This window comes from Streptomyces sp. NPDC027185, from assembly GCF_055567035.1.
In genome coordinates, this window is record NZ_JBVHRF010000009.1 from 281,866 (window position 1) to 339,536 (window position 57,671).

Consider the following 57,671-nt stretch of genomic DNA (forward strand, 5'->3'; position numbering starts at 1 on the left):
AGGAGGACTACCAAACCTCAGACACCGGCGCCCCTTTCGACCTCTTAGATGGCGGTTGGGAACTGGACTCCCGTTCCACTGGGCGGGGAGGGCGGCCGGGACACCCGCGGGTGTCCCGGCCGCCGTCGCGCTGTCCGGGGCCCGAAGGCCGGGGCGGTCGCGCTGAGTTGCCGCGCGGGTAACCCTGAAAGATCCCTGGGATGTCGCCCCTTCAGGGACGTACGGTGGTCCCCCGCGGGAGAATTGTCAGTGGCTGCCGGTAGCGTTCCGGTCGAATCGAGAAATGACCGGGCATCTGCGGTAATGCTCCGACCTGTCGCGGCCTGCCCGCGCGCGGAGACCGCCGTACCGGCCACTGCCGGACGGTCGCGGTCATGCACAGACGAGGAAGGACGGCGAACTGCCGTGTATCGCTGGGAGATCACCCGGGCCGCGCTGGCGCAGCGGGTCTTCGCCATCGTTCGCAGCGCCACGTACGACGAGGCGAGCGCCACCGCCGACACCCTCCTGTCGGCGGGCGTCACCACCCTGGAGATATCCCTGACCACACCGTTCGCGCTGGAGGCCGTCACCACGCTCACCCGTGAGCTGGGGGAGGACGCGGTCATCGGCGCCGGTACGGTCCTCGACGCGGTCTCGGCCCGGATGGCGGTCGACGCCGGTGCCCGCTTCCTGTCCTCGCCGAGCTTGGACGCCGAGGTGATCCGGACGGGCCACCGCTACGGCGTCCCCGTCTTCCCCGGCGTCGCCACCCCGACAGAGATGGTCCGCGCCCTGGAGCTGGGCGCCGACGCGCTCAAGGTGTTCCCCGCGGCGGAGCGCCGGTCGTCCTGGCTCGGGGAGATCCGCGCCGTCCTGCCGCAGGCGCCGCTGCTCCCGGCGGGCGGGGTGAGCGTCGAGAGCGCCCCCGAGTGGATCGCGGCGGGCGCGGTCGCCGTCGGCCTCGGCCCCGCCCTCTCCGAGGGCGACCGCGACACCGTCACCAAGCGCGCCGCCGCCCTGCTGCCCCGGCTCGCGGAAGCCGCCTCGGGCGCCCCGGTCCCGGAGAGCGCGGTGGAGTTCTACGAGTACTGATACGGCTGCCGAGGGGCGCGGCGCCCGCCGGGGCCGGTGCCGGTCCGGAGGGCCCCGGGGCCGGTCCCGGCCCGGTGGCCCCCCGGGGCGCTATGGCCGGTGACCGTGCGCGTGCGCCGGCCCGCCCCGCCGGGCGACGGTCGCTCAAGCGGCCACCAGGCCCGGGAGTCCGCCCTCCTTCGCGATCCGCTCCAGCGTGTCGAGGGCGGCCAGGGCCTGCCGGGCGGCGGCCGGGTCGCGGGCGGTGAGACCGCTCGCGGCGAACTCGTCCTCGTCCAGGCGCAGCACCCGGGAGCCGTCCGCGGACACCCACAGGTCGAGATCGAGATCCTCCACGGTCAGCTCCGCCCGGCCCGTGGCTCCCGCGCGGACCACGGCGGGGCGGGTGATGTCGCAGTACCAGCCCTTGAGCGTGCCGTGGCCGTCGCGTACCTCCTTGACGGCGTACCAGCGATCGCGCCAGTAGTGCTCGGTGAAGGCGTCGCCGGGCTCGAAGCGGACGAAGCCGAAGTCGCGGACGCCGGGGGCGGCCCAGGCGGCCAGGACGGAGAGGCGGGTGCCGTCGTCGGCCAGCAGCCGGGCCGGATACCGGATCTTGACCCGTCCGGCCTTCGTCAGCACCACGTCCACCGGCTCCGGCGCCGTACCGCCGCGCTCTTCCTCTTCGCGCACCGCTTCCCCTTCCCGTTGATTCCCTCTGTGTGACCGTCCGGCAGGTGCGGCCCGGTGTGGCCGATCCGGGACGGCCGCGTCGCGTGGGGCCGGGGGAGTGCGGGACCGGTTCCGCCCCAGGCCCGGCCGCCGTGCCGTCCGGCTCCCGGCCGTCCGGGAGCGCTCATTTTGCGCCTCCTCGGTACCGATATTGCGGAAAAAGGAATCCCCGTGCGGCCGGCGGCCTGCCACGGGGATTTCTTTTTTCCTCGGAAAACCCTCCAGGTGGGGGTGGTGCACCGTCCGCATTTCCTACTCAGGGAAAAGAGGCGAGGGGTGTTCCTTTTCTCGGGAACCGTATTTAATTTGCAGAAGCAAGTGGTGAGGGCGGCTCGTCCGGGAGTCATCGGGCCCCGGACGAGCCGGGTGCGGGGCTACGCCCCGGCCACCCCCAACATGCCCGTCTGGACCTGCGTGGTGCCCCGGCGGGTGACGTACAGACCGCGGCCGGTGGTCATCTGGCGCGGCTTCACGCCCGGCAGGAACATGCCCTCCGACGGCGGGCACGACAGCATCAGCGCGGGGGTGTTGCACTCCAGCAGCTGCCGCAGCAGCTGGTCGGAGATGCCGCGGGAGGCGCCGTTGGCGCTGCGGGCGACGATCAGGTGCAGGCCCAGTTCGTTGCCCTGCGGCAGGAACTCCAGCAGCGGCGCGAAGGGGCTCGGCCCCATGCCCCCGCCGCCGACCATCTCGAAGTCGTCGACGACGACGAAGAGCTGCGGGCCGGTCCACCAGTCCCGCTTGCTCAGCCGCTCCGGCGCGATGTCCGGCCCCGGCACCCGCTCCCGCATGGCGCGGGCCACGCCCTCGACCATCTGCCGCAGCTTGTCGGTGGCCACCGCGTAGCCCAGCCGGTGCGACTCCGGCACCCCGGAGGCCAGCGTGCGGCGGAAGTCCACCAGCATCATCCGGCCCTGGTCGGGTGTGTACCGCTCGGCGACGGCCTTGCAGATCAGCTTGAGCAGGTTGGTCTTGCCGGTCTCCGCGTCGCCGATGACGATGAGGTGCGGATTGGCCTCGAAGTCGTGCCACAGCGGCTCCAGCCGCTGGTCCTCCAGCCCCAGCGGCACCCGCAGATCGCCCTCGGGCTCCGGCAGGGTCGCCGCGTCCAGCTCCAGCGGCAGCATCCGCACGGCCGGTGCCGACGGCCCGTCCCACGCCTCGCGCACGCTGTTGACCAGCGCGGACACGCCCTCGCTGACGGTCGCGGCCTGCGCGTCGCCGTCCAGGCGGGGCAGCGCGGTCAGGAAGTGCAGCCGCTCCTGTGTCATACCGCGGCCGGGGATCTTCGGGACGGTGTCCGCCGCCCGCATGTTGATCACCGAGTCGACCGGATCGCCGAGCCGCAGCTCGAAGCGGGTGCCGAGCTGGTCGCGCAGCCCGCTGCTGATCTCGCCCCAGCGGGTCGACGCGATGATCAGGTGCACGCCGAAGCTCAGACCGCGCGAGGAGATGAGGTTGAACGTCGGGACCAGGTCCATGAAGTCCTGCCGGATGGTGCTCCAGCCGTCCACGACCAGGAACACGTCACCGAACTTCTCGTCGGCCAGCTCCCCGGCCGCCCGGCGCCGCCTGAAGTCCTCCATCGACTCGATGCCCAGCTCCGCGAACTGCCGCTCGCGGCGCGCGATCACCCCGGTGACCTCGGCCATCGTGCGCACCACACGCTCCGGGTCGAGCCGGCCCGTCACCCCGCCGACGTGCGGCAGCCGGGAGAGGCCCGACAGCGAACCGCCACCGAAGTCCAGGCAGTAGAACTGCACCTCACGCGGGGTGTGGGTGAGCGCCAGCGAGGTGATCAGCGTACGGACCAGGTTGCTCTTGCCGCTCTGCGGACCACCGGCGATGCCGACGTGGCCGCCGGAGCCCGACAGGTCCGCCAGCAGCGGATCGCGCCGCTGGTCGAACGGCCGGTCCACCACGCCGACCGGCACCGACAGCCGCGGACCGGACTGCTCGGCGGGCGCCAGACCACGGCCCGGCACCGGCGCCAGCGGCGGCAGCAGCAGGTCCAGCGTGGGCGGCGCCTGAAGCGGCGGCAGCCAGACCTGGTGCGCCGGGCGCGAGGGGTGCTCCCGCAGCCGGTCGGCGGCGATGTCCAGCAGGCTCGGCGCGTTCTCGTCCAGCTCCTCCGGCAGCGGCTCGGGCGCCGCCTGCGGCAACTGCCGCTGCGCCACCCACGTCGTACCGAACGGCACCACCTGACCGGCGATCACCGCCTGCTGCACGGTACGCCGCGCGGCCCGGTAGGGGCCCGAGACGTACGCCGCCTTGAAGCGGGTGAGCGTGCCCACGTCGTTCTTCAGCAGACCGCTGCCCGGCTGCGACGGCAGGTTGTACGCGTCCGGTACGCCCAGCACGCCCCGGCTCTCCATCGCGGAGAACGTCCGCAGACCGATCCGGTACGACAGGTGCGACTCCAGCTGGTGCATCCGGCCCTCGTCGAGGCGCTGCGAGGCGAGCAGCAGATGCACGCCGAGGCTGCGCCCGAGCCGCCCGATCATCACGAACAGCTCCATGAAGTCGCGGTGCGCGGCGAGCAGTTCGCTGAACTCGTCGACCACCACGAACAGCGTCGGCAGCGGTTCGAGCGCCGCGCCGCCCTCCCGGGCCCGCTCGTACTCCAGCGCCGACGAGTAGTTGCCGGCCTTCCGCAGCAGCTCCTGGCGGCGGATCATCTCGCCGTGCAGCGCGTCCTTCATGCGCTCGACCAGCGCCGTCTCGTCCGCCAGGTTGGTGATCACGGCGGAGGTGTGCGGCAGCTGGTCCAGGCCCAGGAAGGTCGCGCCGCCCTTGAAGTCCACCAGGACGAAGTTCAGCGTCTCGGAGGAGTGGGTCAGCGCCAGCGACAGCACCAGCGTGCGCAGCAGCTCCGACTTACCGGAACCGGTCGCACCGATCAGCATGCCGTGCGGGCCCATACCGCCCTGCGCCGACTCCTTGATGTCCAGCTCCACCGGCGACCCGTCCGCCGACAGGCCGATCGGCACCCGCAGCCGCTCCGAGCGCGACCGCGTCATCAGCCGGTCCAGCGGCGCCTTGTGCAGATCGGCGATGCCCAGCAGCCCCGCCAGGTCCATGTCCTGCTCCAGCGGCGCGTCCGACTGCGCGGCGACGCCCGGCCGGTACGACGCGACGGTGGCGGCCAGCGCGCGGACGGCGGCGGCACCCATCGTCTCCGGGCGCCCCACCGCCGACTCGGTCTCCTTGCCGCTGCGGTCGGTGCCCAGCATCCGCAGCTCACCGTCGACGATCCGCAGCCGCAGCGCGTGCCGGGACGGCTTCTGCCCCAGCGCCCCGCGGACGTCCAGGACCACCGCGTTGCTGTAGCCGGGGCCGGTGATCCGGGCGCCCTGCGGCACGTTCGAGCTGTCCAGCACGATCACGGTGTACGGCTCGTCCCGGCTGGGCTCGTTGTCCGGGGCGAACTTCGGTCGCTGCGCGAACTCCTCGCCCAGCAGCCCCTCCAGCTCGGAGACGGTGTCGGTCACCAGCCGGGCGGCGCCCGCGCCGTCGCTCTCCACCGAGTGCTGCGCGTGCGGCAGCCACTTCACCCACTCCCACGCCGCCCGCGACTCGCCGTCCGCGACGACGACGATGTCCACGTCACGCGGGGCGTGGAAGACCGCCAGCTGGGCCAGCATCCCCCGCACCGTGCCCCGCGCGATCTCCTCGTCCCCGTCGAAGACGATCCGGGAGTACGTACGGAGCCGGACGGCCACCGGCTGGTCGGACACGGTGCCGTACGCGCGGATGAACCGCCGCAGCGCGTGGGCGCAGAGCGGCTCCAGGTCCTCGACGGGCTTGGTGGACAGCGGCGACAGCTTCGTCGCGAGCTGGCGGGAGCCGCGGGCGATCCGCACCTCGCCGAAGTCCTCGTGGGTCAGCCGGCGCTCCCACAGCCGGCTGGTGCGGGCCAGCGACCACAGGGCGGGCGGCTCGGGGTGCTGCCAGGCCAGCGCCTGCCGCTGCTGGTTGATGACCTTCCGCACCCGGCGCCGGGTGGTCGCCAGGTACCGCAGGTAGTCGCGGCGCTCGCCGCGCAGCTTGCGCTTGCGGTCCTGGGAGCTGCGCATGAACTGGGTGGCCAGCATGCCGATCGCGGACAGCGCCATCATGCCCATCGCGACGTAGCTGAGCGCCCCGCCGGACCCCGGCCGCAGGAAGATCAGCATCATGCCCATCGAGCTGAGCGCCATGGGCAGATACGTGATCACGCCCGACAGTCCGCCCTGCGCCTCCGGCAGCGTCGGCGGCTCCTGGAGGCTCAGCTCCCCGTCGGGTAGCTGTGGCCCGGGACGGCGTGGTGGTCGGCGGAATGTGACGGTACTCAAGACGGACCTTCCTTCGGGCGGCCGGACCCTGCTGCACCGGCCCCGGAGCGCGGACGCACCCGGAGGGGCCAGGGGGAGGGGCGAAAGTTATTTGCAGAAGCGGGGCAGCAAAGACGAGTGGTGGTGCAGGGGTGAGGAGCCGGGTTCAAGCGCTGCTGTGCATACATCCTCAACTGCCGGGAGTACGCTCCGTACCGAAATGCTGATGGGCGGTCACGATAGTGTTCCCCGCATTCCACGTCGACCCGGACGTATTTCCCGGACAAGGAGAGCGAACCGCAGTGAAGGACACCTCACCGGCCCCCGCCGGCCCGCTGCCGCCCGGCGCCCCGGTGCGTGGCGCCGGTGCGGTGGCCGGTGCCGGTGCGGCGGGCGGTGTGCCCCGCCGCCGCGGTGCCCACCCGCCGTGCGCGGGCGGTTGGCCGCGCCGGCCGTTCGGCGCCCCGTCCGGGAGGCATGCCGGAAAAGCGTGGAACGTCAACCATTGGTATGACTACGTGTCCGGTGCCCGCGCCTACCCTGGTCGCGGTCGCGCCTTCGGCGCCGTCATCCACGACGGAGGAGGTGCCGTATCCGGCACCGCACACACCACGCCGGGACGGCATGTCCCCCTCACCGCCCGGCGCGTATGACGCCCGCCCCGCTCCCCGTACGCGCGCGCGACGGACGCGGCCCCGGCCGCATCCGTGCGTGATCAGCAGCTGAAACCCTCTCGAAAGGACGGCGCACCATGTCCGGTGCCATTTCAAAGAAGGATCAGGATCTCCAGAACGCGATGGTGATTCTGGAAGGTCAGATGGAGAAGATGCGCACCTCCGGGCAGAAGGTGAACGACATCGTCACCACCGGTGTGGCGGCCAACTTCCAGTCGGTGGCCAGCACGCAGTTCCAGCAGAAGATGCAGGAGTGGATCGAGGCCTACAACCAGGTCTCGCAGAAGGTGAACAACCTCCACGCCAACCTTCAGCAGGCCAACCAGGTGCTGAATGCCGGTGCGGACGAGGCGCAGCAGCACGCGGCCGGCTGGGGCGGCGACCTGGACAACATCCAGGGCGTCCTCGGCGGCAAGGGCTGATCCGCGGGAATTCCCGCAATCGGCGCACGCGTTGACCGCGGGGCGCCGGAATTCCCTCCCACATTCTTCTTCTCACTCAAGGAGCCGACATGGCTGACACTCATCTCCTGGTCGACCGGGCGCGTCAGGACGCCATGGACCTGACCCAGGCGAACACCGAGATGAAGGCTGCGCTGGACGACATGATCAACCAGCTCAACCCCATCAAGCAGAGCTTCGAGGGCGCCACCTCCACCGCCTGGCAGGAGGTCCAGAACGCCGTCCAGGCCGCCGAGGCGGAAATGCACACCGCCCACCAGCAGGGCACGACGGCACTGGAGAACATGATCCAGGCGATGATCGACGCCGACAACAAGGGCAGCAACATCTTCTGACGGCCCGCGTCGAGAGAAAGGTGTCCACCCCGTGACTGAACACGAGGGCGGTTCCGGTACCGGTAACGTCAAGATTACCGAGGGGTACCTGGAGGAATTCGCCAAGCAGAAGATCAACGAATTCCTCGACGACTTCCGGAACAATGACGACTACCGGAACCTCGCGGCGTTCGCCGGCGGTTCGATGGGCCCCGGCGGTTACGCCAAACTCCTCGCCGGCAGCAAGGATTTCCCGGCCGGGCAGGCGCTTCAGGTGCGGTACGAGATGTTCTGCAAGAGCCTCAAGCAGCAGCTCGACACCTTCGCCAAGACGATGGGAAATCTGTCGACCGACCTGATGACCGTCAATCAGGTTCTCGACGACGGCGAGAAGGAAACCGAGCTGACGGCCGCCCAGATGATGGAGAACCTCCAGGACATCCTGGGCGGTTTGGGCGGAGGCGGCGGGAGTTACACGTCGCCGCCGAGCGCGTCCTGAGTACGACAGGCTGACAGGAGATACCGAGGCATGGGCACGGACTGGACGTGGGGGCAAGCCCTCAAAGCCTTCGCCGGCACCGGGAAGAAGGTGACGGACAGTTCGGAGATCGGTACGGACGGCGGGCCGTCGTGGTTCGTCGCGAGTATGAGCGATGGCGGGGTGTCGTCGGATGCGAGCCAGAGCTTCGACCCGCATTACGACGTCTGGTGGTCGTTCAACTACACCTTGCCGAACGCGCGGAACGAGGCTCTCGGCGGCTCGGACCGGGCCTATGTCCTCGGTGTCAACATGGACTGGGCCATGCTGAACAGCTCCGACGGTCCGCTGTACCGCTTCTTCCACCAGGCCGACGAGATCCTTTCGCCGCTGTCGGGGACCCTCAAGGGCAACGAATCCGTCAGCCTCGGGAGTTTCGACACCGCCTCCAACACCGCCCGGTGGCTGGAGGGGCGCATCCAGAAGGCCGGTGAGCTCATCGAGAGCTGGGCCAAGACCATCGGCGACGAGGACTCCAACTGGCAGGGCAGCTCAGCCGGGGTCTTCCGGGCGGTGCTGGAGGGCCACGCCAAGGAGCTCGAACGGCTCCGCATGGAGATGATCAACCCCCGGGACTTCACCGGGGACATCGACCAGGCACGCGTCCAGCTCCACAACACCCTGGTCGGGCTCCAGGAGGCGTTCCGTAACTGGTACAACGACCGGCTGGCCGCGCCGGTCAACGCCACCCACGACGCGCTTCAGGAAGCGATGCAGGGGGTGCACATCGAGTTCGACGGCAACACCCCCAAGGTCACCGGCTCGAAGTTCGGCGACCCCGCGACCCAGGGCTTCTGGGACAAGGTCCAGTCGCGCGCCAAGGAGATGTGGCTGACCAACGTCCGCACCAAGCTCGACGAGCCGGCGAAGACGCACATGCAGACGCTGGAGAGCAGTTACAACACGGCGACCTCGGCCATTCCCGAGGCGCTCAGCCCGTTGCGGCTGAGGATGCCGCACTCGCCGAACCCCCTGGGGAACAACAAGACGGGCGGGGGCACCAACCAGGACCTGGCGTCGCTGCTGAACCAGAACAAGACCGGCGGCGGCAACGCGCTGCAGGACCTCAACAAGCAGTTCAACGCCAAGACCGGCGGCGGGACCGAAGGCGGCGGTGGCGAGGGCGGCGGCGGTGCCGGCGGCAGCGCGAACCCGCCGTCGATGGAGGACGTGAAGAAGCAGTTCGCCCAGCAGAACGGCGGCGGCACCGACGGCCTCGACGGAAAGGGCGGCGGCGACCAGCACGGCAACCAGCCGCCCGGCGGCCTGGTGCCGCCGCCCGTGCCGAAGGTCGGCGGTTTCTCGTCCGGTATCTCCGACAAGAACGGCGGCAAGGACGGGCTCGGCGGTCCCGGCGCCGGACTTCCCCACTCCCAGCTCGTCGGCGCGGACGGCAAACCGCTCAAGGACAAGAACGGCAAGCCGCTCAGCGTTCCGTACGGTTCCAAGATCAACTCGAACGGGACCGTCACCCGGCCCGACGGCAAGCTCGCCACCGACAGCACCGGCCACAAGATCTCGGGCGTGCCGTCCGGCGCCAAGCTCACCTCGCCCGCCGGAATGGGCAACGGCTACGGCTACGGGAGCGGCAACAACAATCTGGGCAACCACGAGTTCAACCCCAACAAGAAGCTCGCCGAGTACCTCCAGAAGCCGCCGGGCTCCAACGGCCCCCCGCCCCCGCCGAGCAGCTTCAAGACCTTCAGCGGAGGTCTGGGCGGCGGTGGTCTGGGCGGTGGCGGCGGTCTGGGCGGCGGCGTCGGCGAAGGCGCGTTCGGCAAGAACCTCGCCCGCGTCGGCGGAGGCAGCGACCTCCTGCGCACCAACACCGGTATGAGCAACACCTCGCTGCGCAACGGCGGTTCCGTCCCGCCCGGTGAGGAGATTCCGCCCGGCACCAGAAGCCCCGGCGGCGGCCGGGTACTGGGCGAGGCCACCGCGGGCGGACGGAGCACCTCCTCCGGCACCCCGATGGTGCCGCCCATGGGCGGCGGCGGTGGCGGCGGCGCCCCGGGACAGCAGGAGCAGCACAGCAACATCGTGATCGACGAGGACGAGGAGGTGTGGGGCACCCACGAGGGCACCACACCCGGCGTGATCGGCGGATGACGGCAGCGGCGCGGGACAGCGCGGAAAGAACAGCAGTGACGTACGGGAACGAGGTCGGACGATGAGCAGCGGATATCAGGAACAGCTCAACGACATCATGGGGCGGCTCGCCGACCACCGCAGCAAGCTCCAGGAGACACAGGAGCGACTGGCCCGGCAGACGGTGAAGGTCACCTCCAAGGACCGCTCCATCACCGTGATCATGGGAACGCAGTCCGACGTACGGGAGATCAAGTTCCAGGGCGAGGCGTACCGCTCGATGGCCCCCGCCGAACTGGGCCGGACTCTCGTACAACTCCTGGAGAAGGCCCGCCTGGAGGTGCACGAGACGGTGACCCGGGCCGTGTCGCCGATGATGGGCTTCAGCGAAGAGGTCCGCGAATCCATGCTCGGCGGGACCGACCAGCTGCGGATGATGCGCGAGGTCCGGCAGAAGATGGGACTGAAGGACGGTATGCCGGGCGGTCCGCGTACCTACCGCGACGACGAGGACGAGACCGATGGCTGAGGAAATCAAGACCGCCGAGGACCTCAAGCGCCTCTTCGGCAACTACCACGGGATCGCGGACCTCGTCGACAAGGTCTCCCACGAGATCGACCACCTCAACCAGCTGAACCTGACGGCCGGTGGTCAGAACGACGAGACCGCCCAGGCGTACAAGAAGGTCGCCGGGGTGGGCACCCAGGTCCTCGCCGACCTCGCGAAGACGCTCCGGGACATGACCGACTCCACCGGCGAGGGCGGCCAGGACGCGATGAAGATCTTCGACGCGGCGAAGGCGGACGCGGAACACTTCGCCACCTCCTGGGACAAGATGGTCGACGAGGCCAAGAAGGCACAGAAGGGGGAGCACGAGGGGGACCACAAGGGGTAGCCGCCCCGCCCCAGATCCTCCATATCCACGGCACCCACGGTGCGGCGGCCGGCCTCGGAAGAGGACGGCCGCCGAGCCATAGCCGACCGGCGTCCTCCCCGGCGCACCCCGGCCCCCTCCGCGGCCGGCCACCGAACACCCGGCGTGCGGCCCGCGGCCCGCGCCCTTCCCCCACAGCGTCACACCCCGGGCGCATGAGCCTCCGGCGAGGCACACGGCCCGTGGTCCCGAAAGGAACTCGCCATGGCCCTGATGCCCAGCCAGGACGTCATCAACGTTCTCAACAAGTTGGGCATGCAGTGGCCCGAGGCCAACGAGGACCAGCTCAGGGAAGCCGCGGACTACTACCGCCGGGTGTCCGGGGACTTCGGCGGTATCCAGGAACTGTTCGTCCAGGTCTCCCGCGACATCAGCGAGGGCTTCAGCGGCGAGACGGCGGATTCGTTCCTGAACCTGGTCAACCAGATGTGCGCCGGGGACAACCCGTACCTCGCCATGGTCGGCAAGCAGGCCGAACAGCTCGCGGAGAACGCCGACGAGACGGCCACCCAGGTCGAGTACGCCAAGTGGTCGGTCATCGGCCAGATCATCGCGATGATCGCGCAGATGGCGTTGATGGCCTTCCTGTCGTTCCTGTTCGGCCCCACCGTGATGCTCGGTATGAGCATGGAATACGCGATGGTCCGGGAGTTCATCGTCCAGGTGCTTACGGGGCTGGCGAAATCCGTCCTGCTGCAGACGGCCCTCGGCGCCGGCGTGGGCGCCCTCACCGACTTCGCCATCCAGCAGCGTCAGATCGACGAGCACCACCGCAAGGGGCACGACGAGAAGCTGCGCACCCAGAGCGTCGTCGGCGGCGCCATCGGCGGTGCCATCGCCGCCCCGTTCGACCTCATCGGCGTCGGCATCGGCAAGGCGATCGGCAACGCCATCGGCAAGGGCACGAAGGGAGCCCTCACGCAGGAGCTGAACCACCTGGTCGGCGGGGAGATCACCAACAAGTTCGGCAAGAGCGTCTTCGGGGCGGGCTCCAAGGTGGCGCCCGCGATCGGGGAAGGCGCGGAGGCGGCCGGCAAGGTGGGGGCCGCAGGGGAGAAGGGGCTGGCTGTTCCGCTCTCCGACGTGATCAAGGACCCGGCCGCGCGGGGTGCCTTCGCCAAGGACCTCGCCAACCTCCTCAGCAACACCCAGGCCCAGTTCGACCAGGGCTTCAAGAAGACCGGCAGCGGCAGCATCGCCGAGGCGTTCACCTCGAAGACCGAAAATCTCTTCGGCAAGCACCTGGGCAACAAGGAACTGGGCAAGGAGTGGGGTGAAGCGGTCGTCAAGCATTACCGGACGCCGGGTGGCGACCAGGCTCTCCTCAAGCACGAACTGTCCCAGATCGTCGCGAAGCAGGAGTACAAGAGTGCCCTGGGCGAGAATGGCGGGCACTTCTTCTCCCACCAGGTTCCCGACACGCTGAACCAGGCGATGAAGGACCACCTGCACGGCAACTTCCTCTACAAGGCCGCCGGTTTCGGTACCGGCGTGGCCCTGGACGGCGTCAACAACATGCTCGCCGACGGCGTCACCTCGTACGCCCTGGAAGGCAAGTGGGAGCTGAAGCCGGAGGCGTTCGCCGGCGGCGCGGTCCTCGGCGCCGCCGGCCGTGGAATCGGCGAGTACGTCATGCCGCCCATCAGCCAGGCCCTCGGCGCCGGGTGGGACAAGCTCGGTGGCTTCTACGACAAGTTGTCGGGCGGCGGGGACGCCCCGGCCTCGGGGGGTGTCAACAACGCCGATGAGACGCAGCACCTGCTGGCCCCCGACGCGATCTCCACCACCAGCACCACCAGCAGCACCGACACCGACGACGGCTCCTTCGGCACCGGAACGGACGCCTCGCAGGGACATGGCGGCGGCGCCCTGTCCGGGGGCCTGAGGACCGAGAGCGCGGACCTGGTGGACCTGACGGACACCGGGCAGGGGACCGGCAGCGGGAGCGGGAACGAGGGGGCCGCCCAGCCGAGCGGTGTGGTGAACCCGCAGGTCATTCCGCCGACGCCGCTCTCCCACACGACGATGTCGGTCACCCCGCAGCACAACGCACCGCACCAGGACGCGTCGGCCGGCACCGGCCAGGGCGTGCAGCAGCCCAAGCAGCCCGGCGCCGCTCCCACCGAGCCCAAGGCCAACGGCGCTCCGCAGCAGGCCCCTTCCACGAACCCGTCCGCGCCCACCGGCGTCGAGGCCCCGAAGCCCACCGTCACGACCTCCACGGACCACACCGCGGACACCTCCGTCACCGAGGAGCACCTCACCACCCCGCAGGAGACCGCCGGTACGCAGCCGAACGGCATCCGGACGGAGAGCGGTACGGAGAACGTCCCGGGGAGCGGCCCGGAAGCCCCGCACACCGCTACCGAGCAGTCCGGTGCCACCGAGCAGACGCCCACCTCGTCCACGTCCGCACCCTCCGGCGAACAGAGCGCCCACCACGACACCACGACGGAGCAGCCCGGCGCGCACGTCCCCGCGCCGAAGCGCTCGGTCACCGAGCTGGTCGACGCCCTGGAGCAGGCCCGTAACGGCACCGGTGACGACGCGCCCTTGCACCCGCTGACCCGCAGCGAACGCCAGGAGTGGGTCGAGACGCAGGTGCGGGAGGCCGCCGCGCAGGTCAGGCCGCCGCAGAGCTTCGACGAGGCCGCGGTCCGCCAGCAGGCCGAGTCGGACCTGACGGAGCTGCACGAGGCGCTGGCCGGGAAGTTCCACGGCACGCCCGAGGAGGGCGCCGGGCAGCTCGCGCAGCCGTCCTACGGCATGGTGGAGAACGCCCCGTCCACCGAGGAATCGTCGGCGCACGGCGAGCAGGGTGACGCGTCGGCGCCCGACGTCCCGCCGGCCGGCGCCGGGCATGTCCCGTCGCCGCCGCCCGAGTGGGCCGCGCCCAAGGACGGCGACGCCCGGACGGCGCGCGCGGAGAAGACGTTCAACCGCATGGCGGCGCAGCGGCAGGCCGAACTCACGGAGGAGCAGCACCAAGCCGCCCGCAGGCAGCGCTTCGAGGACGAATTCGACGCGTGGGGCGGGCAGTTGCTCGGCGAGGACACCTCGCACACCACGCGCGAGCAGCGCGTCCACGACCTCCTCGACTGGCAGGAACGCCGGCAGGCCGGCAGCGCCGAGGAGAAGCGGCAGCTCCTCGAATGGGCCCGCAACCAACTGCTGGAAGCCGAAGACCCCGATCCGCACGGCCGCATGCTGTCGCGCCTGTACGAGGCCGAGCGGACCCGCCTCGACAACCGCATCGACGACGGTGGCCCCGACCACCTCGACACTCCGGAGGCGCTGCGCGCCCGTCTCGACCGGCAGTGGGTGACCGAACACCACCTGGAGCAGCTCCACCGCTGGTTCGACAGTGTCTTCGACACCTGGCGCGGCCGCCTGTCCGCGGAGCAGCAGAGCCATCTGGACCTCCACGAGTCCGCCCCGCCGCGCGGCAAGGGCGAGGACGGTGCGGACGAGCCGCCCCAGCTGCGCACCCGCGGGGAGCGGGCACGCGAGCAGGCGTGGCAGGCGTTCGAGCACCGGGCCCGCGCTCTGGTCGCCCAGGAGCTGGGCGGCGGCCCGCTGAAGGCGTCGCCGCAGCGGCTCGTCGACGCGTTCACCCTGGCCATGGACGCCAAACTTCTGGGCCTGGGCGAGATCTTCCAGCAGGCACGCAGCGAAGGGGGCCTGCCGCGGCCCGACGCGAGCGACCGCCGGGCGCGCTCGGTCGTCGATCAGCTCGACGCGTCCGGCAAGATCCGCACCGACCTCGAAACGCTCTTCAAGGACGCCCTTGAGGACGTCACACTGCACGACGAGGCGGACGCCCACTTCACCACGGTGGTGACGGAGACCGCGCAGGCCCAGGCCACGAAGGACGGTCAGGGGGGCGCCTCCGAAGCCGTCACCGTTCAGGAGAGGAACGCGGAGTCGCTGCTCTCCGAAAGCGGCCGGGAGCGGCTGCGGCAGGAGTGGATGGAGCACCTCGCACACGACCGCCGGGAGAACTTCGGTGAGGCGGGCGGCGTCCGGCGCCGCTTCCACGAGGACGAGCTGCGGAAGCTGGAGTCCGAGTGGGAGGCGCGCCATGTCCGGGAGGTCCGGCTGCGGACCGACGAGTGGAAGCAGCAGGACACCGCCGAGCGGGCGAAGCTGAAGAGTGAGCACCAGGCGGGGGACACCGAGAGCCTGAAGAAGCAGGTCGCCGACTGGAAGAAGGAGAGCAGGAAGGCCGAGGCCAGGGCAGCGGCGGAGGCCAAGGCGGAGGCCAGGGCGAAGACGTCGCAGGAGCGGGCGGCCAGGGCCGAGGCCAAGGCGCAGGCCCAGGCGGAAGCCGAGGCCAAGGCCAAGGCAGCGGCGTTGGTGGAGGCGTGGCGCAAGGAGCGCGGGGCCGAGCTGGCGGAGCTGGTCAAGCAACAGAAGGCCAAGGGCGCCGACGCACTCGCGCAGCTGGAGAGTGAACGGCCGGCGCGGAACGCCGAGAGCCTGAAGCAGCAGATTCTCCAGTGGAAGCAGGACGGGGACACCCCGGCCGCGGTGCTGGTGGAGGCGTGGCAACGCCACCGCGCGGCCGACCTGACAGCCCTGGCCGAGAAGCAGCAGGCGGAACGGGACGCCCGGCGGGCGCCCCAGCTCAAGAGCTGGGAGGACGAGAGCAAGGCCGGCCTGGCGAAGGCGAAGGAGATCTGGCAGCGCCACCGTGCCTCCGAATTCGCCGAGCGCGACGCGACATGGGCCGACAGCCGTGCTGCCCGTACGGAAGAACTCCCGCACCTGATCGAGCTCCAGATCGCCAAGGAGACGGCTGCGAAGGACGTCATCGCGGCGGTCCAGGAGGCGGCGAAGGGGGAGTGGAAGACCGCCCTCGCCGAGATGAGCCCGGAATTCCGCGAGCAGTTCCAGCTCGACCTGCGGGAGGCCGACGGCGCCGCGCAGCGCACCGCGATGCTCACCCATGCCAAGGAACTGCACCAGCTTCTGGACACCTGGTCGCAGAACCGGGAGCACGACCCGCACGGCGCGGACCGGCTGATCCACGCGATGACGCGTCCCGAGGTCATCCGTGAGCGACTGGCGCTCTCCGTGGCCCGCAACGTCGCGGCGGACAACGCCCGCCACGAGGCGCGCCAGCTCGCCCAGCAGCTCATGCCGGCCGCGCCGAGCGATGCCGTGGACCGTTTCGTCACCGAACACGTCGAGCGGGTGACGGCGCAATTCGACGCCATGTTCAAGCCCGCCGCAGCGCCGACCGGCGTACCGGTCGGGACCGGCGGGACGCCCGCACCGGGTGAGCACGTCACCACCACCGACGACGCCGGTCAGGGCGAGAACACCCAGGCGACGGAGCCGGACGTCCCCAACGCGCAGCCCGAGGAGACCGTCCAGGACGGCACCCGGCCCGAGCAGCAGGACCGGCCGGAGGCGCCGGAGGGGGACGGCCCGCAGGGCGAGGCCGGTCAGTTCCCGCACGCCGACGAGTCCGGCGAACAGCCCCCGCAGGGCCCCGTCGACGACAACTCCGGCACCCCCGCCCCCTCCCTCCACGCCGACAAGCTCGCCGCATGGCAGGACGGTCTGGGCAGCCTGCGGGACGAACTCCCGTACCGCTTCGCCTTCGAGCTGGGCGCCACCGCCGGGATGGACGGCTGGCTGAAGAGCCTGTACGAGTCCGCCGCAGGCCGGGGCATCGACCGGGCGGCCCTGGAACGGCTCGAAAACCGCGAGGAATGGTTCCAGGCGTACCAGGAGCTGTGGGGCCCCGAGGACCTCAACGCCGACAACTGGCTCAGCCACCAGCGCGAGCACGGCACGAACCATGCCCCGGCGGACGAGCAGCCGGCCACCCCGACCGGTGCGGGGGCGCTCGTCCGGCACGGCTCGGGTACGGCCACCACCGAGCCGGCCGGCTCCGGCGACGTCACCACGACCGCCACGGAGCCGCCGCACGCCGGAAGGGCCACCGAGGGGGACACCGGGGAGGCGGTCGCTCAGGAAGATTCCGCTCAGTCGCCCCACAGCCAGGCGGACTCCGACGAGATCAAGGCGATGCAGCAGCGGCTCGACGCGCTGAAGCAGCTGGGCGGCGCTGAGGGCGATGAGTCCTCCGCCACTGGCCACACGCCCGTTCGCACCGACTCCGAGGAACTCCACGCCCGGCTGACGCAGTACGTGGAGAGCGGCCGGCTGCCGCAGGAGGAACAGCCGGGGACGGTCATCAAGGAGTCGGGGGAGGAGACGGGTCTGCTCATCGGGGCGCCGAAGGAGGCTGCCGCGGCATTCCGACAGGCCCCGTCCGAGGTTTCTCACGCCATGGACATCAAGTCCGGGAGCATGAGTAAGTGGCGCATCAGGTCGGGAAGGCCGCCTGAGACCCAGGGGTCTCAGGTGCGCCATTCCCGGTACGACGAGGTTCAGGCGCCCAGCCGTCGCAGTCAGTCTCCGGAGACGAAGCCGGAGGTGTTCACCGCGCATTTCGATGCGGAGGATGTCACCGGGGCGAAGCACGCGAAGACGGTGCTTCCCCTGGTCGCCAGGCGCCTGGCATACCTGGCCGCGGAAGCCAAGTGGGAGGGGCTGCCGAAGCCCGTCGCCGAGATCCACATCCGTGGTAACGCCGGCCCGGAAACTTCCGCTGCGAGTGGAGTGGCGCATTACGGAAAAAAGCTCGGCGAAAAGGTCGAGAGGACCCTGAACAGCTTGGTGCAGGAGGTGGAGGGCCTCTCGCTCGCCGAGTCGGACTTCACGTTCCAGGTGAAAGTTTCTTCCGCCGAAGGGGATTTCCGAACCGAGATCTCTCTTCACGCATTCCGTAAGAATGATTCCTTCACCCGTCCGGATCGTGAGGTGTTGCTGACGGAGAAGCGGACCGGGCGGCGGGTTCGCGTCAAGCTTGGCAGCCTCGACCACCGGCCGGTCCTTTTCAATGTTCCCTACCGGTACAAGGGGCGAGTATTCGACGGAGTGGAAGAAGCCAGCAATTCTGTCTGGGACTACACCGGGATAGACCTGGAGAGTCGACGATTTGCGCATATGGAGTCGAGCAGGGGAAGCTCGGGAACTGAGCAGCCCAAGGCCCGCCGCTGGGGCTCGGTCCCGTGGGAGGCGAACCGCTATCTCTACCTCGTGATCGCGCACGGGGAGCCCGGCAAGGCCCATCTGGCGGCGACGGACAACGACGTCACCATCAAGTACGTCGGGTCCGGGCGCGTCGTCGGCGAGATGGTGAAGAGGCGTCCCAGCGCCAGGAATCTCTGGAAGGCTGCGGCGAAGGCGGGAGCGAAGCCACCGCAGGGCCTTCTGGTCGCCTGCCAGGCGGGAGCCGAAGTCGCGCCCGGCGTCACCTGGGCGCAGCAGGCCGCGGATCGGGCGGGGTTCGAGTTCTGGGCGGCCACCACGGATCTGCTGCAGATTTTCGACCGGGAAAAGTACCAGGGAGCCGCCTTCGGTCTGGAAGATGACGAAGTGACCGGGGAGCCCGGCGAGTTCAAATTGTTCCGGCCGTTCTCCTGGACCAAGGCGGCGCAGCCGGCGTACGACGTACACACGAAGCGCAGCGATCTGCTGAAGCGTCTGCTGGACGACGGTGCGGCGAACGGCCTGGGTGAGCACGGCCTGGACACGCCGACCCGGTGGACAATGATCTTCGACAGTTGGCGGGCCCTCAGGGACGAACTGCGGGGACACCTCCTTGAGAACCCGTACATGCTCGTCGACTCGGACCTCAAGCTCTCGCGGGACGATTACGAGTTGACCCAGCCCGCCCTCCGCCGCGCCCGTGAACTGGCGGTGTGGGCGAGCAAGGAGATCGGCGAACTGAGCGCGATGCTCGATGATCCTTCTGTGGGGCTCCTGGATATTCCGCATGCGCGCAACCTGGCGTCGGCCATGCGAAGTGATATGGTCGCGCTGGCCCAGAAGGTCGACGCGCTCATTCCCGTATGGGACAACCGGTTGGGCGATTCACTCGACGACCCCCAGACCTCCGCGCTGCTCCCCTCCTTCCCTGTACAGGAAGAGGGAGGGCTCGGTGTCCTCGGCCCTCATAATGGCAATGCCGACGTTTTCTCATCGGAGCTCCAGCAGATCGAGGAGCAGGCGTACGCCGACGATGTCAACGCATACCTGGGCGCGTTCGGCGACTCCCAGAACCTGGCGGAGGCTTCCGGTTCTCTTCACGGCGGCGATGAGGCGCCTTTGGATGACGATTCCGACATCGTTCAGGGAATTCCCTCCGGTTCCTCTGCTCCGAATCAAGGGGCATTCCCGGTCGGTAGCGTAACGGTGGAGGAGCACGGTGCATTTGCCGATGACGCGTCATTCGGTGCGTCCGACGATGACTATCTTGATGTTCTGAATCGCTATGCTCCGCCGAGCACCTGGCGTTCCGGCGACTCCACACTGCCGGCAGGGCATGAGCCGGAGGGCGTACTGCGGGAGACGGGTGGTTCCGCTGCGCAGAAGTACCTCCCCGGCTCCGTCCTCTGGGACACCGAGCCGTTCCGCCTCGCCGCCTGGCACACGGATGACGTCCTGGCGGCGGTCGCGACGGTCGAGGAGGGCTTGCGGCGATGGGGAGCCGATCGTGACAACTCGTACGTGAAGGTGGAAACCCCGCAGGGGCCCGTGGTGCTTCATGCTGTCCGCCGAGACCACAAGGTCGTCTGGATCGATCCGCTCAATCCCCACACCGGCATCGCCGATCCTGTGTCCCTCCTGACGGACAAGGGGGCTACCGGAATCGCCGTCGTGGACCTCGACACCGAGGGCAACGTCCGGGCGGCATCGTCCGAGCTGAAGAGGCTCGGTCCGGTTGCTTTCCCGGAACTGCTGCCGCCTCCTTACCAGGAAGAGTCGACGAGCCGTCCGGAGACAGCCGGCCTCCCGCAGGGCTCACCGCTGGACCTTCTCATCGCCCAGTTGAAGGGTGTTCAAGAGGCGTTGTCCGTCTCCGCCGAGACGCACGAAGGGCACGGCGGCTCTTCCGGAGCCCAAGGCGCCGATGACGAGACTGCCCGGACCGTTTCCTTCTCAGGCGTGAACGGCGAGGCCGGGCAATCCGGCGCGACGGCCCCCGTGTCCGGTTCCATCCTCCGCGAGCCCGGCGCCCCCCTCACCGAGGAGGAGCGGCAGCGGAAGGTCACCTTCGCGCCGGTGGGTGAGGAGCCGGCTAGCACGGCGCGGCAGCACGTGGAGACAACGCAGCCCCCCGCCCCCCGGACCTCGCCCCCGTCGGACGCCACGCACTACACCGTGACTCCGGACGGGAAGCAGCTGGTGGTCTCGGACCACGAGTCCTACCTGCTCAACGAAGCCGCGCCTGGTGGGCCGGGTTTCGCCGGCGCGCTGTCCTACGCTCTGTCGACGGTCTCGCCGCAGCAGTACCGCTCCCCGGAAGGGGCGCGGCAGGATGCCTCATCGTCCGGGCGGGTCCGGGCGGCCCTCTCGGGCCCTCTCCTCCACAAGATCAAGCTCCATGAGCAGTTGGTCAGCGAGGAGACGTTGCAGGCCGCGGGCATCGTCCTCGAAGAGCAGGCACACCGGACGTTCGTGACGGAGAGCAGCCGCCAGCCGTCCGGGCTACCGGCGAAGCACTACGGGACGCTCGTCAAGCACCTGGTTCAGGGCGACGACTGGGCCGGTCTACCGACCTCGGACGTGGTCAAGGCCGCAGCCGAGGAGCTGAAGATCCGCATCACCCTCGTGGACGCGGACGGCCGTCACACGACGGTGGGTGATCCCGGTGACCACGAAGTGATCATCCGGTACGCGGACGGGAAGTTCCAGGGCGCGCGGCTCTCCGCCATCCGCCACATCCAGCGCAGGATCGCCGAGCTGGAGAACACCTACGACCAGCTCCGCGAGGAGCACGGCCTCCCGCCCCGGGACATCGGCGCCCTGACATGGAACCCCGGCCAGCCGGACACGACGGAGAACACCGGCCCGGCGGCCACCACGAGCACCGCCCCGGCGAAGCAGACCAGCACCGCTGCGGCCACCGGCGACGCCTCGGGCACGCCCGTACCGCGCACCCTGACCGAGGACGAGATCCACCGGTGGGTGGCGGAGGAGACCTCCGAGGAGAAGTACCGGGACTACCTGCTGTGGACGGACGCGGAACCCCGGTCCTACGCCGAGTGGCAGCACATGGTGGGTGCCCGGCGCCGGGAGTACCTGCGCGCGCTCCAGCGTTATGTGGCGTTCGCCCCGCGTGAGGAGAACGGCGCGCCGCCGAAGTCGGTGGACGACAGCAAGGTGAAGCCTCTCCCGATCGAGCACCTCGACGCCGACCGGCCGGTCTCGTTCCACAAGCCGGACTTCATGTCCTGGCCGGTCCGTAAGGACGTCACGGACGTCTTCGAGGACTCCAGCAGCCTGGCGCAGCAGGCGGACCTTCCGGTCGGTGTGATCACTCTGCGTGAGGTGGAGAAGGTCGCAGAGCAGTTGGTGGGCGGCCTCCGGGACATCAGCGAAGAAGAGCGCGGAAGGCTCCGCGACGCGCTCCTGATCGAGTTGAAACTCCGGCCGCACACCCTCTTCGGGCACGTGGGCAAGCAGCGTACGGACGGTGACACGAACGCGGCGCGCGCGGTGGGCGACGATGGCGCGCAGCCGACCGCCACCGGCAGCAACGAGGCCGGCGGCGGAACGGACCCTCTCTCCTCGGGCAGGAGCACGAAGGAACAGGTCACGCACGGCCGTACCTCGCTCGGCGACGGCGTGCGGCTGGAGTACACGACCTTCGACGGCAAGCAGCGGGTGCTGTACGTGAGCGCCGCCAATCACGGCCCGTACAGCCGCTATGCCGACCCGCGGGACGTCAAGGTCAAGAGCGGTACCAACAGCAGCGAGAAGGTCGGCAGTACGCACAACGTCCCGACCGTGATGCAGTTCGGCGGCACCTTCGGCATGACGTCCGGTGCGGGCTTCGGCGGCCTGGGCAGCGTGGGCGGTTCGGTGACCCTCAACCGGAACGCCCAGACCGTCGCGTCCCACGTCAAGCTCACCGACAAGCGTGCCATCGGTACGAGCGGCGGTTCGCACACCTACGTCAACGACGTGGTCTTCGAGGCCCAGCCGTACAAGACCGGCGTGGACGGGCGGCCGGTACGTACCGGCAGGCCGGTGCTGCTCACCGCCGGGAGCGGCTTTCAGTGGCGGGTGCCGGACGAACTGACGAAGGAGCAGCCGGAGAAGCCGCTGAAGCTGCCCGAGAAGATCACCCCGCGTGACGGCCTCTACCTCGATCTGGCCGTGCCCGAGCACGTCATCGTCAGCCCGGCCCTGCCCGACGTGGCGCAAGCCATGGTCACCGACCACGGCCAGATGACGCCGGACATGGCGGGCATGGCCACGCTCCACGAACACCTCGCCCCGCACACGATGCGCGAGAACCTGATGTCGGCGCTCAAGGGCCACACCCAGAGCGTCCCGCTCCACGACAACGAGAACCGGGCCCGCGGCACCCTCAGCTACACCTTCCGGGCAGCCCCCGATGCCCCGCTGAAGCTGGTGCGGCAGGTGGAGGGCGAGACCAAGGTCCAGCGGAACACCGCCATCGGCGTCGACAAGACCCGGTCGACGAGCACACAGATCACGGCGAACGCCGCTGCCGGACCGTCCGTCAACGAAGCCGGATTCCGTGCCCAGATCGCAGCCACCGGCTCACTGACAACGGGGCGGACCACATCGCTGACGGTCTCGGACAAGGCCCAGACACAGTACGGCGTCACGTCCAAGGGCACGCACGGCCTGTTCGTCCTTCAGGTGGAGGGGAAGCTCACATTCACACCGGGCCGCGAGATGGCCGGCTTCACGCAGGGCGAGGTGTCCCACAAGAGCCTCGCCGACGCCGGTCACCGCACCGGGGACAGCACCCCGCTCAGCTATACCTTCTCCGGCAGCGTCCTGCTGCGCCTGTCCGAGCAGGACGCCCGCACCCTGGGGGGCTGGGACAACAACCTCCGGACCGCCCCGTTCGATACGCAGGCGTTGCTGAAGCCGAAGCCGCAGGGCATGGCCGGGCCGCGCGAGCCACAGCGCCCGCAGGGGATGGAACACGACCGTCCGCTGATCCCCTCGACGCTCACCCACATCACCTTCACGGACAGCACCACGACCTCCCAGCTCCCCAGCCATCAGGGGAAGAAGAGCCGGACGGCCCAGCTCAACCGTCTCCTCAGCCGCAAACTGACTCCAGGGGCCCGAGGGGCCGGCGACCACGGTCCGGCGCCACTGAAGCGGTCGCTCACCCAGACCAACTGGCTCGTCGGTGACGCCGCCACCGCGTCCACCGTCTCCCTTCCGGAGCGGCTGTCGTCCTCCGGCCCGCGGCAGGCGGCGAACACCCCCCCGAGCACACCGGTCGAAGTCCCCGTGCAGCACTCCGGTCAGGTATCGGTCTCCCTGCCCACGGGCCCGCACTTCGAACTGCCGCTTCCGGACCGGAACACCCAGATCCAGGACTCGGTGCCGTGGCAGCCGTTGTCGGTGAAGATCCTGGAGAACGTGTTCGCCGCGGCGAGCGTGGACGACCGGGTACGGAAGATGGTCGTCGCCCAGCGCAACCAGCGCCAGCACACGGGATACGGCGTCCGGCTGGCGGCGTACCGCCTGGCGCGGGCGGTCGGACGGAACCCGGAGCCGCCGCGCTTCCCCACCCCCAACAAGAGTCAGCTCGAAGTCGAGAGCAACAAGCGCCGGATCATCATGTACGTGGACGGGATGGACACCCTCCCCCACAAGCTCATGGAGGGACGGCCTTTCATCCGCGACGGCCGGTGGGTCCACGAGTCGGAGGGGCTCGTCTTCAGCGCCCGCCGCAAGGGGCCACTGCGCAACCGCGCGTTGGTCATGACGGCGAAGCTGAAGCTGTCCCAGAGCACCTACCTGGGCCTCTCGACGGCCCGCGCCACCAGCGGCGCGATGTCCAGCAGCCGGGACTTCACCTCCACCACCGAGACCCAGCAGGGCTGGCAGCTGGGTGTGACCGCCGACGGCGGCGTCAAACCCCTCGAAAAGACCAACCTGGTGATGGCCGGGGCCTCCGGCACCTACGGCAAGACCTACACGGGCAAATCGGAGACCGGCTGGAGCACGGGCACCGAACACGGTGCCTCTGCGGAGCCGCGTTCCCATCTCTACCGGTACACCGGCACGTTGGAACTCACTGCCGCGGGCCACGCCGTGGCACGCCGGTGGGCGCGGGCACTCTGCGGCCGGCTGTTCGACATCCCCGCGCACGAGGTGAAGCTGAGCGACGCGGGCGACGGCAAGCTCGTCATCGAGGTGCACGCGCTCGTCCACCACCCCGACAGCCTGATGCCCGGCAACCTGCGGCCGCTGCCCCCGCGGCTCACCGAGCAGCTTCCGTTCCAGCAACAGACGGCGACGGAACCCGGCGCCACCCCTCAACTCCAGCAGGCCCAGCGCGAGGTGCGCACCCTGACCGGTGACGCGGCGCTGGCCTTGGTCAACGGGGCCGGCGAGCAGTTGCCGGCGACCGTCTTCCAGGCACCGATCCGTCCGCTGGTCCCGACCGGTGACCTCGTGAAGGTCATCAGGGACATCGCCCTGCCGATGTCGGCTTCCCTGAAGAAGGGACTGAGCACCCCGGGCACCCACATCCATCAGACGCTGACCCGGCAGTTCGAGAACGTCTCCCCGGCCACCAGCGACGCCGTCATGCTCCTGCCGCACAACGGCGCCTTCGGCGACCAGATGGCGATCACGGTACGGGCCGGTATGCGCGGGCCGTATCCCATCGCCGTCGTCGACTCCGGACTGGAGCTCAAGAACAGCGGCTCCAGCTCCCACGGCGTTGGCCACGGCACCGGCGTCACGACGAACCTCAACGCCTTGATACAGGCGACGGGCGCCACCGCCTCCCACGCCGGCCAGCCGGGCGGCCATCAGGTGACCCACGGAGCGGCCCTGATCGCCACGTTGTTCAACCGCGGCACCACGCACACCCACTCCGACAACCTCACCGTCAGCTCCGGTGTCAGCGAGACCCGCACCGGGCGCAAGCTGCACCTCGGCTTCGAATCGGTCGGCTTCCACGTCGACGTGAGTGTGAAGTCGCTCGACCCGATGCGTGCGCTGCTGTCCACCGCGCCTCTCTCCGGCAGCGGAGGCGCCGTGGTGCACGGCGGCGCCGAGACCTACATCGACCTCGCCGACGCCATGCCACTCGGACTGATCACCAACGGTCTGCCCGCCCGCCAGGAGCCGCGGTCCCGGTGGTCGCCGCCCTCGGCCACGTCCGAGCTGATGTTGCTGCGCGGCAAGCTCGACCCCGAGCCCGTGCTGGACGCGCTCGCCGCGAAGCTGGGCGGCAAGGCGCTGTCGCAGAACCTCCTGTCCAAGGCGGGGGAGACCCGCCTCCAGCTCCGCGCGCTGTTCACGCCGGACGGGATCAAGGGCTACTACCAGCAGCTCGCCGGCGACGGAATGCACTTCACCACGTCCGACGGCGATCTGCTGGTGCGCCTGCGGCCCGGCGAGGCCCTCTTCCGGCGCACCCTGGACGAGGTCACGCTCGACAAGGACATCAGCGTCTCCCTCACCAAGGCCGGCGGCGTCACCAACTCCGTCACCCAGAACGTCACTCTCACCCTGACGGACACGGCGCTCACCCAGCCGAACGACGCCGGGGGCAAGGCCCCCAGCGGACCCGGGATGGGCAGTGCGTCCACCGGCGCGGTCACCAAAACCGAGAGCCGCGGGCAGAGCAGGACGGTGACGGTCGACAGCACCAGCGCCCTGTCGATCACCGCCACCTTCGTCGAATTCCTCGTCGGCCATGTGCTCGAAGTGACCCACACCGACGCCGCCGGCAACCGGGTCAGCGCGGAGAAGGACGCCGGGTCGCTGTTCCAGCTCCACCCGGAGTCGCTGCTGACCCCCGCCCAGGAGCCGTCCGAAGGCGCCCAGCAGGGCACCGCCTCCTCGGAGCAGGAGCCCGCCGGGCAGGTCGCGGCGGTCACCCCCGCCGCGGCTCCCCAGGTGCGGCAGCTCACCGGACCGGTGTCACCGACACAGTGGCAGGCGGAGCACCACGCGCTCACCCAGGCCCTCGCACACAAGGACGTGGTCTTCCTCGACGGCTCCTTGGGCGGGGAGAAACTCCGGGAACTCCTCACCGCGGCACTCGACCGCGCCTCCGGCCGGCAGATCCGCTACACCGAACCGGTCAAGGACACGGCCGGCACCGGTGCCCCGCAGCAGCGGTCCGTGCTGGGCAACAGCAGCCTGACCCGGCCGGGAGAGGGCGCCGCCCGGAAGCTGGCCTACCAGAACTCCTCGTTCATCCTGCAGCCGGCGTTCCCGGAGATCTTCAGCAAGGGCGGATGGCAGCAGCCCGCGTTGCAGGGCGGTTCGCTCATCGGCACCTCGTCCGGCGCGGTCACCCTGCACGGGCGCGCCGGGCAGGCCCGCCTGGAGTTCACCGGCGTCGTCGACGACCTCATGCACGTCTCGGACCGGCGCATCACCCACACCGAGCAGCACAGTCAGGGCTCCACCATCAGCGGCAGCATCCTGCCCGCGGCCGCGCCGGCGTACAACGCCCAGCCCGTGCCTCTCAACTCCCGGACCCAGACCTCGCTCCCCACCCAGGGCGACACGGCGAGTACCCAGCACGCCACCTCCAGCGCCTTCAACTCCACGTTGCTGCCGAAGCCGGAGCGCCTCATCAAGGTCCGCACCAAGCTGGACTTCCTCGTCGAGACGGAGGTCGAAAAGCAGAAGCTCAAGAAGTTCGCCGATGCCGTCGACCGGACCGTCGACGCCGTGACCGACGCCGTCAAGACCGCGGCCAAGCGCAGCGGCACGCCCCACGAGACGCCCCTTCCTCAGCCGGACGACACCTCCACGACGCCCGGATCCTCAGCCGCCACCGTTTTTTCCCCGGGTGGGAGTGTCACCGTCCTCATCCCCGAACGTGTCCTGCGCGAACTGGGGCTCCTCCACGACGACAACTTCCCCCCGGCGCTCACCGAGGCGTACGACCACGTCAAGGATGTACGGGAGAAGCGCGACGAGGTCGTCAAGGAGCGCAAGGCCGCGGAGATCCGCGCCGAACGGCTCTACGAAGAGCTGTACGACGCCCTCCGTGAGGCGCACCAGGTACGGGAGGGCACGGCGGGGAAGGACCACCGCACCCCTGAGGAGATCGACAAGAGCTACCGCTCGGCCCAACTGCGCCTGGTGGAGCACGAGATCGAACTGACCGCGCTGCGCGCCGAGACCGAGCGGCTGAACAGGGAGCTGACCAAGGCCGAGCTGAGCGCCGAGGAGCAGCGCGCCTGGTACCAGAAGGATGCCAAGGACCGCGACGACGCCGACAAGCCGGCGCCCTACACCTGGGACAAGGAGGAGAAGGCCACCCGCCGCCCGCTGGCGAAGCCGGCCGGCGAATCGCTCGTCCCGGTCGCGCCCCGGTCCGCCTCGCTCCTCACCGACGCGCAGGTGGGAAAGCTCATCGCCGGCAGCCGCTCGCAGGGCGCCCTGTGGCCCGGCAGCGCCGTCCCGCCGGCCCACCTCGCGCTGCGTGAACAGCTCAAGGCCCACGCCCTCGACGAGGCGCTGCGGGAGAAGACCGCCGAACTCCACGAGGCGCAGGACGCCGCGGCCGACGACACGACCGCCACCCCCGAGGAGCGCAGGACCGCCCAGGACCTGGTGGAGCTGCGCCGCGCCGAACTGGCCTACCTGGAGCAGACCCGCAAGCAGGCCGTCCAGGCCGCCGAACGCATTCAGCAGGCCCTCGACACCTTCGCGGCCCAGCAGCGGGCGAAGGGCGAGGCCGAAGAACTCGTCCAGGCGCAGGAGCAGCACCTGCGCGACGGCGCCCTGATCACGCGTACCGATGACGTCGAGGGCCGTCTCCGGGAGGCCCGCGCCGCGCTGGACGCCGCCCGGAAGGCGTACGAGGAGGCGGGCGCCGGGGAACAGGGCACGCCCAAGACCCGTGAAGAGGCAGGCACCGGGACCGAGACGCAGCAGGCAGCCCGGGAGGAGATCAACCGGCAGCTGGAGCGGATCGAGCGCCTGGAGCGCGCCAAGGCCGTGGAGGACGCGGTCATCCCGTTCGCCGAGGCGCAGCAGCCCTCGTCGTTCCCCGAGCCGCCGCTCGTCAAGGAGTTCGCCCAGACGCACGGCGACGCCGTCCAGCGCGCCGTCGACCACCTGGCGGAACTGGACAAGCCCCAGCTCTTCACGGAGAACGAGCAGACCGACCCCGACGCCCCGGCCACGTACACCGGCCCGGACGGCACCGTCTACGAGGCCGTGGTCCCCCACGATCCTCAGAACCTCGAGGCCACCAAGGGCGAGGGACTGTTCCTCTCGCTCTACCAGGGCCTCAAGGACCTCGTCGCCGCCGGCTGGTCGCCGGAGGGCAAGCCGTTGGAGCAGCAGTTGCTGGCCGAGGGCGACGGCGGTGAGCTGTCCGATATCTCTAAGGAGCTGCGCAAGGCGCTCGCACAGCGGCTGCGCGACGACGCCGACGACCCCGGATCCTGGATCAACTACAGCAACGACACCGGCAACACCCTGCTCCAGTGGGACCCGGAACTCGACGTCTTCAGCCTCGCGGACCTCAAGGCCGCCGGGATCGTCCTGTCGCCGGAGCACCAGCGCGAGTTCGACCAGGAAGGCGTTCTCCACCCCAACGCCGTGGTGTCCCACAAGTCCCGGGCGAAGCTGCTGGCCCGTCAGCTCGAACTCCCGGCCCACGACAGGACGCGCCGTGAGGGCCATGAGGAACGCGGGAACAACGATTCCTACTCGGTGCCGCTCCTCTTCCAGAGCCTCTACGGCGTGGATGTCCGCGTGGCACGCCCCGAGGTTCCGGTCGAGGAGTTCCACAGCAACAGCCCGTTCGGCCCGCCCGACCCGGACGCGCCCGCCCGGCCCAGGATCACCCTCCTGGTGAAGGACGACACTGTCCAACTGCTCCGGCCCCAGCAGGCGAAGAGCACCACGGCCGATACCGACGAACCCGTATCACCGGTGGCGGCGACCTCCGGGAAGACCTCCGAGCCGGACGGCGACGCGTTGGCCGACGCGCTCTTCTCCATCCTGAACCCGGAGAGCGGTACGAGCGACGCCGCGTCCGCCCCGCAGAACGCCCTCAGTGGCGAGAAGCCGGCCGCGGAAGGCGACGGGACCGCCGGAGAGCAGTCCACGGCGCAGCACCCCGTCGAAGAGCTGTCCGACCTGATCGCGGACGCCCACCGGCTGCGGGAGAGCCTGGAGGCGTCCGAGGCCGGCCAGGACCAGGCCGCCGGCGGTGAGGGCGGCGGCGCGAAGCCGTCGCTCGTTCAGTACGGTGCCGGCGCCGCCGACCTCTTCTCCGAGCCTGTCGCCGGGATGTCTTTCCCCCACGACGCCACGCTCCAGCAGGGGGCGATGGAGGAGACGTACACGGTGCCCTTCAAGGAGGGGGCCAAGGAGATCACTTCGGCCGAGCAGTACGCCGTGATCGACCACGCGGTGAGCAAGCTGATCGCGCTGGCGCTGAAGAACCGGTCCGAGGGCAAGGCGCTTCCGGAAGTCGAGGTGCGCGGCTTCGGCAATGGCACCCGCATTCCGTGGCGTGACTCCGATGCGCAGGCGAAGGAAACGGCCGGGCGGCGGGCCGAAGTCACCCAAACAGCGTTGCGGGAGCGGCTGGCGGCGAGGCTCAGCGAGGCGGATGAGCAGGTCCTGAAGCCGGGGGACTTCACGATTTCGCAGCCCATGGAGCCGGTCCTCGATCCGCACGGCAGCCCTCAGGAGCGGCGTCGCGCGGACATCGTCATCACCGACGACGCCCAGCCGCTCGCGCTCACGGAAATGGCCCCGTCACCCCTTCCGGTGCCCTCCGCGTCGGTGCCTGGCAACTCTGAGGTCTCCGACGCGCACCGGACTTCCGTACCGGAGGAGCAGCCGGCCACCAGGACTGCCCGAGAGGCGAAGGCGTCCGCACGTGGTGACGAGGAATTCCTCGAACCTGGACTGATCGTTCAGACGATCAAGGTCGGGAAGAAATATCAGGCCGACGTCTTCGAACTCGGCAAGATGAACCACACGGCCGTCGACATCCGCAGCCTGGGAGAAGTGCGGGGCCGAATCTTCATGGCCCAGGCGGAGACGGAAAAGACCTGGGCCACCAAGGCTGGATTTGAGATCAACTTGGCGAAGCCGTATTACGCGCTTCACGAGGAGGTCAAGGATCCGAACGGTTCCACGTCACTCCTGTACGGCGAGTTGTTCAAGGTCCCCTTCGATGTGTCGATCCCGACGTATGTGGCGATGCTGCACGGCACAACTGGCCGCGTCACGGTGGCGGCTCTGAAGAATCATGTGGAGACCAAGTTTGCGCTGAGCGGCACGGGACTCGGCAAGGTGCTGGTGCGCCGGCCGAGCTTCCAGAAAATGATCGTCGGCATGAGGCAGATCATTCTCAGTGTGTGCTTCGCGGGAGCCAGGGCGAAAAACGGCCGACTGGTCGGCCAGGAGCTCGCGGACGAGACCGGCGCAGTCGTGTGGGCAGCCACCGGAAAGGTGAACATCCGGTACCGGGAGCCGGGTGGGCCGGAACACGAATTCACTTTCTCCCTCGGCAATGATCCCGAGGGAAATCCCGGAAAGTGGGTCAAATTCGTCCCCTCGTCCCGGAGTGCGAAGGCGAAGGGGGCCACCGAGACCGCGCCGGTCTCTGCCGAGTCCACGTCTTCTTCCCTGCTGTCTCCGCAGACGCCCGTCGGCCGACAGGCCGGTGGGGACCAGTCCGTAGCGAGCGGACAGCACACGGGAAATCGGACGAGGGCCGGTCTCCCGGCGAAGGGCCTGGAGCGGGAGCACCCGGAGTATCCGCAGCATGAGCGGAGCTTCGGGCTGCTGTCGGGCTCCCTGGCAGGAGCTTCTCAGGGGGCGGGCCACGCGTGGGGGAAGTTCGTCACGTCCTGGTTGGACCTGAGCGCGCGACTCGAGGAACAACTCAGCACCCCCAGCCTCGGCGAGACCCGGCGGGAAGGGGAACCGACGGTCTGGGACTCCTCGGCGGAGCCCAGCCAGGAGGCGCTTCAGCGGACACACGATCTGGGTATCTGGGCCCGGGAGCAGATCACCGCACTCAGTGAGCACCTCGACGGTGCACCCGTCACCCTCAAGAGCCTGGGCAGGACGCCGGCCATGCTCAAGCAGGAAATGACCGATCTGCTGTCGATCATCGACAGGAAGACCGGGCAGATCCGGGCCCAGCTGCCGGCGGACCCCCAGGGAGCCGTGCTGTTCGATGAGGTGCCGGGAGACGACGAGCTGTCCCCCACCTCGCAGGAGCACACCGCCCCTCAGCAGCCCGCACCGACGACCGGACCGCCGCACGGGCAGCACCCCGGTGCCCCGCGGCCCGCCCCGCAGGCTCCGCACGACGACCGGGTCACCCCGCTGAGCCTTGCCGAGAGGCTGGGCCTGTCGGGCGAGGACACGGCACACCTGATCAAGCTGACGGGCGAGCTGGGCGGCGTGCCCGTAGCGCTGGACGCGGTCGCGCAGAAGTACGGCCACACCGTTTCCCAGCTGGCGGCTTTCACCAAGGCTCAGCGCACCGTGCTGGCTTCCGGCATTCTGAAGTGGCCGATGCTCCCGCTCGGCCGGGACGAGTCCGGAAAGCCCCGGGCCGACCGGAGCCGGGCCCTCGAAGAGGTCGAGAAGGCGCTGTTCCTCAAGGGGGTGGCCGATGCCGAGAAGATGGCCGAACGGGTTTCCCAGGAGCAGCGAGAGGCGGATTACGAGGGCCTTCCGCAGAAGGTGCGAGACCTCCTCACGCCCGACCAGCGCACGCACTTCCTGGAGGGCCGCCGGGTCACGCTGACCGAGGAACAGCGCGCGCAGCTCTCCACCCCCGGCAAGCCCGCACCGGCCGCCGTCGAGTCGTCGGTCGGCACGGAGGACGCACGGCGGAGGCGCCACGTCGGTGGCGCGCCGATGGGACGGGGCAATGCTCCGGCCACCGTGCGGCACTCCGGGCAGGCGAGCGGTTCCGGGACGGGCGCCGCGTCGGGCTCCGGCGGCACCGGGCATGCGGGTTGGGCGCCCACCCGACGGCTCATGGAACTGGTCCGGCCCCTGCGTAGCGCCGACGGGCGGATCACTGCACAGCCGGACTGGTCCTCACCGGCCAAGAAGCTGCTGGAAGATGTGCAGAGGAACGCACCCGGGAACCGGGACGCCGTGCTCATCGCCGCGTGGTTCGCCAGTGATCCGGCGAACCGGAGCGGCGGGGCCGCGGGAATCCTGCATACGTGGTGGCGGCACCTGCAGGACGAGGGGGACGCTCTCGTCTCTCCGAGCCGTCAGGCATACGGGGTCTTCTGTGCGGTCCGCAGAACCCGGAAGGCTGTGATCAACCGGTTCCATGCCTTCCTGCAGGGCGAGGGCATCACCCTTCCCTCCCTTCAAGGCCCTTCGGCGCCGGCCCATTTCATCAGTCGACGCGATGACCTGGGCACTCAGGTGACCTCCCCGGTCGTCGGCCACGGTCCGCTCCCCTCGTCCCATCCAGGTGCCGCTCTGATCGCCGCACTGGAGCGAAGCGATCCCGCCATGGCCCGTGCGGTCCACGGGTGTTTCCGCTTCCTGGAGGCCTACCTACCCCCTGCGGGGCGGGAAGCACAGGTGACCGCGGCGGCGCAGGGCATCGGGCAATGGCTCCGGTACGCCGAGGAGACGGGGGAGAACCCCCTGGCCCCGTACCGTCGGCCGGAGGCCGATGACCGATTCGCTGAATTCCTCCGTGTGCACGCCTCTTCCTTCGCCTCGACGGATGAGGAACGTCAGTCCTGGGTGGCCGGGACGCGGAAGGGCGCGCAGCGCCTCTACGCCCATTTCGACCGGTACCCGGCTGTGCTCCAGGAGCTGCTGGCGCAACAGGAACCGACGGGTGACGCGCTCGACCACGAGGACCGCGGTACGCAGGGGGGAGCGGAGTCTCCCCTCACTCTTCCCGACGAGCATCCGGACGTGCTCGGGCAGGTGCAGCCGCAGCCCGCCTCCACACAGGACGGGCCCGGCGCCGGTGGCCCGGACGCCCTCTATGTGGCGTATTCGGACGGCACGCCCTCGCCGTCCGAGGGGGACGGGCACTCCGTGTCCGGGAGCCACCACGGGGCTTCCGTCGGTCCCGGGAGTGACGAGGAGGTCAGCTCCGTCCTGGGGCAGGCCGGTGGAACCCCCGTCGGCTCCTGGAGCGGCGATGACGTGAGCGCCGAGGCGGGTCAGGACGACCGGTCCGGACGGGAGCTGCCGGACGTCAGGGCGCCCGGCGCCGGGACGAGCCGTCCGCCGGTGCGCTGGGCCGCGCCGGACGTCGGGGGGCCGGGGGACGGCAACGCCGGACACCTACCCCTGGAGCAGTCGCCGGAGCCGTCCCCGGGGCCGGTGGAGACCATCCAGCTCCCCCTGGATGCGGACGGGCGGATCATTGTGTCGAACTGGCGGGAGGAGGAGGCCCGGGGGCTGGTGAAGACGGTCGAGGGGGAGCGGCCGGGGAATCAGCAGGCGATGATGATCGCCGCTTGGCTCGACAAGGTCGACGGCAACCGGGCTCCGACGATCATCCGCACCCTGCGGATGTGGTGGGAGACGGTGCAGAGGCAGGGCGCCACGTTGGACTCTCCGCCCCGGGCGAGCTACGAGGACTTCGTCAAGGGGAAGCCCACCAGGCAGCGTCATCTCGAGCGCTTCCACCTGTTCCTGGAAAACCGGGGAATCAGGGTGCGTTTCAGCACCACCGACCCGGTCGCCACCGCGCCGAACGCGCGGTCGGCGACAGGGCGGCAGGAGCCGGGCGCGAGCACGGACGGGCAGGCCGTTCCCGGCCTCGGGCAGGACGGCGCAGACTCCTTCGACCCCGGGTACGACGAGGTGATGTCCGAGCTGGGGCACGCCGACGAGGTCATGCCCGACGCCGGGCACGACTACGGGTCCGTACACGAGTGGCAGGGTCCCGTCGAGGAGCCGCTGCCCCGGGCGCCGATGGATCTCGTGGAGGAGCCGTACGCGTCCCTTTCCCACGGCACCTGGGACGAGGCGCCACAGGCCGACATCCACCAGGCACTCGCCGACTCGGGACACCACGTCGAGCAGGCGTACGTGCAGCTGGATGGTGCGACGGCGGAGCAGTACGGGCCGGGCAGTGTGCTGGTGCTGGACGAGCCGCTGACCGTGTTCTTCACCGCGCAGGCGCAGGCGCAGGGCGTGCAGATGCCGGTGTTCTTCGCCGGCTCGCCCCAGGTGTCGCCCACGGGCCTCGCCCCCGGATTGGTGACGTTCCCCGCCGGCACCCGGTTCGAGGTGCTGGCCTCCACGGAGAACGGGACGCGCCGGCAGGCGCTCTTCGAGACCACTCTGCTGGCGAGTGCGGCGGGAGAGACCGGTCCCGTCCGTACGTTCCCTGTGGCCGAGCAGGGTGGTGGACAGCCGGGATTCGTCTCCCCCGGGAGCGGCCCGAGCTGGCTTCCGGGCCGGATCGCCGAGATCCGGCGGGCCGGGTTCGGTGATCTGGCTGACGCGATCACCGCCTTCCTCGCCGGGGAGGCGAACCCCGTGGCCCTGGCGAGCAAGGCGGAAGGTGCGTTCGCCTGGGTCGACCATGCGCTGCGCGGCGGGGTGGACCCGCTGGCGGCGGCGTACGACGCCACGGTGCGGGAGCACTTCGACCGGATACTTGCGGAGCACCCTCACCCCGAGGGCTTCCTTGAGCTGGAGCTTGCGTTGCAGGCCCTCAGGGCCGGTTTCGCGAAGGAGTTCCTCGACGGTGTGGTGAACGGGGCGCCGGCCACGGTCACGTCGCATCCCCCGATGAGCCCGGAGGTTCCGTCGCCCTCCGGCCGGTCCGCCGGGGAGAGCGGTGCGCCGCAGGGTGGGCCCGTGGAGCAGCACATCCCGGAGTCGGAGGGCGGAGCCGGTACCGACCCGTACCCGGTCGGTGAGATGAGCGACGACGCCGTTATCCGCCTGGCGCGTGAGTACCTGGCGTTCGCCCACCGGCCCTTCCCGCACGCGATGTGGCAGCGGGGCCAGGAACTGCTGGGTCGGCTGGGGGCGATCGTGAACCGGTCGGATGCGTTCGGCCTGGGCTTCGTCGAGACCGGGTTCGAGGCGGCGGACCTGAAGAAGGAACTGGCGGCGGCGCTGCGAGCGCAGCCGCCGGCGCACCGGCCCGTTTCCGACAGCCACTCCGCCAGCCACTCCGCCCAGGAGGCGGTCACCGGGCCGTACGACGGCACCGGAACGCACGGTGACGCCATGGAGATCGACGACGCCACCGGCGGCACCCAGCCGCAGCCCGGCGCCGCCTCCGCGCGGGACGACGGCGATGAGGCGCTGTTCGATCTCCACGTGGAAGCGTCCGGAATACTGAACTGGCCGCTCCGCCGACTGGACGAGCCTTTGCTGGAGCGGCAGCGGCGGCGAGCGGCACAGAACAATGTGGTCCAGGCCCTGCGGGAGCACGGGCGGGCCATGGCACGGGAGGTGGCGGAGAAGGAGATCCGGGCAGAGCGGGCCAGGGAACTGGCGGAACTGTCGGCACAGCTCGGGATCGTCTTCAACGAGTCCCAGAAACAGCAGTTCCTGGCGGTCGGACGGCTGGTGCTGACGTCCGAGCAGCGGATGAGCCATCCCGCGGTGAACGAGCCCATCGAATCGTGGCTGAAGCCGGGCCTGCGCGGTGGCGCGCGAGGGGGCAACTCCCCGACGGACGCTGCGGCTTCCGACGCCACCGGCTCTCAGCTGCCGGCTCCCTCCTCGACGACACCGGCTGCCCACGGCACCCCCGCCGATCTCGTGGCCGCCGCGAAGTCCCTCTCCCGCCGTTGGGAGAAGCGACCCGGTAACACTCCGGTTCCGCACCCGGAGGACGGCTGGCGTCTCGTGGCCGAACTGGAACGGCTGACGCGGAACGAGACGGTGGCCCCGCAGCTCCGGGAATCGGCGGAGCAGCAGCGCGAGACCCTGCTTCAGCTTCTCCTGCCGCAGAAGGTGCAGCTGCTCGCGGACGAGCAGCCCGCGGACATTACGTCGGTTCCGGTGTCGCCGGAGCCCGGGACAGATCTGGCGAACGGCGATTGGTCCGCCGCCGGACACCGCGATGACCCGGCCGGTGACCCGGAGGCCCTCGCGCTCGTCGAGGCCGAGGAGCAGCTCCCGGCGACGGTCCGCGACGCCCTGCTGGAACTGGTGCGGGCCGAGCGGACCGACCGCGCCCTGATGGCGGATCTGCTCCGCTGTGCCGGGCAACTGCGGATGCGGGACACCGACGGATGGGCCGGGACGGTGGTGGGCCTCGTACGGCTGGCCGAGGAGTGGGATCTGCGGGGAGACTCGCTGTCCGCCGCCTTCTCCTACGTCCTGGACCGGGCGCGGCTGCCGGGCGACGAGACACCGGCGCTGGCCGAGGCATGGGGGCTGGAGAGCGGGGACGTAATCGAGCTGGCGGACTCGCTGGGCATCACCCTGGAGAGCCTGTCCGTGCTCGCTCCGGAGTGGCTGGCGGCGTCGAGCGGCGAGACCGGTACGGCGGTCTCGGCCAACTCGCTGCGCAGCCGGTTGAACAAGGCGGGCTACATCCCCTCGGACCTGGCCTGGTTCACCGGCCACGCCCGGGGCCTGCGTCCGGAGGATCTACGCGACTTCCGCGCGCATCTCGTGCTCCACGGCCTGTCGGTCGAGGCACTGCGGCGAGTCCGGCCGGCCGAGAGCGAGGAGGAAGCCCGCCGGTGGTGGACCGGACGCCTGGAGGACCGCGACCCCGCCGCGCTGCGGGCGCTCGAGGAGGAGGTGGCGGACGAACAGTGGCGTGACACCGTGCGGCACGCGGCCCGCGCCATCGGCGCCGACGCGCTCGGCCTGGTGCGGATGTTCCCCAAGGACCTGGCGGATCTGCACGCCGCGCGTATCAGGGAAAAGGACCGTGCGGACAGCTGGCGGCCGGCGCCGCTGTGGGTCGGGATCATGCGGGCGCGCCTGCGGTCGCTGGAGACTCCGTACGCCGAGAACTGGAAGGAGTTCGACGCGGCCCTGACCCGGCTCCTCCCGCTGTCCCGGAAGGAGTGGGGGAATCCCGGCGCCGGTGCGGTGACGGACAGTGAACGCGGCACGGAACACTACCGGCGCGCCGACTCGTTCCTGCGGGCCTTCCGTGTCTCCGTGCGGGGGTTGGCGGACGCGCCCGCCGAGGACGTGCAGTACTACAACGCCCTCTTCGAAGAGCTGGAGAGCAAGCGGCCGGAACTTCTCACCGACCACCGTGCTCTCGACACGCTCCGCTACTGGCTGAACCGGGCCGTCGAAGAGCGCAAGGGCAGGAAGCTCACCCCGGAAGAGGGCAGGCAGGCCGTTGCCGACTGGCTGGAGCTGCCGCCCGACAACGGTTACTCGCCGCGTGCCCCCCGGAACACGAGCGTGGCACCGTCGCAGCAGGTGACCGAGGTCGCCGAGGATTCGGCCTCCGTAATGTCTGCCGCGGCTGCTTTCGGTCCGCCGCCCTACCACAACCGTGAGCTGGTCCTGGGGCACGGCGAGGAAGTGCCGCCCTACGATGCCGTCGGCCCGCACGGTGAGAACGGCGACCTGCCCCCGTCCTCCGGGCAGCCGGGCGCGGCTGCGCAGCAGGAACCGCAGCCGCACCGGATCGAGTGGGACCCGCGCGCGGCCGCGCTCGTGGAGCGGCACGGCGGTGCGCTCTCCGGCTTCACGCCGGACGAGATCGTGCGGTTGGGCGAGTTGCGCGACGCGCTGGGCGTGCCGATGACGGATCTCGTGGCCCTGGTCCGCGCGACCGGTGAGGTGCCCTCCCACGCCGCGTACCAGGAGTCGGTCGCCGCCCTCGGGCTCTCCGGCAACCCGGTCGGCCTTCACCGTGTGCTCCGCCGCCTCCCCATGCGGCTGGACGTCCTCCACTCCCTTGCCGAGCCGGATGAACTGACCGCCCTGTTCCGGCCGCTGGCTCAGCTTCCGGCCGACGAACACGCCGGTCGGCAGCAGACCGCCGCGGAGGCCCGGATCGCGGACACCCTCGCCCGGAGCCTGCACCCGCACTGGTCGGAACAGCCGCAGTTGCTTGCGGGCGAGGAGGGGGTGGACTCCGCCGTTCAGCACTTCTGCACCGTCTTCGGGCTGGAGCGCAGCCAGACCCTCGAATGGGCACTCGCCACCGCTGCGGTGAACCTGGGCGCCGACGCACCGGAGGTCCGCGCCTGGCTGTACCGGGCCCTGGCCGCCCCCGCCTTCGCGGGGCCCATCGGTGCCGAACCCCGTGAGTGGAAGGCTCCGTGGCTGGCGCCCGTGCACGTCATCGAGGTCATGGATTTCCTGATCCATGAGCATCACCACACGCTCTCCGGGATGCGGGAGATGGACTTCGCCGACTTCGTCGCGACGATCGACGACGGAACGTGGGAGTACGAGCACGAACAGCGGTGTTCGGTGTGGGAGGCCAGGCCTTTCCCGGGGCCCGGCGGTACCGGCCTCGAAAGCGCGCTGCGGCAGTGGCGTTCCCGGCGCGGGCAGCGGGATTTCCACCAGGAGACCCTGGAACTGCTCAGCCAGTTCGTGCCACAGCAACACGGGCAGGACGCCGGTCCGACCGGCGCGTCCGGTGGCACAGCGGAGGATCGCGGCCCCGCGTTCGGGACCCACATGTACGAGTCCGACTCCGATGTGTCCGACTCCGATGTTTCTGAGTCCGGTGATTCTGAGTCCGGTGATTCTGAGTCCGACGTGTCCGACTCCGACGTCTCCGGTTCTCTTTCCGACGACTCCGCCGACGAGCAGAACGAACAGCACGGAACCGCATTCGCTCCCTTCGCCTTCTCGGATGACGACTCCGTGGAGGTCGAGGTGGTCTATTCGGGGCAGGAGGAGGACCCCTCCGGCCCGCTGGACGCCGGGGACGGGCAGCTTCAGGAGGCGGACTCCGGAGCGGATACGGAGCCCCCCGGCACGGACGCGCCCGAGGACGAGAGGCGCCCGGCCGATACGGAGCCTGACAGCGACGACGAGAGCACCTACGGGAGCACGGACGACGAGACCGGCGCCGATGACTCCGCCGGCTTCGGTGGCTTTGACGCCGAGGACGAGTCGTACGGCAGCCAGGCGGACGACTCGCAGGACGAGGGTTCCTTCGCTGACGATGAGTCGTTCGACGGGGACGACGGGTTCGACTTCGGTGCGGTCATGACCACGGGCGCCGTCCCGGGAGCGGGATCGGCCACCGTGCGGTCGCGCGGGGACGGCGACCGCAACGGCCCGAGCGACAGCAGCGATGTCGAATATCATGTGGCGAGGTTCTCGGGTGAGAAGGAATTCACCGAGTTCGCTGACGCCGGTGGCGACGAGGTCGTTCTGCCGGATTCTGATACCGAACGCGATATCGGTGACGCGGCTGTATATGCCGACGGGTTCGCGGATTGGGATGCCGAGGAGTCCGCGCACGGGGAAGGCGACGAGGCGCCCCTGGTCGAATCCGATACCGAACTGCTCAGCCTCAGCGGATCGGTCCGCACCGAATCCTCCGGTGACGGCAGCGAGAACTCCTCCGACGACTCGGGCTCGGTGATGTCGTCGGCGTCCTCGGAGGGCTCTTCCGAGGACGGTGGCGCGCCGTATGACAGCCGGCCGGACACGTCGCAGGACGAGGATTCCTTCGCCGACGACGAGTCGTTCGACGGTGACGACGGGTTCGATTTCGGCGCGGTCATGACCATGGGAGCCGGCGCCGGGCCGGAATGGGACACCGCGCGGAGCGGCGGTAGCGAGTCCGGCACCGCATCGCACAAAGACGCAGCCCTTGAACCGGGCGAGGACATCTACACGATGCTGACCGGCGGCGTGAGCAGCTCCAGCGCCCCGGCATCCGGCCCGCTCGCACAGGGCCCGGAAGGCGGCGTGCCAGGGTCCGGGGAGGGATCGGACGGGACGCAGCCGTTCGACGGCGCGGTGCCGCAGCACCCGGTGTCGGAGCAGCGGAGCGTTCCCGATTCCGCCGGACAGGGCTTCGGCGCAGCCCCCGACGACCGGAAGCACTCTTTCGATCAGCGCTCTTTCGATTCGGCGGACCAATACCTCCCGAAGCAGACGCCGATCATCGACGCCGACCAGGCGCAGCGGTATCGGCGAATGCGGAACGAGGCGCGGGCCCAGGTGGCTCACGAACTCTTCCACAAGGGGCCGGAAGCCGCGCGCCGGATGGCTGAGGAGTGGGCTCGGTCGCAGCGGAAACAGGAGTGGGAGGATTTCCCGCAGGATCTGCGCAACGCCTTGGACGCAGCGGCACTCACGGAGGAATTTCTGGCGGGGCGCCCGGTGGAACTCGGGAAGAACCTCCACCAGTCGTTGTCGGAGGCGACGAAGAAGAAGTTCCCCAGCAGGTCCGGTGTGGTCCAGTTGGTCTCGAAGCTTCCGGCGGAGCGCGGTGGGCTGCCCGGCGGTGCGCCGAAGACCAAGCGGCGGAAACTCGGCAGGACCGTGGCAGGTACCTCCCGGTCGCACGATGCCGAGCAGCCTTCGTCGCAGCAGGAGACCTCCTCGGCCGGGGGCGGAAACCCACCCGTGCGGCCACCCGTGATCCCGCGGAGCGGCGACGTGGAGGCACGGATCGGTGCTGCACGGAACTTCCTCGACTCGTGGGCCGCTCACCCGCGGGACCGGAAAGCGTCGCGCGAATGGCTGGTGAGGGGCTGGGACGCCCTGGTCAGCCTGGATGATGCCGCTTGGACCGGTAAGGCGCCGCACCTCATTGACGCGGCACTGCACGAGGAGTTGTTGCAGAAGCTGCTGACGGAGGTGGAGAGCGCCGTCGGGGTGATGTCGCAGGAAATATTGCTGCCGGACGCGAACGCCGGGCATTTCGCCTGGAATTCGGCCCTGGAGAGGCTGGAGACGTTCCTCGCCCGGGTGGAGGGGGATGTAGCCGCTGGAGGGATGCGTGGGGCGGACCACCACCCCGCACGGCGCTACCGGTACGAGCTTTGGCAGGAGGGCATCGGGAAAAACTTCCTGCCGGGTGACCGGACAAGGCTGACGTTCCGGCTCAACCGTCTGCTGGAGTCCGATGTCGTGGGCGAAATCCCGGGCCCGGTCCACGATGGGACGAGTGCACCGGAGTCCATCACCACGTGGGCGGAACGGTACGCGGCGGGGAAGTCGAGGAAAGAGGCGCTGCTGGCGTACCGCTACTGGCGGGAATATCTCGAATCGAAGGAACGGGATTTCTGGCAGGTCATCCGCGAGGAGGGCGGACGTTACGACGTCGAGGACTTCCTCGGCTACCTCCAGAGGAACAAAGATGTCTCCGAATCGCGGGTGACAAAGCTCCTTCCTTTCGTGAACTCACTGGTCATGCACTTCGGGGGGGAACGCACCGTACGCGCGGTTTCCGGTCGGTCGCAGAGAAGGGCCGAGGTGCCGCACCAGGCCGACGAGGGGGAACAAGACGCCTCGCGGGTGCCGGGCGTTGACGACGACCTACCGGACGATGTGCGGAAGTGGAAGAACACGTACGCGCAGGGGAGCCGGAAGGAGGCCGTCCGGGCGTACCGGCACTTCCAGGGATACCTTCTGCGGGAGCGGACGAGCCTCGCCGAGTTCACGGCCGGACGGACCGGAGCTTTCGATGAAAGGAAGTTCATCGATTACCTTCAGGAAGGCCGCGCAGGAGGGTACACCGAAACCCGGAACCAGAAAATCGTCACCTTTGTGCGGAAGCTGATCGCGCACCTTCGGGGAGAGGAGAGCATCTCCAGCTCCGCACAGGCGCTGTGGGCAGAAATGAAGACGCGACATGAAGGCGGCGATCTTCCTTCCCTCGTGAACGAGTGGATGAAGTCCTACTCGGGTCAGTCCTCGCAGGATACGGCCCGGATGGCGTTCTTGCGGTGGGAGCAGTATCTCCACAGCACTGGAAAGCTCTTCTGGGTGGAGGTGGCCGCAGGTGCCAATCCGCGCAACGATTCCGCATTCATTCAGCACCTCGCCTCCGCTGCCGGAGGTGAATACGGGGAAAGCCGCATCGACGGGTTCATGCCCTTTGTGGATTCGTTGACCAAATACCTGCGAGGGGAGAGTAATTCGCGGGGCCGCACCAAGGTGCTGGAGAAGGCGATGAAGGAACGGCATGCCGATGACGGTGTGCCGGCCCTTGCGAAGGCATGGCAGGCGACGCACACCGTGGCGGCGACGGCCAACAAGGCGAAGCTGGCCTTCTTGCTGTGGGACACATTTGTCGGTGCCGACTTCTGGCCGATCGTGATCCTGCAAGGTACCGACTACGACTTCCGCCCTTTCTTTGCGCACCTGCGCACGCCCGAAGGCGGGGAGATCAACCCGGACCGGTTCTCTTCGATCAAATCGCTCGTGTGCTCGTTCATCAGGTACCTGCGGAACGAGGAGCGTATGCCGACGGTCTCGGAAGCGCTGTGGCGAGAAATGGAGCAGCGGCACGACGGCGACGGACTGCCGACCCGCGTCGAATCATGGCTGGAGGGATACGCGGAGGGGTCCCGCAGCGGAGCCCGGTTGTCCTTCCTGTGGTGGGAGGCGTACGTCGCCAGGGGCGAGCACGAATTCTGGGACATCGTGCGGGATTCCGACCAGCTGTACGACCCGGAGCGTTACCGCAGCCACCTCCGTGCCATGGCGGAGGCGGGAGGTGCCCCGGGGCGGGAGGCGGACCGTCTTTCCTATGTGAACTCTCTGATCTCCTACCTCAAGGGAAAAATCGACGCGAACCTGGTGGAGACGCGCGCTTCCCGCCCCCGCGATGATCACCCCGTCGCCGGGCCGGAGACCACCCCCGCCACCACGGTGCTGGACCGGCTCACCGCGAAATACGGGACGGCGTCGCCCGACCACGTACGGATCGCCCGGGAACTCGTCGCGGAGGCCAGGGGCGTCCAGGGCGCGGACGACGAGGAAGCGCGCTGGGTGTGCGCCCACGCGGTGGAGACCTGGCTGGCACACCTCGACGAGACCGAGGTGACGGCGTCGCCCGTCGTCCCTCCCTCGATGAACCAGGGATACGTGGAATACCTCACCCGCGCGGGGCTGGAGGGCCGCGACCTCACCGAGGCGGAGATCGATGCGCGGCGCCACCATGCGGAGAATTTCTACTGGCGGCTGCATGACCGGTTGAACCAGTTCACGGACGACGCGCCCGTTCAGTGGCCGGGGGACGACGTTCCCACCGCCATGGACCTGACCGAACCGCTGGAGGACGGGCAGGCGACCGATGTGGCCGAGGAGCACGACATCTCCATGGCCATGTCGGTCTCCTCCGCCGACGACAGCGCTCCGTCCCATGCCGCCGGCGAGGACACCGACGGCTTCCTCACGACCGGGGAGCGGAACGCGCAGGGCCTTCCCGCCGGCGGCCACCTCGGGCTGCTGGGGCTTTCGGACACGGTCCGCGACGTCCTGAAGCTCTTGCCCCAGGAGGAGCGCCGGAAGGTGACGTCCGGCAAGGCCAGTGTCGAGGACGTGCTCGCGGCGTTCCCGCCGCACGAGGACCTGGCATTCCGGTGGACCCACTCGGGCGCTGTGCCGGAGCAGGCCGTCGGCGCCCGCGTAGGCCCTTGGCCGTTGCTGGCGTTGTCGCAGGAGCCGCTGTCCCCGCGGGACGGTCAGGACGTCGAACTGCACTTCTCCCACGTGAGTGGACGGCAGATCCCGCAGGGCTGGGGCGGTTTCCACGATGAGTTCCCCTTGGGCGCGGTGATGCTCGTGACGTCCCCCGAGTTCGTCGTCGTCGGCGAGGAACCGATTCCGGGCGGCCGCAGGCGGCTGTACCTGGCCCCCTTCGAGCCCGGGGGCGGAGGGACACCCCCGCACGAGGCCCCGTACGACACGGAAGCCGGGCTGCCCGACGACCCGATGCAGGACCTCCGGCGCTCCCTCGACGATGACGGGTTCTTCGGCGGTTCCGGGGGCGGGGAGATGTCCGGAGGGTTCGTGCCGTGGTCGGCGCACGGAGCGCCGCACGGCCCGGGGTCCGGTCGGTTCCCGGGGGAGCAGGGCGGTCGGGGTTCTTCGGAAGGGGGCCCGAACACCGGCTCCGAGAACGGGCAGATGGTGTCCGGCGTGAACTATGCGCAGTTGGCGGAGAGGCATGTGCCGAGGCCGTTGCCGACCATCGGCGCGGATGAGGCGCTGTGGGGAGGGCAGGCGTGGCGTGCGGCTGTCGCCCAGGTGGCAGCCGCATGGGCGGCCGAGGGGGAGACGGCCGCGGTCGAGGCCGCGGCGCACCTGATCCGGGAGGTGCGGGAGCGGGAACTCGCCGCGCTGCCGGAGGATCTGAGGCGCGCGCTGGATGCCCGGCAGCGGGCGGCCTTCGTGGCCGGGCGCCCGGTCGAGTTGTGGGCGAGGCAATATCCGTCACCGTCGGCGGCGGCGAAGAAGCTCCTTCGGGGATTCGAGCCGGCGAGGTTGGTGTCGAAGCTGTCGGCGGAACGCGGTGTGCCGGGCGGTACGCCGAAGGAATCCGCGGTCCGGGGGAACGCGGGTAAGAGTGTGGCGGGCCCGGCCGGTGAGGGGCACGGCGGGCCGTCGCTGTCGCCGACGGGAGGTGGGCCCGGGGAGTCCGGTCCGGCCGGTGCGGTGCCACCTTCGCCCGGTTGGACGTTCGATCAGTTCGCCGGGGTGGCGGAGAGCCTGGTGTGGGACGGAGCGTGGGAATCTTCCGCGCCGGAGATGATCCTGCAGGCGCTCCGCGCCTGCCGTGACGTCTTCGGGGGCGAGGTGCCTCCCATGTCACCGGCGTTGTCCGGTGAATTCACGGCGTATCTGCAGAATCTGGGGCCGGACGTTCTCCGGAGCCTGAGGCCGGACGCCGACGCGACGGACAAAGACGTGGTGGACGGCATCCGTGCCGCCGCCGACGAGATCTACCAGCGCTACATGGCGGCCAAGGGCGCGGTGAACACCGCTTCCGGCCTCCACAACAGCACTTCCGCCTCGGCACACGCGCCGAGCACGGCCGGTGAGCCGACCGGACCGGTTCCCATGGAGGCCGACGACCTCCCGGCCATGGACGGCGGAGCACAGGCGCGGACGCCTGACTCTCCCTCGCAGGTGGCGCCTTCGGGTGGGCCGGACGATCCGTGGCCCGCACATGCCCACGGCACGTCGGGGCCCCTGCCGGCGGAGGACGGCCCGGACGGGTCGTTCGGCCTTATGGAGACGGAGACCTCCGGACTCCCGGCATGGCTGACGTCGTTGGTGCGTGCCGGTGAGGGCGGCCGGGTGGGGCAGTGGCTCGGGGACGCCGGTCTCCGAGGGGTGCTCCGGGAGTTTGCCGACGAGGGGGGCGCGGAAGTCACCGGACTGCTCCAGTTCCTGAACGATGAGCTCGATCCGTACGAGGGTCCTGTCTTCGTGCGGGCCGACTCGCTCGCCGAGCGTGTGCTGCGGGAGGGCACCGGCGAATCGCTGCTCCGGCTGGCTCCGCTGTCGGTGGCGAAACGGACTCCGACCGAGGAGGCCGGGCCGCGCGTCGAGCTGTGTATCGACAGGGCGCGAGGCTGGCAGATCCCGCAAGGAGAGGACTTCGCCGCGGGGACGGTACTGGTGCCGGCGTCGCCCTACTACCGCGTCGTGCGCAAGGAGATGCTCGACGACGTCTCCATGAGGGTGCATCTGGAGGCCACGGCACTCGATGATCCGGGGTATCTGCCTGTCATCGAATCGGGGTGGTCGGACAGCGGGACGGACGGTCCGCGACCGGCCGGTGTGAGCGATGTGTGGCAACTGGCGCAGGCGCTGGGTCTGTTCGGTGAGGACACGGAGCGGCTGGTGGCCTTGACACGGGCCCTGGGGGGCCTTCCGTGGGCGCTTTCCGATCTCGCCGCCGCGTACGGCTGGTCCGTCAAGTATCTGCTGGGACTCTCCGCCGAGGAGAGGGCCGGACTGGCGGCCTCCTCTCTGCAGTGGCCGACGGCGATCAGCACGGGGGCGCAGGCGGCGCGGTACGAGCGTGCCAAGCACGTGGTGGAGCAGGCGCTCTACCGCGAGGGCCCGGCCGCCGCGCAGGAGGCGGCGCGGGAACTGGAGTGGGAGGAGCACGAGGCGGAGACCGGTGGAATGCCGCAGGTGCCGGAGACGGCGCCGCGGTCCGGCGGGTTGCCGGGGCCGTCGGCGAAGGAGAGCCGAGCCACCGGCCGGCGTCTCGATGACTCCGCGGCACGTCTTCTGCGGGAGATGGCAGACGCACACGGTTCCCCGGACCATCCGTTCGTGGAGTTGGTCAGGGACTGGCTGATGCGGCCGGAGCTGGGCCGCCAGACGGTGGGGATGTATGCCTGGCAGACCCAGAAGTGGTGGCAGCAGACACACACCGAGGTGGTGGGCAAGTACGCCACACCACAGGAGGAGAAGGAGGCGATGCTGCGCCTCCTGCGGATCGAGGCGAAGGGCGGAGGGGCGGAACGGCCGGCCACGAGCTCCGGGCCCGGAGACCGGCGTTGGGAAAGGGCCGTCGCGAAAGCACTTCTGGCCTACGCGGTCAGGGGCGAGCATCCACAATTCGCCACCGGAAAACCGGCCAAGCCGCTGATCGATCTGAATGAACTGATCGCGGAGCGGTATGACGCAGGCCCGCTCTCCGTCATTCTGAGGGCGTGGCAGAAACACCTGATCAAGACGACGGACGAGGCGGTGGCAGCGGGCAGTTCTCGGTGGGAGAAGTACAAATCCCGGGCGCGTGGATTCAATAAGGTTCGGGCATTCCTCCAGTGGGAGGAGTATCTGGTCGGAGGCAATCCGGAAGAGAATGGCGTGAAGCTGCTGACGGCGAATGTCATGCCCTCCCGCGATGACGGCTACAAGAAATTCGTGGAGGAACGGAAAGGTACGCTCGGGTCGACCTCGGTCGGCAGGTTCCTGAAGGATGCCGACTATTTCGTGAAGTTCCGCGACGATTACCTTGAGAAGAATCCGGGGCCGATCGGTGAGGGGCCGGAGTCCTCGGGTGGGCGCGGCTCTTCTCCGGCCCGGCGGCAGTCCGGTCCCCATGAGGGCCAGGCAGGCGTGGAAACGGTCATCGGAGCCCGTCCGGGGAACAGCAGCGGCCCGAGCCCCGCATGGGCGGGGCCCGTTGGCGAGGTGAGCGAAAAGACGCCGGGGAACACTCCGGTGCCGTCGGCGGACGGCGACTCCGGAGCGCATGACGACCCGTTGGGGGACTTCTACGACGTCCTGATGGGGCAGGCATCGGAGAACGTGCCGGCGCCCCCGGGAGAAAGCCCGACGGCCGGCAGCTCTCCGGTCGGGGACGCGTTCGACAGCTCCCTGTCGGGTGTCGGTTCTGGTGATGCTGTGGGGGCGGTGTCGGGTTATGGGTGGGTCGGCGCGTGGGGCGGGCTTCTTCCTGGGTGGGGTGAGCGGTTCGTTCTGGATGCGCCGGTGGTGTTGTTCCGGGCGTTGGAGGATGTGTCGTGGCCGGGTGTGGTGCTGTACGTGGAGGGCGCTGCCGGCCGGCGGGTTCCGGGGGAGTCGTCTGAGGGATTGGTGTCGGTTCCGGAGGGGTCGGAGTTCCTGGTCGTTGGTAGGGGGGAGCTGGAGGACGGCCGTACGTGGCTGCATCTTCAGCCGGTGGGGCCTGGCGAGGGGACGGTGCTTCCCTCGTGGTCCCTTGATTTCCTGGACGATGACGGATTCGCCGGTGGTGGTTCGGGTTTCTCGGCGGGCGGTTCTTCGGGGGAGACGCCGGTTCGCCGGGGCGGGTCCGGCCCGTTCGGGTCGGGTGCTGGTTCCGGGGGTGGGCAGGCGCTGTCCGATGCCGGGTGGGTCGATTTCGCGGCGGAGTATCTGCCGTGGACGGTGGTCGGGGAGGGCGTGCGGGAGCAGCGGCTCCGACAGGTCAAGGAGGTGGTGCGGCGGGTGCTGGGCCAGGAGGGCCGGGAGGCTGCCGTCGGGGTGGCGCAGCGGCTGGTCCGGGCGGAGCGGGAGTGGGAGTTCGCGGAGCTGCCGAAGGACCTGCGGGAACTGCTGGAGCGCGCACCGGACCAGGAGCGGTCACCGAAGGAAGTGTTTCTGGCGGGGCGCCCGGTCGCGATCGGGGAAGCGGAGTTCCGGGGGCTGTCGGAGGAGGCGCAGCGGTGTGTCACCGGCTGGGGTCCGGGCCTCCTGACGTCCAAGCTTCCGGCGGCACCGCAGGGGCTGCTGGGCGGTGGCCCGACGCGGTATGGGCGGCGGAACGCCGGCAGCGGTGGCGCGGCGGAGCCGTACGCGCGGCGGGGTTCCTCTTCCCGGGAAGAGGAAGCTGCTGCGGGCCCGGCCGCTTCCGGTACCCAAGTGGTGTCCGACCCGGGTGCCTACGCGGGAGGGGTACTGGGCTGGATCGAAGCGACGTACGACCCGCTCTCGGCGCACGCGCGGTCCGCGAGGGAATTCTTCGGGGCAGCCGGGGGACCGGCGGCGAGCGGTGCGCGAGCGCACGCGGTGGAGACCTGGCTGAAGTACCTCGAAGCCGTCAACGCCATGGTGAGTGAGGCTCCTCCGCCCTCGTTCCACCGCGCGTACACGGCAATTCTGGAGAGTGCTCTGAGGCAGGAGTGGGGACTCGTCGGGGCGGAGCTCGATGCGGAGACCGAGCGGCGGCTGGAGCAGGAGGTCGACGACCGGTGGGGGCTCGCGGAGAACTTCTACCACCAGGTGCGCGATCGTCTGCGGCGCAGTGCGTGGAGCGGTGGCGTCCCGTCGGCCCCCGGGGGGTCGGCTGTCGAGGGCGGGCGCCGGGTCGTCGAGTTGCCGCACACCGTGGATCCGCGGGTGCGGGCGTGGTGGGAGCGGCGTTCCGTTGTTCAGGAACTGTCGCCGGCGTGGCTGGAGGAAGGCTGGGACATCCTCGCGGAGATGCCGCGCGAGGACCATGCGGAGGTGCACGCGTGGCTGCTGGCGACGCTGACGGCCGGTGAGGAGTCGGTCTTCGGGGCGGTGCCGGCCAGTTCGCTGCCCTCGGCGCCGGATGCGGTGACGGGGCCGGGTGAGCGGTGGCTGACGAGTGAGGGCGCACGGCGCTGGTCGGAGTGGCTGGAGGGGCTGGGGAACTGCGTCGCGAAGCTGGAGGCGGGGGCCGCGGGCCGCGCCGGCCGGCTACAGGCCCAGCTCGCGCGTCGCTACCGGCGCGATGTGTGGGCACCCGGCGTCGGCGACCAGGTCCTGGGCGGCGATGTGTCGCCGGTGGCCCAACGCCTGAACCGGATACTGAAATCCGTCGCCGACACCACGGCGTCGGACGACGCACCTGTCAGCGACCCGGCGACCGACGGAGTCGTCGCTCCTCTGCTGAAGGAGATGGCAGCGGTACACGGTTCCCTGGATCACCCGTTCGTGGCCGAAGTGGGGAAGTGGTTCACGCAGTCCGCGTTCTCCTTCCATACGCAGCGTGCCTACGTCCTGCGGATCCGGCGCTGGTGGCAACAGGCACACCCCGCGGTGGTGGGCAGCTACGCCACGCCTCAGGAGGAGGCGAAGGCGATGGCACGTCACCTGCGGGACACGCTGTATTCCGGCGAACGCCCGTCCCCGCGCCGCGAAGGGCGAGCCTCCCGGCCGCCCCGCACGGTCCCGGAGTCCCTTCTGACGCATCTGGCCAAGGCTGATCACGGGCAGATGGACACGATCCGGAAGTCCGGCTTCATGGCCGGCCTGGACCGCCTGCTCGAAAAGTATTACGCCGCAGGCCCGTTGGCCGAGATCACACAGGCTTGGCGGAAGGACCTCATCGAGAAGGCGAGGGAGCAAGAGACGCGGAAGACGCAGCGGGAAAAGCGCCGGCTGAGGGCCGCCGTCTCCCAGACGGTGGGGCATTTCCTCCGGTGGGAGGCGTACCTGACGGAAGGGGACCGGGCCAGGAACGGTCACAGACTGCTGACCACGAAGACCTGCCCTTCCAAGGGCGGTGCTGACGCGGACCATCTCCTCGACCTGTGGCGACGGGAGGGGCTCAGTACCAAATCGATCTCCCAGATGCAGAGGTCGGCCAACAATTTCATGAGGTTCCGCGACAGCTACCTCCGGGAACATCCCGAACTGCTCGACGGTGGGAGCGCGCCGTTCACACAAGGCCGGCCCTCTGCGCAAGGCGATTCCGGCACAGCCCCGACGTACTCGGAGGAAAGCCCGGAAAACCCCTGGGAACTGCTGCCGGAGCTGGGCGAAGCCATCGTCGGCGGTGATCCCCAGGCGGTGGTGCGGGCGCTGAGCGATGGCGCTCTCCGCGCGTCGGCACGGCAGGCGATCGAGGACCTGAATCCGGAAGGAATCGTGCTGCTGGAGTTCCTTGAGGCGGAGGCGGGGGCTCCTGTCTCTCTCTCCCACCCGGCATACCTATGGGTGGATGCGCAATTCCTGGAGCGCAACGCGCAGGGTTCGCTGATCAGCCTGGGACCGCTGACGATGCTGTCGCTGACGCCCCTGGAACGGCCGGAGAAGCACGGCGTCCACCTCGTCGTCGATGGGGTGGCCGGACACCTGGTGCCGCCGGGGACGGCGGCTGAGTTCCCCGGTGGCGCGGTGCTGCTGCCGACGCCCCCCGACTTCCTGTTCGCACCGGAGGAGGCGACGCACGACGGGTACCCGCAGCTGCGTCTCCTGCCTTTCGGGCCGGGCGGCGTCCCGGTGCCGCCCCCGCTCCTGCACGAGCAGGTCTCCGGGCTTCCCGGCGGCGGCCCCGGCTTGCCTGCGGGCGCCCAGGGCTCCGGAGCCGTGCCGCCGCAGGGTGCCTCTGACGACATCCGCGTGGATGAGGCGTTCCAGGACGGTGACGACGAGGTGGATTTCGAGCGTTTCGTGAACCTCGAACCGGAGAACGGGGAGGCGAGCGCCGGGCGTTCGCCGCTACCGGACCCCGGCGGGGACGGCGTCCCCGATCACGCGGGCCCTTCCTCCGCACCCGACACCGGCCCCTACGCCGTCCTGACGGGTACCGCCACGACCGGAACGCCGCTGGACACAGGGACGTCGGGGCCGGGTGACACCGCAGCCCGGCATACCGCGCCGCAGCAGCCGGACGCCGTTCTCGGCGCGGTGAACGGCCTGTTCCGCCGGTGGGAGAAGCGGCCCAAGGGAACGGCCGTACCGCAGAGTTGGCAGGAGGACGGCCGGCGCCTCGTCGCCGAGCTGGCGCGGCTGGTGGAGAACGACGAGGTGGGCCAGGAACTCCGGGACACGGCGGAGCGCCGGCGGATGGAGCTGATGAAGCTGCTCCTTACGCACACGGAGCAGGTGCCCCGGAACGCCGGCTCTCCCGGCGGGAGCCCGCGCGGCGGTGAGGAAGCCGGAAGCGGCGCGGTGTCGCCGCCCGGGTGGACCGAGTGGGCATCCGGGCATCTGCCCTGGTGGACGACGGGCGACGCCGCGCAGGCGGAGTGGTACGAGCAGGCCACGGAGTCGGTTCGGGAGACGTTCCTCCGGCATGGCCCCCGGGCCGCGCACGAGGTGGCGAAGGGCCTGGCACGGGCCGTGCGGCAGCGGGAGCTCGCCGCCTTCCCGAAGGAATTGCGGGACGCGCTGACACCGGAGCAGCGGGAGAAGTTCCTGGCGGGGTCGCCGGTCGGCACCCGGAGCGAGGCGTTTGCGTCGTTGGCGGAGAAGTACCTGCCGAGGCCGTTGCCGATCATCGGCGCTGGGGAGGTGCGGCGGTATCAGCAGGCCCGGAAAGAAGAGCTGGCGCAGGTGGCGCAGGCGTTGGCAGCCGGGGGGCACGAGGCCGCACTCGCCGAGGCGGAGAGGCTGACCCGGGCGGCACGGGAACGGGAGCTCGCCGCCTTCCCGAAGGAATTGCGGGACGCGCTGACACCGGAGCAGCAGGAGAGGTTCCTGGCGGGGCTGCCGGCCGCGTGCGCGCTCACGGAGAAGGTGCTTCAGTCGCTGCCGGAGAAGCTGCGGAAGCGCGTACGGGGGTCCGGCCCGGCGACGCTGGTGTCGGAGATACCGGCTGCGCGTGGTGGGGTGCCCGGCGGTACGGCGAAGGACACCTTCCCGGACTGGATGGGTTCCTTGCAGTCACAGGTGTCCGGTTCGGCCCTGTGGACACCGGGCAGCGACGGAAGCGCCCCGCAGCCCCAGGGGGAGGACGGTGTGCAGCCGCAGTCCTTCCTCGATGAGAACTTCCTGCTGAGCGGAATGGAGGTGGACGACGGGCTCCAGGGGGCCGGCGGAACCAACCAGGCGTCGACCTCAGCCCAGGAACCACCCTTGGACATCGGAGTTTTGATGTTCGATCAGCTCGGGCGGGACTGGGTGCGGACGGCTCCTGACGCAGTGACCCGCGCGAGGTACGTACAGGTGCTGGAGACGTTGCAGGCCCACTTCGGTCCGGGCCGGTGGCCGGGCCAGGCGCCCTCCCTGTACACCGTCTACGCGGACCACCTCAGGACGTCGGGGGCGGGTGGCGCCCCGCTCAGCGAAGACGAGGTGGATGCCTTCCGCAGCGACGCCGACGCGTTCTACTGGTACTTCTGGCTACGTACGGGGGGCGACTCCACCGATACGCCCCAGGAAGCGCAGGAGACGGCGGCCGGAACGCCCACCGGCTTCGAGTCGATGGACATGCCGTACGCGCCGCTGGAAGAGGCGGTGGGCGCGTCGCCGGCCAACACCGGATTTCCGGTGGGCGCGACGGAGTTCCAGGTGGATACGGCGGACATGCCGATGGACACCGTGGACGAACCGGCGGACAGCCTGGACGACCAGGTGGACACCGCGGTCGACCCGGCGGACGCCACGGACGACCTGGCTCCGCTGGTCCCTGGGACGGCGGAGAGCACGTACCTGGCCCACCTCCTCGGGCAGCTGGTGGACAGCACCCTCATCGAGCCGCCGGCGGAGCAGCCGCCGCAGGACGGAACGCAGCAACCGGAGGAGACCGCCGTTCCTCGGTGGCCGCTGACCACCGCGCAGCGGATCGAGGCGGCGGAAAACTTCCTGCGCCGGTGGAGGGAGCGTGCCACGGAGAGCAGGACACGGCTGGCGTGGCTGGAGGACGGCTGGAACACCCTGGCCGATCTGCACGAAGTGGCGGGGGAAGGCTCCGACCTGTCCGGGGTGGTGGACGCGGAGCTGCGTGACCGTCTTCTGGGAGTGTTGCTGACCGAGGTGGAGAGCGTTGTCGGTGCGACGATGCAGGGAAGTTCGCTACGTCGTGTACACGGTGTACGGACAGACCAGGGCGGATCGTCGACCGACAGCACGGAGCGGCAGGCGTGGGCCGGCTGGATGAGGCGCCTGGAGCGGTTCCTCGCCGAGGCGGCGGAGGACGTGCGCCGCGGAGGTATGTCCGAGGGGAAGGCCAGGGAAGCGCGGCGTTACCGGAAGGAACTGTGGCAGGACCGAATTGAACGCCAGTTGACTCCCGGCGAGCAGGTGCACGTGACCCGGCGCCTCAACCAACTGCTGGGGACCGTGGCCGACGATCCGGCAGATGTGCTCCGGGAGGACCAGGCCACCCGTGAGGCCCGGCCCCAGGCGGGGGCCCGGGACCGGGGCGCGGAACGCCCGCCTGTGTTCCAGGAGAGCGGGACCACCGGTGAGGCCCGGAGCCGGACGGTGGCCGGGGGCCTGGGTGGGGAACATCCGTTGGCCGTCGCGGTGAGCGACTGGTTCCGCTCGATGGGCAACGGAAGTCCTACCGTCAGGCAGCACTTCCCCTCGTGGTGGGAGCGGGTATATCCGCTGCCGTTGGCTCCGCACAGCGATCATCTGTCGTCCTTCGTGCGCCAGTTGATCGAACGCAGCGTCGCCCTCATCAAGGAGGACACCGCGGCACCGGGCGGCTCCACAGTGACGCAGCACCGCCAGCACCGGGCGAGCCGGGCCTTCTTCTGCTTCCTCGCCGATTGGGGAGGCATCCCGGAAGACGTCAGGATCGCCGCGCTGATGTACGGCCAACCGAAGAGGGTGGCGGCAGTCCTGTGGCGTACGGTCCTCGACCAGGAGGGAGACGGGCCGCTGCTGCGCACCATGGAAGCCTGGATCGCGCGTGAGATGGGCGCATCCGACTACACCAATCACCTCGCGACCCGTGCCGCGAGCCTTTTCCTGTGGCGGGAGTACCTGGCCCAGGCCCCCGGGGGAAGGCACCCGATGACCGAGACGGAGGCCCCGGGCGAGGACGCCGCATACCGCGCCTACTACAAGCTGCGGAAGCGCGAGGGAACCTTGCCCTTCCCTTCGACGCACCTCCGACCGCTCAGCGGTCCCCGATCGTTCATGGCCTTCCGTGACGCGTACCGGGCAGCGCAGGCACCGCAGGAGGGCGGTAACCCTCAGGCAACGGATGGCGCCGACATCACCTCGGCACCTGTCTCCGACACGGAGGCCGTCGTGGAGCCGCAGACCGCTGAGGTGAACACCGCCGTGGAGGCGCAGGTCCTTGAGACGGATACCGCGATGGAGACGTACGTCCCTGAGGTGAACACCGCCGTGGAGGCGCAGGTCCTTGAGACGGATACCGCGATGGAGACGTACGTCCCTGAGGTGAACACCGCCTTGGAGACGCACGTCCCCGAGACGGACACCACCACGGAGCCGGAGGAGGCGGGCCGCCCGAACGCTCGGTTCGCTGCCCGGTTGATCGGGCGTATGGCCGGCGTGCTCGGCAGCGACCACCCGCTGACGATCACCGCGGACGAGTGGCTCCACGGGCCGGAGGCGTCGAGCGGCCGGTACACGCACCACAAGCTCTTCGAGCGGTGGTGGGAGCAGGCGCGTCCTACCTGGCCGGGGCCGTACGGAGCGGACGGCCCGCAGCTGTCCGCGGTCGTACGGCATCTGCTGGGACAGGTGCGGGCGGCGGAGGAGGAGCGCGGCCCCTGGGCCAGGGAGTTGCCGCACGTCCGGTCCTTCCTCCGGTACCTGGCCGACAGCGGGCGGCTCCCGGACAGCGAGGTGTACGCCGTGCGCCTGTGCGGCAATCCGTACCGGATCCCGGCGGGGCAGCTGTGGAACCTGGTGTACGACGCGGAAGGGACCGGACCGCACCTCAGGTGCCTGGAGGCGTGGCTGGCGAACGGCCCTGCGGGAGCGAACGTGCAGGGGCTTCTCCGATGGGTCCAGTACCTGCGTCAGCACCACCGGACCCTGTCGACCGACCGCCTGGGCCCGCTTCACGACCCCGCCTACCTGTCCCACATCGTCACGGTGCGGATGCGCACCGGGCGACTGCTCACGGGTGAGGAACAAGGCCATATGATCACCGGCCCGGTCCAGTTCCTCCAGTTCCGCCGTAACCACCCCGAGCAATCGGCGGGCACCGGCCGTCCAGGGGCGCGAGGAGTCGCCGAACAGTCCCTGGCCCGTACGGAGCTGCTGCGGGAGCTGGAATCCCTCCAGGAAGTCCTGACCGCGTTCACACCAAACACGCTCCGCCCCGTGGACCGCGCGTTCTGGCAGCGGTTCGCGGACCGGGGTGCGCAACTGCAGGAAGAGCTCGCCGGCCGGGACACCGGCGGCAGCCTCTCGGAGTCCGAGCGGTTTGCGTGGTCGCCGCGCCTGGAGACTGCGCTGCGGCCGTGGTCGGAGGCGCCGCGGCCGCAGACGGCCATCATCGTGCCCGCGGACACGAGCACCGCAGGAACGCCGGCCGCCGGCCCTGGACAGGCTCCCGGCCTGGCCCCCCTCATCGACCTGACGGCCTTTCACCGCCCCCTCCCCGCCTCCACCGGTGACGCCGCCGCGATGCGTCACCCCAGCTCCGTCGGCCAAACGATGGCGGAGGTGCGGGCGGCCCTGCCGCCCACGGGCGACACCCGGGAGCACCCCTTCGTGACGGAGATGAGGCGCTGGCTGCAGTCTTCGGAACTGGCGTACCGCACCCAGCAGTCGTACGCGCTGGAAATCCGGGAGTGGTGGCGGCGGGCACACCGCGCGATGGAGGGAGCCACCGCGCAGGAGCAGATGGTCTCGCTGCTGAGGCACCTGGTGCGGGCGGGGGGCCTGGGCTCCGGTGGTGCGTCCGGGCCGTCCCCCGAGGCGGATCCGCCGCTGAAGAACGATCAACGGTATGCGGCGCTCGCCCTCCTGAAGCATTTCGTGCAGGCCGGCTATCTGCCGGACGTCCCGCTTGCCAGCTTCTCCAAGCGAACGAGGGGGCCGCGGCAGCGGGGAACGGAGGTTCAAGCGGAGCAGGAGCTGGCGAAGGAGCCGGCGGGCAGCGCGGTGCCCCGGATCGTGCGCGCCTGGCTCGATGAGGCGCCCAGCGACGTCGACCGTGGTAAACGGGCGCGGGCGTACACCCGCTGGAGCCAGCACCTGCAAGCGGTGAACGGGCAAGCGGAGGACGCGCACGGCGCGGGCTCCGGGCGCCGCCGGAACCCGATGACCGAGACCTTCAACAAGCGGGACGAGGAGGCCTTCCGGGCATGGCTCGGTGCGACCCAGCGTGGAGCCAAGGGCCTGCCCATGGATCCGAAGTCGCCCACCGCGCGCGACCTGGTGTCCTACGTCACGCGTTTCCTGGCTTTCCGGGAAAGGTATCTGAGGAAGCACCCGGAGCTCCGGGCAGGCACGGGTCCCTCCGGTCCGTCGGGAACGCAGTCGTCGGCGGGGCCCGCCGACCGGTGAGGGGCCCGGTTCCTGAGGGTGCCGCCCCGGCCTGCCCTCGCCGACCTGAGGAGGACAGGCCTACCGGGGCGGGCCTACCGGGGCGGGCATACCGGGGCTGACGTGTACCCCGGGGCCGCCTGCCCCGCCCCGTCCCACCCACCGACCACCCCCTTCACCCCCCGCGCCCCCTCTGCCACGCTGTGCGCTGCCCCCCGCCCCGTCGATCTTGCCCGGAGCCCGCCCATGAAGCGCCTCACGCTCACCGCCCTGGCCGCTCTCCTCGCCGTCACCGCCGCCGCGCCCGCCGGGGCCACGCCCGCCCCGGCGCCCGGCGCGGCGCCGGGCGCCGCAAAGGCGCACCGTCCGCAGCCGGCGGACCGCTCCCTGCTCGACACCGTCCCGCGCCGCGGCACGCTGCGGGTCTGCACCACCGGGGACTACCGGCCGTACACCTACCGCGACCCGAGGACCGGTGCGTACTCCGGGATCGACATCGACATGGCGCGGGATCTGGCGAAGAGTCTGGACGCGAAGCCCCGGTACGTCGCGAGTACCTGGGCGTCGCTCGTCGGGGATCTCGCGGCGGGGCGGTGCGACATCGCGATGGGCGGGGTCTCGATCACGTTGCCGCGGGCCCGGAAGGTGGCGTTCAGCGAGCCGACCCGCGAGGACGGCAAGACGCCGATCGTGCGGTGTGCGGACAAGGGGAAGTACGCCACGCTGGAGCAGATCGACCGGCCGGGGACGCGGGTGGTCGTCAATCCGGGCGGGACGAACGAGGAGTTCGCGCGGGCGCGGCTGAAGCGGGCGCAGATCACCGTGCACCCGGACAACACCACGATCTTCGACGAGATCATCGACGGCCGCGCCGATGTGATGATGACCGACGCGGGGGAGACGCGCTACCAGGCGAAGATCCACCCCGAGCTGTGCGCGCTCCACCCGGAGAAGCCGTTCACCTTCTCCGAGAAGGCGTACGCCCTG

11 protein-coding genes (1 of these 11 running past the window's edge) are annotated in these 57,671 nt (G+C 70.0%); 9 read left to right on the forward strand and 2 right to left on the reverse strand.

Going from position 1 to position 57,671, the window contains the following annotated elements; all coding sequences use genetic code 11:
- The first annotated feature begins 405 nt into the window (after nucleotides 1–405).
- Nucleotides 406–1,074: a bifunctional 4-hydroxy-2-oxoglutarate aldolase/2-dehydro-3-deoxy-phosphogluconate aldolase gene (locus ACZ4M8_RS27275; protein ID WP_467611784.1), complete on the forward strand. Its 669-nt coding sequence runs from the start codon at nucleotides 406–408 to the stop codon at nucleotides 1,072–1,074.
- Between the two features lie 144 nt (nucleotides 1,075–1,218).
- On the opposite strand, the gene ACZ4M8_RS27280 is transcribed toward ACZ4M8_RS27275, so the two are convergent.
- Nucleotides 1,219–1,746: a ribonuclease FAU-1 family protein gene (locus ACZ4M8_RS27280; RefSeq protein ID WP_467611787.1), complete on the reverse strand. Its 528-nt coding sequence runs from the start codon at nucleotides 1,744–1,746 to the stop codon at nucleotides 1,219–1,221.
- A 413-nt stretch (nucleotides 1,747–2,159) separates the two neighbouring features.
- Nucleotides 2,160–6,119: a type VII secretion protein EccCa gene (gene eccCa, locus ACZ4M8_RS27285; protein ID WP_467611790.1), complete on the reverse strand. Its 3,960-nt coding sequence runs from the start codon at nucleotides 6,117–6,119 to the stop codon at nucleotides 2,160–2,162.
- A gap of 775 nt (nucleotides 6,120–6,894) precedes the next feature.
- Between eccCa and ACZ4M8_RS27290 the strand changes: the two genes are divergently transcribed.
- The 8 genes from ACZ4M8_RS27290 to ACZ4M8_RS27325 all read left to right on the forward strand — a co-directional run.
- Complete coding sequence (locus ACZ4M8_RS27290; protein ID WP_467611793.1) at nucleotides 6,895–7,194, forward strand: hypothetical protein; 300 nt, start codon at nucleotides 6,895–6,897, stop codon at nucleotides 7,192–7,194.
- Between the two features lie 89 nt (nucleotides 7,195–7,283).
- Nucleotides 7,284–7,568 (forward strand): WXG100 family type VII secretion target, encoded by a 285-nt coding sequence (locus ACZ4M8_RS27295; RefSeq protein WP_467611796.1) that lies wholly within the window; start codon nucleotides 7,284–7,286, stop codon nucleotides 7,566–7,568.
- Between the two features lie 31 nt (nucleotides 7,569–7,599).
- Nucleotides 7,600–8,046, forward strand: coding sequence for a hypothetical protein (locus ACZ4M8_RS27300; RefSeq protein WP_467611799.1), 447 nt, complete (start codon nucleotides 7,600–7,602; stop codon nucleotides 8,044–8,046).
- Between the two features lie 30 nt (nucleotides 8,047–8,076).
- Complete coding sequence (locus tag ACZ4M8_RS27305; RefSeq protein WP_467611802.1) at nucleotides 8,077–10,194, forward strand: hypothetical protein; 2,118 nt, start codon at nucleotides 8,077–8,079, stop codon at nucleotides 10,192–10,194.
- Between the two features lie 61 nt (nucleotides 10,195–10,255).
- Nucleotides 10,256–10,702 carry a YbaB/EbfC family nucleoid-associated protein gene (locus ACZ4M8_RS27310; protein ID WP_467611805.1) on the forward strand — a complete coding sequence of 149 codons (447 nt, stop codon included), beginning with the start codon at nucleotides 10,256–10,258 and terminating at the stop codon, nucleotides 10,700–10,702.
- Nucleotides 10,695–11,069 carry a hypothetical protein gene (locus ACZ4M8_RS27315; protein ID WP_467611808.1) on the forward strand — a complete coding sequence of 125 codons (375 nt, stop codon included), beginning with the start codon at nucleotides 10,695–10,697 and terminating at the stop codon, nucleotides 11,067–11,069. The genes ACZ4M8_RS27310 and ACZ4M8_RS27315 overlap by 8 nt, the downstream gene beginning before the upstream one ends.
- 243 nt (nucleotides 11,070–11,312) lie before the next feature.
- A complete protein-coding gene (locus tag ACZ4M8_RS27320) occupies nucleotides 11,313–56,705 on the forward strand; it encodes a WXG100-like domain-containing protein (protein WP_467611811.1) in 45,393 nt (15,130 codons plus the stop codon).
- Nucleotides 56,706–56,930: 225 nt separating this feature from the next.
- Nucleotides 56,931–57,671, forward strand: the 5' portion of a protein-coding gene (locus tag ACZ4M8_RS27325) for a transporter substrate-binding domain-containing protein (protein ID WP_467611814.1). Its footprint extends 102 nt past the window's final position; the window shows 741 of its 843 coding nt (coding positions 1–741); the start codon lies at nucleotides 56,931–56,933; its stop codon lies beyond the right edge, outside the window.

What these genes read in the sequence shown, in the direction of transcription:
- ACZ4M8_RS27295 (WP_467611796.1), top strand. Translation starts at nt 7,284, where the DNA reads ATGGCTGACACTCATCTCCTGGTCGACCGGGCGCGTCAGGACGCCATG.
- ACZ4M8_RS27305 (WP_467611802.1), top strand. Translation starts at nt 8,077, where the DNA reads ATGGGCACGGACTGGACGTGGGGGCAAGCCCTCAAAGCCTTCGCCGGC.
- ACZ4M8_RS27320 (WP_467611811.1), top strand. Translation starts at nt 11,313, where the DNA reads ATGGCCCTGATGCCCAGCCAGGACGTCATCAACGTTCTCAACAAGTTG.
- ACZ4M8_RS27310 (WP_467611805.1), top strand. Translation starts at nt 10,256, where the DNA reads ATGAGCAGCGGATATCAGGAACAGCTCAACGACATCATGGGGCGGCTC.
- ACZ4M8_RS27315 (WP_467611808.1), top strand. Translation starts at nt 10,695, where the DNA reads ATGGCTGAGGAAATCAAGACCGCCGAGGACCTCAAGCGCCTCTTCGGC.
- ACZ4M8_RS27290 (WP_467611793.1), top strand. Translation starts at nt 6,895, where the DNA reads ATGGTGATTCTGGAAGGTCAGATGGAGAAGATGCGCACCTCCGGGCAG.